The following is a 56,316-nucleotide window of genomic DNA, read 5'->3' on the forward strand; positions in this document are numbered from 1 at the left end:
ACACGGGACTTGGTGGTGTACGAGGCGGCGAACGCGGACTGCGTGGCCACCGGACCCTGATCACCGGCCTCCAGATCGACCGCATCGGTGATCACCCCGGAACCGATACGGAGCGCGAGCCGGGCCGCGATCTCCTTGGCCTCGGCCGAGGACGGCAGCAGCACCGCCGCCGGCGACACCGCGTCGTACGCGGCCCGCAGCGCATCCACCTTCGGCACGACGAGGTAGTCGGCGAACTCCGGCGCATCCGCGGTGAGCACCCGCACCGCACCGTGCTCGGCCAGCACCGCGACAGTATCCGCGGCACCCCCACCCAGAGCGAGAGCGACCGGCTCACCGATACGACGGGCGAGCGTCAGCAGCTCCAGCGTGGGCTTGCGGACGGCACCGTCCACGTGGTCGACATAGACGAGAACTTCAGCCATGGGACTTCAATCTCCTGCGTGCGAAAGAGAGTAGGACGACAAAGGGAACAGAGCAGGACTCAGATGAACTTCTGACCCGCGAGGAACTCGGTCAGCTGCTTGCCGCCCTCACCCTCGTCCTTGACGATCGTGCCCGCCGTACGGGCCGGACGCTCGGCCGCCGAGTCGACCGCGGACCAGGAACCCCCCAGACCGACCTCGCCCGCCTCGATCTCCAGGTCCTCCAGATCCAGGGACTCCACCGGCTTCTTCTTCGCCGCCATGATCCCCTTGAACGACGGATAGCGGGCCTCACCCGACTGATCGGTCACCGACACCACAGCCGGCAAGGACGCCTCGAGCTGCTCACTGGCGGAGTCACCGTCACGACGGCCCCTGACCACGCCACCCTCGACCGAAACCTCCGACAGCAGCGTGACCTGCGGAACACCCAGACGCTCCGCGAGCAACGCCGGAAGGACACCCATCGTGCCGTCCGTCGACGCCATACCGCAGACCACCAGGTCATAACCGGACCGCTCGACAGCCTTCGCCAGAACCAGAGAGGTACCGATCACATCCGTACCGTGCAGATCGTCGTCCTCGACGTGAACCGCCTTGTCCGCACCCATCGACAACGCCTTGCGCAACGCGTCCTTGGCATCCTCCGGACCCACCGTGAGCACGGTGATCTCCGCATCGTCCGCCTCACCGGCGATCTGCAGCGCCTGCTCGACCGCGTACTCGTCCAGCTCCGACAACAGACCGTCGACATCCTCACGGTCCAGCGTCAGGTCATCGGCGAAATGCCGGTCACCGGTCGCGTCGGGCACGTACTTCACACAGACAACGATCCTCAAGCTCACGCCGGCTCTCCTCACTGGTGCGGTTCGTCGTCCGACTCTATGGCACTCAGTACCCTGAGTAAAGGTACGCAGTGCCGAATATCCGCTTCTGGTGCTACGTTTTCGCCATGACTGAGGACCGCGTACCAGCCAAGAAGCCGCCCATGCGTGACGTGCTCGCCGAGGCGGCCTTCGGGCTCTTCATGGAACGTGGCTTCGAGCGGACCACGGTGGACGACATCGTCGCCAGGGCGGGGGTGGGGCGCCGTTCGTTCTTCCGGTACTTCCCGTCCAAGGAGGATGCGGTCTTCCCCGATCACGAGCGGTGTCTCGCCGACATGATCGCGTTCCTGGAGGAGGCCGGTGACGGCGATCCGGTGGACACGGTGTGCGACGCGGCCCGGCTCGTGCTGAGGATGTACGCCGCCAATCCGGAGTTCTCCGTCCAGCGCTACCGGCTCACCCGGGAGGTGCCCGGACTGCGCACCTATGAACTCTCCTTCGTGCGCCGCTACGAGCGGACGCTCTCCGGATATCTGCAGCGGCACGGTGCGAGCACCCGGGACGCGGCGCTGCGTGCCGAGGTGATCGCCGCCTCGGTGGTCGCGGCGCACAACAACGGCCTCCGGTCCTGGCTGCGTTCGGGCGGACAGGGTGATGCCGGGGCCGAGGTCGACCGGGCGCTCGAAATCGTCCGCACGGTGTGGGGCCGGGCGCAGGAGCGGCCCGCCGAGCCCGCCCCCGACGACGAGGTGATCGTGATGGTCGCGTCGAAGGGCGCCCCCATGTGGCGCGTCGTGCAACGCATCGAATCCGCTCTGGGCGAGGGCTGAGCCGCCGGCGGAAACCCTTCACAAAGTCTTGGCACTCAGTACCTTTACGTGCTGGCACTAAGTGCCATACGGTGCCGGTGTGCCGTCGCCGGAGGTGCGGCGCACCGAGTCGAGCGCGGGAGGCGGAGACGTGTTCAGTACCGGAATCGACGTAGGGCGTACGACCGGCGGCGCGGCGGAGCCGCACACCGTGGAGGGGCTGGTCTACCAGGTGTGTCGATGGTGCCGCACCGCCTCCTTCCGCAAACTCCTGTGCCCGGTCTGCGCGTCGAGCGACCTCGACCCGGAGCGCAGTGACGGCCACGGTGTCGTCGTACGGTCCAGTGTCGTGAACCGTTATTCGCGGGTCATGCGGAACGAGTCCCTGGTGCGCTTCCCCGAAGGGTTCGTCTACCGGTGCCGGATCGTGGGTGCCGCGCCCCATCTCGTGAGCGTCGGCGACCGGGTCCGGCCCGTCGGCGGTGCGACGTCCGAGGCGGGCGAGGTGGTCCTCGAACTGTGCGATCCGCCGCTCACGGCAGGCTGGTACTGACACCGCGGGCCGCCGGGGCGCAGGGGGTGTCCCGAATGCTCCCGCCTGCCCCGTGGGCGGACGGCGCCACTTCCGGAACGGCCCTGGGAGTCACTCGACCCGCAGGACGTGCTTGCCGCGCACACCGCCGGCCTCGAGGGCCCGGTGCGCGTCCGCGATCTCCGCGAGCGGGCGGACGGTGTCCACGACATGGCGGATCGCGCCGTCCTCCGCGTGCCGGGCCAGCCGGGTGAGGAGTTCGGTGTCCGGGTTGCCGCTGAAGAAGCGCACGCGCCGGGAGCCGTGGACGGTCGAGGCGAGCAGATAGGTGAGGGAGGGGAGGGCGTTCTCGATGTCGAACGCCACGGCCACCATGCGCCCGCCCGGGGCCAGCAGTCGCCGGAAGGCGCGGTGTTCGGTGCCGACGGTGTCCAGGACGACATCGAAGGCGCCCAGTTCGGCCGGTCCGGTCGTCCGGTAGTCGAAGGCCTCGTCGGCCCCCAGCCCGCGGACGAAGTCGAGGTTCTTCGCCCCCGCGAGAGCGGTGACGTGGGCGCCGAGCATCTTGCCCACCTGGACCCCGACGCTGCCCACGCCGCCACTGCCTCCGCGCACCAGCAGCCGCTCCCCGGGCCCGAGGCCGGACTTGGTGGTCAGCGCGGTCAGGCTCGTCGTGCCGCCGGCCAGCAGCGAGACGGCCTGTTCGGGCGTCAGGTTCTCCGGGGCGGCCGAGATGTTCCGCGCGGTGACGGCGACGTACTCCGCCGCGCTGCCCATCCGCCGCGGCAGTACGCCCCACACCCGCTCACCCACCCGCACCCCGGTCACGGACGGGCCCAGCCGGGCGATCTCGCCGGCGAAGTCGATCCCGGTGCGCTGGGGGAAGCGACGCCCCGTCACCAGCCGCACCTTTCCGGCCCGGCCGTACAGCTCACCGCCGTTGACCCCGACGGCCCGGACGCGGACCAGCACCTCACCCGGCCCGACGTCGGGGACGGGCACCTTGCCCACGTACAGCACCTCCGGCGGGCCGTAACGGTCGAAGAGGGCGGCGCGCATCTCGTCCACGGTCGTGTCCTGCTCTGTCTCGGGAACCGGAAGCGGAAGGGAGTTTCCGCTTCCTTCTCCTCAAGCTAACAGCCTAAGTGGATGACACCTTCCACTTACCCTAAAGTGAGAGACATGCCTGTTCAGCCCTCTCGGAAGACCTCCGCCCAGGACGGTGCGACCCCGTCGGTAGCCCCCTCCGCCGGACTTCGGGCCGACGCCCGGCACAACCGCGAACGCATCCTCGAAGCCGCCAGGGAGGCCTACGCCGCCCACGGGATCGACGTGCCCGTCACCACGATCGCCCGCCGGGCCGGCGTCGGGGTCGCCACCCTCTACCGGCGCTTCCCGACCCGCGCGGCACTCGTCACGGAGGCCTTCTCCGAACAACTCGCGCTGTGCGTATCGGCCCTGGACGACGCACTCGGCGATCCCGACCCCTGGCGCGGTTTCCGCACCCTCATCGAGAAGGTGTGCGCGATGCAGGCCGCGGACCGGGGCTTCACCGCCGCGTTCCTCACCCGGTTCCCCGATGCCGTCGACTTCGACGACCGGCGCAGCCGCGCCGAGGACGGCATCGGGCGGCTGATCCGGCGCGCCCAGGAATCCGGGGAGCTCCGTGCGGACTTCGCTCCCAGCGACATCACCCTCCTGCTCCTAGCGAACAGCGGTGTCGCCGGGGGTACCCCGGAGGTCGCGGCGGCCGCGTCCCGGCGGCTGACCGGCTATCTGCTCCAGTCCTTCAGGGCCGGCGGCGCCGCGCCCCTGCCGCCGCCGGCGCCGCTGGAACTGAACCGGATCCACCAGTCCCCGCCCGGCCCGTGAAACCGGCCGCCGTCACGCCTCCGGATACCGCGGCACGGCGAGGATCCGGCGGTTGCAGCCCGTGGCGCGGTCCAGCTCCAGCTCGTCGAAGACCGTGTTGAGGTTCTTCTCCACCGCGCTCAGCGAGATGTGCAGCCGCTGCGAGATGCCCGCATGCCCGCGTTGGTATGGCTGCCTCCGTACTGCGGTTTCCCGCAAGCTGCGCGCCGGGGGGCCGGAGCCGGGAACCCAGGGGCTGTTCCGTAACCCCGGAACCGGCGCCGACGGGCCCCGTCCGCGCCGCCCACCCGGCCCCCGGGACACGCGCGGGCCCGGGTGAACACGGGCTCACTGGCCCCGTACAGGTTCGTCGGCCATACTGCCCGCCGTGGAGCAGCGCATAGATCCGAACACTCAGCCCGCGTACGCCGCAGGGACAGACCCGGCGTACATCCCTGGTCTCACGGCCCCCCGAGCCACCGAAAAGGCGGACGAGGAGCCGGAGGGGACCGAGGAGCCCGCACCCGAGGACGTCGCGTCCGACGGCGCCGCCGATGAGGCCGTGTCCGAGGACGCGGAGTCCGACGGCGAGGCCGTCGCCGAGGCGGCGGACGACGAGGAGGACGAGAACGAGGACACGGACACCGACGCGGAGGCGGACGGTCCCGCGTTCGAGGTGAGCGACCGCCGCGGTTCGATCGCCGCGGACCGTGAGGGCATCCGGTTCACTCTGGACGACCAGGAGGCCGACTTCCGCTGGGACGAGATCGGCGCGGTGGAACTCAAGCCGGCCCGGTTCGGCCGCCGGTTCACGGTCACGGTCCACATGTCCACCAGGCGCTGGTTCAACGCCGAGGTGGAGGCGGCGGCCCGGAGCAGCCTCAAGGAGTGGACGGAAGGCTTCGACGCGGTCCTGGACGCCTACTTCGAGGAGTCCTGACCGGCGGGTTCCGGTGCGGCACCGTCCGGGCCGAGCAGAGCGTCGAGGACGTGCGGCCAGGCGGCCGCGCCGAGCGCCGCGTCGGCCGCGGCTGAACCGCCGTACCGGAAGGTGACGGACGCGGGCGCGGGGCCCTCGCCGGGCAGCCGCGGCCGGTGTCCGGCGTCGGCGCGGGTGATCAGCCGGACGGGCCGACCGGCCGCACGGCGCCGGGCGGCCAGTTCCTCGGCGTACGGCAGCGAGGGCCACATCAGGTCGTCCCCGCCGGCGACCAGCACGAGGTCGGCCGCCGACCGCTCCACCGGGACGGCCGCGGCAGGAGCCAGGCCCGCATACGTCCGCAGGCTCTGCTCGTACGAGCCGAGGATCGAGACGGGGGAGCCCTCCGGCTCGGAGGGCTCCCAGGCGTCGTCGTAGGGGACGAACGGCAGCGGTTCGCCCCGCCAGCTCCACGAGGACCGCTGGGGCCGCGTCAGCCCGTCCCGGCCGGGACCCACGTTCGCCCAGGTCACCGCCGTGGGGGAGAGTGCCACCACGGCATCGACGCCGGGCTGGAGCACGGACAGGTGCAGCGCGGCCTCGGCGCCCTTGGAGATGCCGAGGACGCCGACGCGGCGCGCCCCCTCCGCCCGGAGCCGGTCGAGCGCGGACACGAAGGTCTCCAGGGGGAGTTCGCAGATGCCCGGCGGCTGGCCGGGGCCGCCGAACCAGCGGATCGAGAGGGCGGTGACGCCCTCCCGGGCCAGCAGCCGGCAGCGCTCCTCCTCGACGCGTCCGCTGGACCCGGCGAGCACGAGCACCCCGATGTCGCTGCCGTGCGCGGGCGAGGCGCGGAAGCCCGTCCAGGCGTCCGCGCCGTCGCCCGGTGCGGCGTGCACCTCGTGCTCGGTGATCTCCGGCATCAGGCGTCGGCCAGCACCACGGAACGGGTCAGGTGGCGGGGGCTGTCCGGGTCCAGACCGCGGGCGGCGGCGCGGGCGATGGCCAGCCGCTGCACGCGGACCAGTTCGGCCAACGGGTCCAGTGCGCTGTCCACCCAGCGGGCGCCGGTCTCCAGGACCTGCTCGCGCAGGCCCTCGGGGGCGGTGCCGAACATCCAGGTGGCGGTGCCGGTGGTGGCGATGCTGATGGGGCCGTGGCGGTACTCCATCGCGGCGTACGCCTCCGTCCAGGACAGCGAGGCCTCCTTCATCTTCAGCGCGGCCTCGTTGGCGAGACCGGCCGTCCAGCCGCGGCCGAGGAAGGTGAACTGGGTGCAGTCCAGGAGCCCTTCGGGCAGTGGCTCGGCGAGTGCGGCCTCCGCGTCGCGGACCACGGCCTCGGTGTGCAGACCGAGATGGGCCCGCAGCAGCGTCAGCAGTGTGGTGGCGAACCGGGTCTGCACGACGGACTGTTCGTCGGCGAAGTCCAGGACCACGACCGCGTCGGCCGATGTCATCACCGGGGTCCGCGGGTCGGCGGTGACGGCCACCGTCGGGGTGACGCCGCGCAGCCGGTCGAGGAGTTCGAGCACCTCGGTCGTGGTGCCGGAGCGGGTCAGGGCGACGACCCGGTCGTAGCGGCGGTTGAAGGGGAACTCCGAGGCGGCGAAGGCATCGGACTCGCCCTGTCCGGAGTCCTCACGGAGCGAGGCGTATGCCTGAGCCATGTAGAACGAGGTGCCGCAGCCGACCACGGCGATACGCTCGCCGGGCGCGGGCAGTACGGCCGCCTGGCTCTGCGCCAGATCCGCGGCACGGCGCCAGCAGTCCGGCTGGCTGGCTGTCTCGATCTCGACAAATGACACTTTTGCACTCCGTACTGGTGATGGGATGCTCGTTAACGCACGCTATACGGGATGTGCAAGCATTATCAAGCATTCTTCTTGCATCAGACTTGACTCGCCGGGGCCTTGTGCGACGCTTGCGCGAGTCCGGTGACCGTGCCCAAGGGGATGGGTGCCCGCAGCCCGGACCTGTAAGGAGAACTCACTTGTCCAGGGATTCGCGGTGGAACGCACTGCTGGAACTCGTCGGTAAGCACGGCCGGGTGGACGTCGAGGACGCCGCCAGGACGCTGGATGTCTCGGCCGCGACCATCCGCCGCGACCTGGACCAGCTCGCCGAGCAGCAGCTGCTGACCCGCACGCGGGGCGGCGCGGTCGCGCACGGTGTCAGTTACGAGCTGGCCCTGCGCTACAAGACGGGGCGCAACGCCCCGGAGAAGCAGGCCATCGGCCGCGCCGTGGCCGAGCTGGTGGCGGTCGGTGAGGTGGTGGGGCTGACCGGCGGCACCACCATCACGGAGGTGGCGCGCTCGCTGGCCGTGCGCTCCGACCTGGTCGGGGACGGGGCCGGCGGGGCGGCGGGCCAGCCCACCCTCACGGTGGTCACCAACGCCCTCAACATCGCCAACGAGCTGGTGATCCGGCCGCAGATCAAGATCGTGGTGACCGGCGGGGTGGCCCGGCCGCAGTCCTACGAGCTGACGGGGCCGCTGGCCAGCGGTGTACTGGGTGAGATCACGCTGGACGTCGCGGTGCTGGGCGTCAACGCCATCGACACGGAACGCGGCGCCTACGTTCACCATGAGGGCGAGGCCAGTATCAACCGGCTGCTCGCCCAGCAGGCCCAGCGGGTGGTGGTGGCGGCCGACTCCACGAAGATCGGCAAGAGGGCCTTCGCCCGGGTCTTCGATCTCGGACTGGTCGACTTCCTGGTCACCGACAAGGGGATCACGCCCGAGGCGGCCGCCCGCTTCACCGAGGCCGGCGTCACGGTCGTCGCCGTCTGAGCTCCGAACGGCGGGCCGTCGCACCCACGGGGTGTGGCGGCCCGCCGTTCTGTGTGCCCGCGCCCACCCCCGGCGCACGCCGCAGTGTGCTGGATCATGCACCGATGCGTGCTTGATCGAACACGACCAAGCATCCAGTGGTCGGTCCGGCGTGAATCACTGTGGCGGTGGTGGCCGTTTTGCGGGCGTTCTGTGCCGCTCCTGTGTCCATGTCGAACACCCAGACGTCCCGTGATGCTGCACGCAGTGACTTCTCCCTGCCAATAGATGTTCGTTACCTCTGCGAAATGAACAACTATTGCCATCCGGGTGCACCGTCGTGAACTATGTGCCTGTCGCCGCGAAGGAGCACCGGCCACACCTCTTCCGAGGTGTGTGCTGCCTCCACGTATGCGGGACGTTCTCTCGCTCCATCAGCCCTGGAGGTGCCTGTGACGATGGCAGATGCGCCGGTCACAGCAGCGCGGCCGTCCGTGCCGCAGCCCCGCGACCCGGACGGCGCGGACCTGCCCGCCGGGAAGAGGCGCAGGAAGAACCGAATACGGCAGCCGCTCCGGTACCGCCTGAAACGGGACAGGGCGCTTCTGCTCCTCTGCCTGCCGGGTGTTCTGTACTTCGCGCTGTTCTTCTACCTGCCACTCGCGGGCAATGTCATCGCCTTCCAGGACTACCAGCCGTTCCTGGGCTTCAAGCAGAGCCCGTTCGTCGGGCTCGCGAACTTCACCGCACTCCTCGCCGAACCGGAGTTCTGGAGCGCGGTCTCCAACACGCTCCAGATCACCGCGATCCAGCTGCTGCTGTACTTCCCGGCACCGATCGCACTGGCCCTGCTGCTCAACTCGCTGATCAGCGAGAAGATCAAGCGGTTCATCCAGACCGTCGTGTACCTCCCGCACTTCCTGTCCTGGGTCGTCGTGGTGGCCATGTTCAAGCAGGTGCTCGGCGGCGCGGGTTCGGTCACCACCCTGCTGATGGAGCACGGCGTCAGCATCGGCAACGTGATGACGGACCCCGGCACCTTCAAGCTGCTGATCACGGCGCAGGCCATCTGGAAGGACTGCGGCTGGGGCACGATCATCTTCCTGGCGTCCATCGCATCGATCGACATGGGCCAGTACGAGTCCGCCGCGATGGACGGCGCCGGCTGGCTCCGCCGGATCTGGCACATCACCCTGCCGGGCATCCGGCCGGTCATCCTGATGCTGCTGATCCTGCGGCTCGGCGACATCCTCTCCGTCGGCTTCGAGCAGATCCTGCTCCAGCGTGACGCGGTCGGCCCGGACGCCTCCGAAGTCATGGACACCTACGTCTACTTCCACGGCGTCGTGGACGGCGACTGGGGCATGAGCACGGCCGCCGGTCTGATGAAGGGCGTCATCGGATTCGCCCTCATCCTCGCCGCCAACAAGCTGGCCCACCGCTTCGGCGAGCAGGGAGTCTACCGATGAGTCAGCAGTCCGTCGCGACCCGGCTGCGCACCGCCCGGACCGTGACACGTCCCCGCGCCTCCGACGGCAGGCCGCCGTGGATGGAGCGCCCCCACTGGTACGGACAGGGCGCGAAGGCGGTGGCCCTGGCCGTGCTCACCGTGATCGTCCTCTACCCGTTCGTCCTCGCCATCGGCACCAGCCTGGCAGGACGCGAGGAGCTGAACGCCAACGGCGGATACGTACTGCTGCCGCATCACCCGACGCTGGAGGCGTACCGCGTCATCCTCTCCGGCGGCGTCGTCACCCAGGCCGCGCTGGTCTCCATCTGCATCACGCTGATCGGCACCGCGCTCAGCCTGGCGTGCACGGTGATGATCGCGTACGGGACCTCCCGCCCGGGAACGGTTCTCGGCAAGCCGATCCTGCTGCTGGTGCTCGGCACATTCCTCTTCGCTCCCGGCATCATCCCGACGTACCTGGCGGTCCAGCAGTTCAAGATGCTGGACACCTACGCGGCGCTGATCCTTCCGGTGCTGCTCAACGCGTTCAACATCGTCGTCGTCCGCTCCTTCTTCCAGAGCATCCCCGAGGAGCTGTACGACGCCGCGCGGATCGACGGCGCCGGTGAGGTCACGGTCCTCTTCCGGATCGTCCTCCCACTGTCGAAGGCGGTGCTCGCCGTGGTCGGCCTGTTCTACGCGGTGGGGTACTGGAACAGCTTCTTCAACGCGGTGCTCTACCTCAACGACGCCGGCAAGTTCCCCATCCAGGTGATCCTGCGCAGCTACGTGCTCAACGGGCAGAGCATCAACGCGTCGGCCATGGGCGTCCATTCGGTGCCGCCCGCGACGTCCTTGCAGATGGCCGTGCTGATCATCGCCATCGTGCCCATCTTCTGTGTCTACCCCTTCCTGCAGAAGTTCTTCGTCAAGGGCGTCCTCACCGGGGCGATCAAGGGCTGATCCGCCCGCCCCACATCGCCGTCACGCACCCCACACCCTTCAAGGAGCCCCATGTCCACCACCTTGTCCCGGCGCGGTTTCATGGGCGCCGCGGGAATCGCCGGCCTGACCGTGGCCGGACTGTCGACCCTGAGCGCCTGCGGCAGCGGCGCCTCGGTCAGCAAGGGCGGTGCCAAGGCGTCGGCCAAGCTCAAACTGCCGGCGTACGTGGCCGCGCAGACCGCTCCCGCCGACCTGGCGGGAAACGCGGCCGGTCTCGACGCCACCTATCTGCGCTACCCCAAGGCCCTCACCAAGTCGGTGGCCAAGGCGCCCGGTGACGGAAGCCGCATCACGGCCCTCACCGAGACCTTCACCACGCCCGCCCCGCCGCAGGCCAAGAACGCCTACTGGCAGGAGCTGAACAAGCGCCTCGGAGCGCAGTTCGACATGACGATCGTGGTGGACCAGGGCGTCGACGCCTACCTCACCAAGTTCAACGCCATGATGGCCGGCGGCGACATACCCGACCTGGTCTGGTTCCCGCCGAACCAGGGCATCCAGCGGGTTCCGGAGCTGCTGGACGCCAAGTTCCACGACCTCACCGAGTACCTCTCGGGCGACGCGGTGAAGGACTACCCGAACCTGGCGAACCTGCCGACCACCGCCTGGAAGACGGCCGTGATCAACGGCAAGATCCGCGGTGTCACCGTGGCCTACGGCTCCATGGGACAGGTCTACGTCGTCAACCAGGACTTCTGGAAGCCGGTCGGCGGCGCCGAGTTCAGCAGCGCCGAGGACTTCCTCGCCAAGGGCAAGGAGCTCCTCGACGCCAAGCGCAACAAGTACGTCCTGGAGCCGGAGTACGTGAACCACATCGGCATGTTCGGCCAGTGGTTCGGTGCGCCGAGCGGCTGGCGGCTGGCGGACGGCAAGCTGACGCACATGTACGAGACGGAGGAGTACCAGGAGGCCGTGGCCTTTGCCGTCAAGGTGGCCAAGGCCGGTCTGTTCTGGCCGGACCCCAACCTGAGCACCACCATGGAGAAGATGGCGCAGGGCAGCCTCGGCGCCTATGTGCAGTCCTTCCCCAGCTTCCTGGTGGACGCCAAGACGTACGACTTCCCGTTCGGCGTCATCGTGCCCTTCGCCGCGAAGGCGGGCGCGAAGCCGCGCTACAGCATGGGCTACGGCTCGGTCGGCTACACCGCCATCAACAAGAAGGCGGACACCGAGCGCGTGAAGATGCTGCTGGGCGTCATGGACTACCTGGCCGCCCCCTTCGGCACCGAGGAGCGGCTCTTCCTCGACAACGGCGTCGAGGGCAAGCACTTCACCCGTACCGCGAAGGGCGACGTCAAGCTCACCGCCAAGGGGAACTCCGAGGCGGTGACCACGGCGATGCCGCTGGCCTTCCTCGCCGCGGGCCCCGAGTACATCTATCTGCCGGGCCGGCCGGAGCTGGCGAAGAACATCCACGGCTGGCAGCAGGAGCTCCTCAAGATCAGCCAGACGAACCCGACGAGCGGCCACTTCTCCGACACGTCCACCAGCAAGAGCCCTTCGCTCACGACCGCCATGGCCGACTGCCAGAAGGACATCATCGCCGGACGCAAGCCGCTCTCCGCCTACAAGGAGCAGTTGCGAAAGTGGCGTTCGGACGGCGGCGACAAGATGCGCGCCGAGTTCGAGGCCTCGCTCGCCGGCAAGTAGCCCCGCCACCGGCCACCCGCACCACCCGTACGGAAAGAGAAGGGACCCCCGTGTCAGACCTGCGACTCGGCGTCATCGGACTCGGCCTGCGCCGCTCCATCGCGATGTCCGCCCACCACCCGGGACAGGGCTCGGCGATCACCGCGGTGTGCGACCTCGACCCCGAGGTGCGCCGCCGCGAGGCCGAGCGCTTCGGCACGGACGTCGCGGTCGAGGACTACAAGCTGCTCCTCGGCCGGGACGACGTCGACGCCGTCATCATCGCGACGCCGGACGACACCCACGAGGCGATCGCCATCGACGCGCTGCGAGCCGGAAAGGCCGTCTTCGTCGAGAAGCCGCTCGGGATCACCGTCGAGAGCTGCGACAACGTCCTGCGCGCCGCGTACGAGACCGGGACCCGGCTCTACGTCGGCCACAACATGCGGCACATGGGTGTCGTGCGGCTGATGCGCGACATCATCGCCCGGGGCGACATCGGCGAGCCCAAGACCGTCTGGGTACGGCACTTCGTCGGCTACGGCGGCGACTACTACTTCAAGGACTGGCACGCCGACCGGACCCGGACCACCGGTCTGCTGCTCCAGAAGGCCGCGCACGACATCGATGTGCTGCACTGGCTGGCCGGTGGCTACACGCGGCGCGTCAACGCGCTGGGCGACCTGCTCGTCTACGGCGACCTGCCGCGCCGCGAGGCCGGCACCCCGCGGCCCGACAACTGGCTGCGCGAGTTCGACTGGCCGCCCACGGCCCGCAAGGACCTGCACCACGTCGTGGACGTCGAGGACGTCTCGGTGATGAACATGCAGCTCGACAACGGCGTCGTCGCCGCCTACCAGCAGTGCCACTTCACCCCGGACTACTGGCGCAACTACACCGTCATCGGCACCGAGGGGCGGCTGGAGAACTTCGGCGACAGCCCCGGTGACGAGGTCAAGGTCTGGAACACCGGCCCCAGCGGCTACCGCGCCGACGCCGACATCACCTACCGGGTCCCGGAGGCCGGCGGCTCGCACGGCGGCGGGGACACCCGGATCATGGCGGAGTTCTGCCGCTTCGTGCGCGACGGAGGCGTCACCGACACCTCGCCGGTCGCCGCCCGGATGAGCGTCGCCGCCGGTGTGCAAGCGACCCGCTCCCTGCGCGAGGGCGGTGCACCGTACGACGTGCCGGCCCTCGACCCCGAGCTGATCGCGTACTTCGAACGCGGTCAGGTCCGTTCCTGAGGATCTGACCGGGAAGGCCGGACAGGGCAGCGTGCCATGGCCCTGTCCGGCGGGTTTCACCGCACGAGATGCGCCCACGCACCGTCCGGGGCGGGGCGCAGGCAAGGCAACGATCCCCGTTCCCCCCATCAGAAGCAGGTGCGACGCATGACCCTGCGCCACTCATTGGGCACCATCACCGCCACCGCCGCGGCAGCCGCTCTGGCCCTGCTCGCCACGGCGGCCCCCACTCGGGCCGCGGACCTCGGCACCACTCCCGGCACGTACACCAACTACTCCTTCTCCGGTGCGCCGAAGCTGACCGACGTCACCTGGTCCACCACCGTCCTGCACGACCCCGGATACCGGGCGAACGTCTTCTGGAGCCACCAGTTCGGCTTCGACCAGGGCAACGGCGCCTACCTCGGCATGCAGTCCAACGGCGGGTCGAAGCGCACGCTCCTCTTCTCCGTCTGGGACGTCTCCGAGGCCACGGCGGGCTCCGCCGGGAGCTGGTGCCAGGGCTTCGGCGGCGAGGGCGAGGGCATGAGCTGCCGGATGAACCTCGACTGGACCGCCGGTCACCGGTACACCTTCACGGTCGCGGCCGAGGGCGACGGCTGGTTCGGCGCCACCGTCGCGGACACCGGCACGGGCGCCTCGTACAAGCTGGGCAGCATCAAGACCCCGGCCACCGCCATCTCACCGTCCGGGATGGTCGACTGGACCGAGTACTTCGAGTGGAACGACCCACGCGCCAACTGCTACGACCAGCCGTTCAGCGACGCCCGGTTCGGAGTGCCGACGGGCAACGGCGGCACGGTCACCGGCACGGTCTCGGGCACCTCCAACAGTGGCAACGCCTGCGCGCCCATGACCCGGACCGACGTCGCCGCCGACTCGACGGTACAGAACCTCGCCATCGGCAACTCGGTGCGCGGGGCGGTCACCGGACCGGACGGAAAGTGCGTGGACGCCTCCGGAGGCATCGCGGACGGCGTGGTGGCGGACCTCTACACCTGCGCGGGCGGCGACAACCAGGCCTGGGTGCGGGCGGCGGACGGTTCCGTGCGTCTGACGTCCGACTACTGCCTCACCGCGGAGGGCGCCGGTAACGGCGCAGCGGTACGGGTGCGCGACTGCGCCGGTACCGGCACCGGCGGAGCCGTCACCGACGGGTCCAGGCAGTGGACGTACGACGGTTCCGCGCACGCGCTCGTCAACAAGGCGTCCGGCCGCTGCCTCGACGTGCCGGGCGGTGACACCACGAGCGGGACGGCGCTCGAACTGTGGGACTGCCACGGCGGCGCCAACCAGCAGTGGAGCGTGCCCGCGACCTACTAGGACGTGTCCTGGACACCGTGCGTCACGGAGCCCCCGGCAGTCCGCTTCCAGCGGCGACACCGGGGGCTCTTCGACATCTGTTTTCAGCCATGCTCGGTGGGTAATCGGCCTGTTCCGGTTTGACTGGTGCCCACTGTCCGGCAATGACGGGACACGATGCGGTCGAGCGGTATTCGCCTAATTCTCCGAATAGTCAGGTGGGGAGGGTGGTTTCGATGCTTCCTTACGGTCACCGCTCGGCCGGACCGAGGGGCGTGCAGGGGCGATTTCACGCCAACAGGAAGGTGTTGTGGCCGGGTTCGAACGCGCGAGCGGAACGCGGTCGGCATAATCGCGTCCATGTCGATCACGGGTGGAGACGTCGTTGACCTGGGTCGGGGCCTGCACGCGTGGCTCCCACCGAAACGGGGCTGGGGGCTGGCCAACTGCGGCCTCCTCGTCTCGCCCCGCGGCGCGCTCTGGATCGACACCCCGTACGACGCGGTGCTGGCGGGCCGGTTCCTGGCCGAGAGCACGAAACTGCTGCCCGACGGTGTCTCCATCGACCGGGTGATCGTCACACACGCCAACGGCGACCACTTCTGGGGCGCCGGCGTGCTCCCGGACGCGGAGATCATCGCGACCCGCGAGGCACGCGACCACATCCACTACGAGCCCACCCCGAAGCAGCAGCACGCGCTGGTCAACGGCAGTGATCCGGCCGGACCGCTCGGCGCCTACCTCGGCCGCCACTTCGGCCCGTTCGACTGGTCGCGGACCGAACCGGTGCAGCCCACCACGTACTTCACGGGAGAGCTCGAACTGACCCTGGGCGAATTCCCCGTACGGATCACCGCCCTGCCGTCCGCGCACACCACGGGCGACCTGATGGTCCACCTGCCCGCCCAGAGCGCCGTGTTCAGCGGCGACATCATCTTCTCCTCGACACCGGAGCAGCCGGGCGACCACCCGATCCACTGGGCGGGCCCGCTGGGCAACGTGATCGCGGCCTGCGAACAGGTGCTGGCCACCGGGGCGGAGACGGTCGTGCCCGGCCACGGCCCCGTCCTCGACCGGGCCGGCGTACGCGACCACGTCGTCTATCTGCAGTACGTACGCGAGCGCGCCCACGCCTTCCACACCGCCGGGGTACCCGCCCTGGAAGCGGCCAGACGGGTGATCGGCGAGGGCCGGCACCCCGAACTCGGGCTCCCCGAGCGGCTCGCGGTGACGATCGGCAGCGAGTACCGACAGCTCGACGGATCCGAACTGCCCGGCGTGCTCCAGGTGATGACCGAGGTGGCCGAACTGGCGCAGGAAGTGGAGCGGGCCCGTGAGCCGGCTGCCGCGGCGGAGTGAGTGTCCGGCCGGCCGCCGAACCGGGCCGGTCATCCCTCCGATCCTCCGCAGCCGCCCCGGCCGCAGGACCGGCCCGACAAGAGAGAAGCGGTAAGGCATGGGATGGATCCTGGCGGTGATCGCCATCGCGGCCGCCGTGGTGGCCGCGGTCCGCTCGTACGAGTCCGCCCGCGCCGAACAGCACGCGGTGGCCCACGCAGAGCTGTGCGAACGGCAGCTGAAGGCCGCCGAGGCCCGCACCGCTGCCCTCGTCGACGAGATCCGGCAACTGGCCCACCGGCGGATCCCGGCCGCCGCGGTCGCCCTCTCCCACCCCAGCGCCCAGGTCCCAGGACTGCGCGAGGCGGCCGAGGTGGACGGCGAATCCGCCCGGCTGCTCACCGAGGCCGTGCAGGCCGCCCGGACCGCCGTCATCGAGGAACGGCAGCGCGTGGACGCCGCGGCCAGGGCGGCGATGCGCGGCACCTCGGCCAAGATCCAGTCACTGCTCAACCAGTCCCAGCAACTGCTGCACGAGCTCCAGCACGAGTACGACGACCCGCGCATCCTGCAACTGGACTTCCGCAACGAACTGGCGCTGCGCCGGACCCAGTCCACCGCCGTGCTGTGCGACGCCTGGCCCGGCCTCGCCCGGCAGAACTCACCACTCGTCGAGATCGTGCTCGGCGCCCAGTCCCGGGTCGCGGGCTACGAGCGGATCAAGGTGGCCAACCACCTGCGCGAGGAGCGGCTCGCCCTCGCGGCCAGGGCCGCCGAACCCCTCGCGATCGCGCTCGCCGAGCTGCTCGCCAACGCCACCGCGTACTCGCACCCCGACACCGACGTCACGGTGACGCTCCAGCAGCACGGAGGCCGAGGCGCGTTCCTGGTCGTCGACGACGCCGGAATCGGCATGGACGAGGACGCGCTCGAACGGGCCCGCGCACTCCTGGCGGGACCCGCGGAGGTGCTCCTGACCGAGCTGGGCGACCCGCCGCAGACCGGCTTCGCGGTCGTCGGCCGGCTCGTGGTGCAGTACGGCTTCCACTGCCACATCGAGGCCTCACCGTTCGGCGGCATGCGGACGATCCTGCGCGTCCCCGCCCATCTGCTGACCGTGCTGAAGGAGGACCGGACGCTCTCCGCCCTGGCGCCTGCGCCCGTACCCGCGCAGTCGGCCCCGGCCGAGCACACAGCCCCCGCGCAGGACCCACTGGAGGCCGCCACCGCGACGCCGACGGGCCTGCCCAGCAGACGGCGGCGCGCCCCCCGAGCGGCCACGGCCGCGTCCACTGCCCCCGCCGCGGCCCCGGCCGCCGGACAGGTGTCCCGTACACCGGAGCAGGCCGAGTCTTCCTGGGCGGCCCTCCAGCAGGGCACCCTCAACGGAAGGAGCGTCGCCGAGCGGGCCCCCGCACCGGATTCGGACGGCCACGACCCCCTGGGCGACCAGGACGACCAAGGAGACGACGAGACGTGAGCGCCCCCAGCCCCACCACCGGTGACCTCGCATGGGTGCTGACCCCGCTGCTGGAGCTGCCCGGAGTCCAGCACGCGGTGGTCGCCACCGGTGACGGCCTCATAGAGGGCGCCTCACCAGGCCTCGACCGGGCATCCGGCGAACGGGTCGCCGCGATGACCGCCACCCTGCACGCCGCCGCACGCGCCTTCACCACCGCGTTCACCGATGTCGAGGCCCCACGACTGGCCCAGACCGTCGTGGAGTCCGACCTCGGCTTCGCCGTCGTCGTACCTGCGGGGAACAACACCACACTCGCCCTGTTCGCCGAACCCGGCGCCAAACTGGGTGACATCGCCTACCAGATGCAGGTGCAGGTCACCGCGTTGACCCGGGCGATGCACGCGCCCGCCCGCCAACCGGACACCGCCGCCCGGCCATGAGCTCCGGACCGGGACGCCGGCTGATCCCCGCCTATCTGGTCACCGGCGGCCGGCCCCGGCCCGCCGGCCCCGCGCTCGACCGGCTCGCCGTGCTCGTACGCACCGATACCGCCCTGCCCCCGGACACCGGCTCGGAACAGCGCAGGCTGTGCGAGCTGCTGGAACCGGGCGCCCTCAGCGTCGTCGAGTGCGCGGCCCATCTGGAGCTGCCGGTCAGCGCCACCGTCTTCCTGGCCACGGACCTCGCGGCCGCCGGACTTCTGCTCACCCGACCGCCGATACCCAGTGCCGGGGACATCGACCGGTCGCTCGTCGAGAGGCTGCTCGTTGGACTCCGCTCCCTCCACTGACCGGACCGGCGTCGGCTATCTGCCGGCTGCCGCCCGGACCCTGATGAAGCTCGTCGTCACGGGTCCCTTCGGCGTGGGCAAGACGACCCTGATCCGTACGCTCTCGGAGATCGCCACACTCCACACCGAGGAGGCGATGACCCAGTCCAGCACCCTGCTCGACGACACCGCCGGACTCCCCGAGAAGACCACGACCACCGTCGCCATCGACTTCGGACGGCTCACCGTCCCGGACGACCTGGTGCTCTACATGTTCGGCACGCCCGGCCAGGAGCGGTTCCTGCCGCTGTGGGAGGACATCGCGCGCGGTGCGCTGGGCGCCCTCGTCCTGGTGGACACCCGGCGGCTCGGCGACTCCTTCGCGGTCATGGACATGGTGGAGGAACAGGGGCTGCCGTACGCCGTCGCTGTCAACCGCTTCCCCGACGCGCCCGCCCACAGCGACGAGGTCCTGCGCGCACACCTCGACCTCGACCCCGCGACCCCGCTGATCCAGTGCGACGCCCGGGAACGCCGCGGCAGCATCGACGCCCTGATCGCACTGGCCGAACACGTGCTGACCCGACTGCCGCAATCCGAGGACCTGTCATGACCCGGTACGCACAGCCGCCGCAGCCCCTCGCGCTGTACGGCCCCGACTTCGCGGCCGACCCGCGCGGCCACTACCGCAGGCTGCGCGAACACGGCCCGCTGGCGCCCGTGCGGATCGCGCCCGGTGTCGAGGCGATGCTGGTGACCGACTACCAGGCCGCCGTCGACCTGCTGCGCGACACCCACACCTTCAGCAAGGACCCCCGCGCCTGGCAGGAGACCATCCCGCAGGACTCACCCGTGCTGCCCGTGCTCGGCCACCGCCCCACCGCGCTGTTCAGCGACGGCGACGAGCACGCCCGCTACCGCGAGGCCATCAACGACAGTCTGGCCCTGATCGAACCGCACGTTCTGCGCGCGGACGTGGCCAGGGTCGCCCAGCAGCTCATCGGGGAGTTCGCCGCCACCGGCACCGGCGACCTCATCGCCCAGTACGCCGGACGGCTCCCGCTGCACGTGTTCACCACCTGGTTCGGGGTCGCACCCGAGGACGGCGAACGGATCGTCGACGGCGTCGGCGGCATGATGAACTCGGCCCGGGACGCAGCCGCGGCGTACGCCGACCTCGTCGAGGTCGTCACCCGGCTCGTCGCCGACCGGCGTGCCCGGCCGCGCCGCGATCTGACCTCGTACTTCCTCGCCCACCCGGCCCGGCTCGACAACGACGAGACCGTGCGCCAGATCACCCTGGTGATGAGCGCGGGCCACGACCCCACCACCAACCTGATCGGCAACGCGACCCTGCACATGCTCACCGACGAGCGGTACGCGGGCTCGCTGCACGGGGGAGCGATGACCGCCCACGAGGCGATCAACGAGGTCCTGTGGCAGGACCCGCCGCTGGCCAACCTGGCCGCGCACTACCCGCGCCACGACACCGAGTTCCACGGCGTCAGGCTGCACGCCGGGCAGCTGGTCCTGGTCTCCTTCGGCGCCGCGAACACCCAGTCCGTACCGGCCGCCCCGGAGACCGGGGCCCGCTCCGGCGCCAGCGCCCACCTCGCCTGGTCGGCCGGGCCGCACCGGTGCCCCGCGAAGCAGCCGGCACTGCTCATCGCGATGACCGCGATCGAGCAGCTCACCAGTCAGCTGTGCGATGCCGAACTGGCTGTTCCGGTCAGCGAACTGCTGTGGCGGCCCGGTCCGTTCCACCGGGCGCTGGCGCATCTTCCGGTACGTTTCACACCGCTGGACACCACGGTGATCGCGGACCCGGAAGCGCGCTCCGCCGACGCGCCCGGCAGCACTTCGACGGTGTCGATCAGCTCCTGAGCCGTGTCGCTGGTAGGCCGAACGGGTGAGGGGCGAGAGAATTGCCCGATGAACAGTGAGCGCAGCCGGCGCAACGCCAACCGATGCACAGACGGGGTGGTCCGGTGAGCAGGTACGACAGGTATGACGTCACGGACGAGCAGTGGGAGGGACTGGCCCAGGTCGTACCGCTGCGCAATCGCAACGAGTGGCCCTCCCGGGTGGACCACCGCACGGTCCCCGAGGAGCGGGAGAGCGCCGAGCAGCGGCGCATGGTGGTGCTGCGGGTCCAGATCTTCGCTGACGCACGCGAGGTCGCCGAGTACCTGGTCGCACAGATTCCGGTGCTGCTCGACCTGACGAGTGCCGAGTCCGATGTGGCCAAGCGGATCCTGGACTTCACCAGCGGCGTCGTCTTCGGACTGGGCAGCGGAATGCACCGGGTGGACCGGAACGTCTTCCTGCTGTCGCCCATCGGCATGGAGGTCGAGGGCGTGACGGCCGCGGGAGTGCCCGGGGCCTAGGAGTTCGGGGGGGCAGGCACGGGCTCGTCCGCACCGCCGGTATTCCGGCCGGTGGGGCGGGCGTTGTGCCGGTCCGGCCCGGTGTCGCGGGCGACGGGTCCGCTACGGCGACGGCGGCGGAGCGGGACGACGCCCCAGGGCCCGCGGGGGCGGCCGGAGCCTCGGTGGTAGACCTGGGACCGTGACAGAACTCGACGTACCCGCCCTGCAACGACGGCTCGCCGCATTCGCGGCCGCCCGTGACTGGGAGCAGTACCACACCCCTAAGAACCTGGCCTCGGCGCTCAGCGTCGAGGCGTCCGAACTCATGGAGATCTTCCAGTGGCTGACGCCGGAACAGTCGGCCCGGGTGATGGAGGATCCCGGGACCGCGCGCCGGGTGTCGGACGAGGTCGCCGACGTCCTCGCCTATCTGCTGCAGTTCTGCGAGGTGCTGGGCATCGACGCCCTGGCGGCGCTGGCCGCCAAGATCGAGCGGAACGAGGTCCGCTTCCCGGCCACTAAGGGTGACAAGACCGGGAATTGTCACTCTTCGGAGTGATCGATTTATTCACAGTCGGCAAGGTGTCCACAGATTTCCGAAATCCCCTGGCCTTTCGGTACCGCCGCCTTCACTGTGGGTAATGGAAGGGGTGAGCGGGTTTTCGTATCGAACGGGGGCAACGTATGGAAGCGGAGCGGCTGGTAGCGGTCATCAGGCGGGCTCTGGCGCAGAGCCGGGGCACGCCGGACATCATCGCCGAGGCCTGGCAGGCCCAGGCCCTGGCCCAGGCGGTCGGAAGCCGGCTGGCGGCGAGCGGACCCAAGGAGTTACGGGGCGAGGCGGCGGGCCTCAGCGAGATCGGCGGAAGAAGCAACGGGGCGCTCGACCACCCGGCGGCGCGGGCCTCGGTGGCCAGGGCGGCCCAGCTCTCCGAGGTCGCCGATCCGCGTGCGGCGCTGACCGGCCTGGGAGCGCTGCTCGGGGAAGTCGGGATAGCCCTGGTCGGGGTGGCGTGCGAGACGGACGAACAGAGCCTGTACTGGCAGTGCATGGAAGCGATCGACGCCGCCGACGAGTCGACGGACCGGGTGCGCGGAATGCTCCGGCTGCTCGACGAGCGGGACCGTGAGCGGCAGCAGGATCTGGAGCGGAGCCGGGAGCGGGACGGCCCCCACGGCGTGCTCCACGGACCGTCAGGTCCGGCCGTCGGCCGGCCCTGAGCGACCGGCGTCCCGGATGCGGGGCGCCTCGGACACCTCTGTGGCGAAAAGGGAGCGGGAGACGGACGAGCGGTGTCCGTGGGTGCAGGATGGAGGCATGGATCTTCGAATCTTCACCGAGCCCCAGCAAGGGGCGAGCTACGACACCCTGCTCACCGTCGCCAAGGCGACCGAGGACCTCGGCTTCGACGCCTTCTACCGTTCCGACCACTATCTGCGCATGGGCCAGGGGGACGGGCTCCCCGGCCCGACGGACGCCTGGATCACGCTCGCCGGGCTGGCGCGCGAGACCAAGCGGATCCGCCTCGGCACACTGATGACTGCGGGGACGTTCCGCCTTCCGGGCGTGCTCGCCATCCAGGTGGCACAGGTAGACCAGATGTCCGGTGGCCGCGTCGAACTTGGCCTGGGCGCAGGCTGGTTCGAGGACGAGCACAAGGCCTACGGCATTCCGTTCCCGCAGGAGAAGTTCGGCCGGCTGGAGGAGCAGCTGGCGATCATCACCGGCCTGTGGTCGACCGAGGTCGGCAAGACGTTCAGCTATGACGGTACGCACTACCAGCTCACCGACTCGCCCGCGCTGCCCAAGCCGGCGCAGGCCAAGGTGCCGGTCCTGGTCGGGGGGCACGGCGCGAAGCGCACCCCGCGGCTCGCCGCCAAGTACGCCGACGAGTTCAACATCCCCTTCGCCTCGCTCGAGGACACCGAGCAGCAGTTCGGCCGGGTCAGGGCGGCTGCCGAGGCGGAGGGCCGGGCGCCGGACGACCTGGTGTACTCCAACGCCCTGATCGTCTGCGTGGGTAAGGACGACGCCGAGGTGGCGCGCCGGGCCGCCGTCATCGGACGGGACGTCGCGGAGCTCAAGGCGAACGGGCTGGCGGGTTCGCCCGCCGAAGTGGTGGACAAGATCGGCCGGTTCGAGGAGATCGGGTCGTCCAGGATCTACCTCCAGGTGCTGGATCTCGATGACCTGGGGCACCTGGAGCTGATCTCGTCCCAGGTCCAGTCCCAGCTGACCTGAGACAGGCCGGCCCGCCCGGCAGGCTATTCGGTCCGCCCGGTCCGCCCGGTCCGCCCGGTCCGCGGTCCGCCCGGCTGCCTCGTTTCGTTCACCTCGTTCACCTCGTTCATCCGGGCAGTGAGGAGCAGTTGTGCGGCCCGCCCGCGAATGCGAACCGCCCTTCGCCGGGACACCGTCCCGCCCGCTGGCGCAGGCCCTGGCGGCGGACACGGTCCTGCTCGACGGCGGCCTCTCCAACCAACTGGAGGCGCAGGGCTGCGATCTGTCCGACGCGTTGTGGTCCGCCCGGCTGCTCGCCGACGGGCCCGAGCAGATCGTGGCGGCGCACACGGCGTATGTGCGGGCGGGGGCGCAGGTGCTCATCACCGCCAGTTATCAGGCGAGTTTCGAAGGGTTCGGGCGGCGCGGGGCCGGGCGGGCCGAGTCGGCCGCGCTGTTCGCCCGCAGTGTGGAGCTGGCCCGCCGGGCGGCCGGCTCGGTGCGGCGGGATGTGTGGGTCGCCGCCTCGGTCGGGCCCTACGGGGCGGTGATGGCGGACGGCTCGGAGTACCGGGGCCGCTACGGGCTCTCGGTCCGTGAGCTGGAACGCTTCCACCGGCCCAGGATCGAGGCGCTGGCCGCCGCCGGGCCCGATGTGCTGGCGCTGGAGACGGTGCCGGACACCGGCGAGGCACAGGCACTGCTGCGGGTAGCGCAGGAGTGCGGGCTGCCGGTCTGGCTCTCCTTCACCGTGGCGGGCGGGCAGACGCGCGCGGGGCAGCCGCTGGAGGAGGCGTTCGGTCTGGCCGCCGGGGACGACCGGGTGATCGCGGCAGGGGTGAACTGCTGCGACCCGGCCGACGCGGACGCGGCGGTCCGCACGGCGGCGGAGGCGAGCGGCAAGCCGGTCGTCGTCTATCCGAACAGCGGTGAGCGGTGGGATGCCGGGCGGCGGGGATGGGCTGGGGGCGCCACGTTCGATCCAGGCAGGGCCCCGGCCTGGCGGGCCGCCGGTGCGCGGTTGGTCGGAGGCTGCTGCCGGGTCGGCCCGGACACCATCGCGGAGCTGGCCGCGTTGCTCGGGGCGTCGGCGGCCGCCGACGCGGAAGGAGGGGGAACGGAAGCGGAGGCGGAGTGAGTGAAATTGCCTGGTGAGGGGGAGGGAAGCGCACCATACTCGGACGTGTGTTCCTGACGATCAGTACCACCGGCACCCCGGAGCGTCCCGCCACCGACCTCGGATTCCTGCTGCACAAGCATCCCGAAAAGGCGCAGACGTACTCCACATCCCACGGCACCGCACACGTCTTCTATCCCGAGGCGTCCGCCGAGCGCTGCACGGCGGCGCTCCTGCTGGAGGTGGACCCCGTGGCGCTGGTGCGGCGGGGCAAGGGCAAGGGCCGGGGCGGTGCCCCGGACGCGGCGCTCGCCCAGTACGTCAACGACCGCCCCTACGCGGCGTCCTCGCTGCTGTCCGTCGCCATGAGCACCGTCTTCAAGTCCGCCCTGAGCGGCACCTGCCGGGCGATGCCCGAACGGGCCGCTCGGCCGCTGCCGCTGCGGATCGAAGTGCCCGCCCTGCCGGCCCGTGGTGGTGCCGAACTGGTGCGCAAGCTCTTCGGGCCGCTCGGCTGGTCGCGGGTGGATGCGGAGGCGGTTCCGCTGGACGGGCAGTTCCCCGAATGGGGTGACTCGCGCTATGTACGGCTGGTGCTGGAGGGGGAGCTGAGGCTGTCGGACGCGCTGCGTCAGCTGTATGTCCTGCTGCCGGTGCTCGACGACGCCAAGCACTACTGGGTCTCGCCCGACGAGGTCGACAAGCTGCTGCGCGCCGGTGAGGGCTGGCTGGCCGATCACCCCGAGCAGAAGCTGATCACCAGCCGGTATCTGGCCCGTCGATGGGGTCTGACCCGGCAGGCGATGGAGCGGCTCGAACTGGTGCGGCTCGCCGAATCGGACGACCTCGACGTCGAGAGCATCGACAACGCGGTCGACGAGACGGCCGACACCGAGGAGCGGCCCGTGCCGCTCGCCGAGCAGCGGCGCACCGCGGTCCTGGCCGCGCTGAGCGCCGCGGGCGCGAGCCGGGTGCTGGACCTGGGCTGTGGCCAGGGCCAGTTGGTGCAGGCGCTGCTGAAGGACGTGCGCTTCACGGAGATCGTCGGTGTCGACGTGTCGATGCGCGCCCTCACCATCGCCTCGCGCAGGCTGAAGCTCGACCGGATGGGCGAGCGACAGGCCTCGCGCGTGGCGCTGTGGCAGGGCTCGCTCACGTACACCGACAAGCGGCTCAAAGGGTATGACGCGGCTGTGCTGAGCGAGGTCATCGAGCACCTCGACCTGCCGCGGCTGCCCGCGCTCGAGTACGCCGTGTTCGGCTCCGCCCGCCCCCGCACCGTGCTGGTGACCACGCCGAACGTCGAGTACAACGTCCGCTGGGAGACGCTCCCGGCCGGGCACGCCCGCCACGGCGACCACCGCTTCGAATGGAACCGGGCCGAATTCCGGAACTGGGCGGGTGAAGTGGCCGGCCGGCACGGATACCGGGTGGAGTTCCTGCCCGTAGGACCCGACGACCCCGAGGTGGGACCACCCACGCAGATGGCCGTGTTCACCATGACCGCGGCAGACGGAACCGAGAAGGAGGCGAAAGCCGCATGAGCAGCACCCCGGACAGCACCACGCGCACCCTGCCGGTGACCGACCTCTCGCTCGTGGTCCTCATCGGGGCGAGCGGATCGGGCAAGTCCACCTTCGCCCACCGGCACTTCGAACCGACCGAGGTCATCTCCTCGGACTTCTGCCGGGGCCTGGTCGCCGACGACGAGAACGACCAGAGCGCCAGCCGGGACGCCTTCGACGTCCTCCACTACGTCGCGGGCAAGCGCCTGGCCGCCGGACGGCTGACAGTCGTCGACGCCACCAGTGTCCAGCCCGAGAGCCGCCGCCAGTTGGTACGGCTGGCCCGGGAGCACGACGTACTGCCCATCGCGATCGTGCTCGACCTGCCCGAAGACGTCTGCCTCGCACGGAACGCGGACCGTCCCGACCGGGCCGGAATGTCCCGCCACGTCGTCCAGCGCCACCGCCGCGAGCTGCACCGATCGCTGCGCGGCCTGGAGCGCGAGGGATTCCGCAAGGTCCACATCCTGCGCACCGAGGAGGAGGCCGAGCACGCCGAAGTGGTGCGGGAGCGCCGCTATAACGACCTCCGCCACCTCACCGGCCCCTTCGACATCATCGGCGACATCCATGGCTGCAGCGCCGAGCTGGAGACCCTGCTCGGCAAGCTCGGCTACACGGACGGGGCGCATCCCGATGGGCGCACCGCCGTCTTCGTCGGCGACCTCGTCGACCGCGGCCCCGACAGCCCCGGGGTGCTGCGCCGGGTCATGTCGATGGTGGCGGACGGCAACGCACTGTGCGTGCCCGGCAACCACGAGAACAAGCTCGGCCGCTACCTCAAGGGCCGCAAGGTCCAGCAGACCCACGGACTCGCCGAGACCGTCGAGCAGTTGGAGCGCGAGGACGCCGACGACCCGGAGTTCCGGCAGCGGGTCAGGGAGTTCATCGACGGGCTCGTCAGCCACTACGTGCTGGACGGCGGCAAGCTGGTCGTCTGCCACGCAGGACTGCCCGAGAAGTACCACGGACGCACCTCCGGACGGGTGCGTTCGCACGCGCTGTACGGCGACACCACCGGTGAGACCGACGAGTTCGGCCTGCCGGTGCGCTACCCGTGGGCGGAGGACTACCGGGGGAGCGCCGCGGTCGTCTACGGCCACACCCCCGTCCCCACCACCTCCTGGATCAACAACACCATCTGCCTGGACACCGGCGCGGTCTTCGGCGGACGGATGACCGCGCTGCGCTGGCCGGAGCGCGAGCTCGTCGACGTACCGGCCGAGCAGGTCTGGTACGAGCCGGTGAAGCCGCTGGTCACCGAGGCGCCCGGCGGCCACGAGGGCCGTCCGCTCGACCTCGCCGACGTGCGGGGCCGCCGGGTCGTGGAGACCCGGCACATGGGCCGGATCTCGGTACGCGAGGAGAACGCGGCGGCGGCGCTGGAGGTCATGAGCCGGTTCGCCGTCGATCCCCGGCTGCTCGCCTACCTCCCGCCGACCATGGCGCCGACGGCCACCTCGAAGGAGGAGGGCTACCTGGAGCACCCGGCCGAGGCGTTCGCGCAGTACCGGGCGGACGGCGTGGAACGGGTCGTGTGCGAGGAGAAGCACATGGGCTCCCGCGCGGTGGCCCTGGTCTGCCGGGACGCGGACGTGGCACGGGAACGCCTCGGGACCGGCGACACCGGCGAGGGCGCCCCGACGGGTGCCCTGCACACCCGTACCGGACGCCCGTTCCTGGACGACCCCTCGCTGACCGAGGCCGTCCTCGGCCGGCTGCGTACGGCGGTCACCGCCGCAGGGCTTTGGGAGGAGTGGGAGACCGACTGGGTACTGCTCGACGCCGAGCTGATGCCCTGGTCCCTCAAGGCGGCCGGACTGCTCCGCTCGCAGTACGCGGCGGTCGGCGCCGCCTCGGGCGCCGTCTTCCCCGCGGCCGGTGCGGCCCTCGCGGCAGCGGCGCGGCGCGGCATCGACGTCGGCGAGCTCGCGGACCGGCAGCGCGGCCGGGCCGAGGACGCCGCCGCGTTCACCGAGGCCTACCGCCGCTACTGCTGGAGCACCGAGGGGCTCGACGGGGTGCGCCTCGCACCGTTCCAGATCCTCGCCGTACAGGGCCGCTCGCTCGCCGCCGTACCCCATGACGAGCAGCTGGCCTGGCTGGACCGGCTGGTGGAGCACGACCCCACGGGTCTCCTCCAGGTCACCAGGCGGCTCGTCGTCGACACCGCCGACGAGGCATCGGTCCGCTCCGGCATCGACTGGTGGCGGGAGATGACCGGCCGCGGCGGTGAGGGCATGGTCGTCAAGCCGCTCGGCGCGTTCGTCAGGGACGGCAGGGGCCGGCTGGTCCAGCCCGGCATCAAGGTGCGCGGCCGGGAGTACCTGCGGATCATCTACGGACCCGAGTACACCCGCCCGGAGAACCTGGAGCGGCTGCGCGGCAGGTCCCTCGGCCACAAGCGTTCGCTCGCCCTGCGCGAGTACGCCCTGGGCCTCGAAGCGCTGGACCGGCTGGCCGGGGGCGAGCCGCTGTGGCGCGTCCATGAGGCGGTGTTCGCGGTGCTGGCGCTGGAGTCGGAACCGGTGGACCCGCGGCTCTAAGGGCTGTCCCGTGATCCCCGGCGGGCGCGCGACGCCGGCTACGGCGCCGCGCCGCTTTGCCGGAACGCCCGAATGCATCCAGTATGCGGACGTCCCTCCGCCTTGCAATGCACCGCACCTGACGCCGCGCGCTGATCCACCAGGGCTTACGGGACAGCCCTTGGGCGCTTTCCGTTTGGCGGTTCGCCGGGTGAACGGTGCTCCGGGCGGTGAGGATGTGGGCATGGGATTCCATGTCGACTCCGAGGCCGGGCGGCTGCGCCGCGTCATCCTGCACCGCCCCGATCTGGAACTGAAACGGCTCACCCCGAGCAACAAGGACGCGCTGCTCTTCGACGACGTGCTCTGGGTGCGCAGGGCCCGCCAGGAGCACGACGGCTTCGCGGACGTGCTCCGCGACCGCGGCGTGGATGTCCACCTCTTCGGGGATCTGCTGCGCGAGTCGCTGGAGATCCCGGTGGCCCGGCGGCTGGTGCTGGACCGGGTCTTCGCGGAGAAGGAGTACGGTCCGCTCGCCACCGAGCACCTGCGGGCGGCCTTCGAGGAGCTGGACGCCACCGAACTCTGCGAGGCGCTGGTCGGCGGGATGACCAAACGGGAGTTCCTGGAGCGGTTCCGCGAGCCGACCTCGGTCCGATTCCACGTCATGGACCTGGACGACTTCCTCCTCGGGCCGCTGCCGAACCACCTCTTCACCCGTGACACCTCGGCCTGGATCTACGACGGCGTCTCCATCAACGCCATGCGCTGGCCGGCCCGGCAGCGCGAGACCGTCCACTTCGAGGCGATCTACCGCCACCACCCGCTCTTCACCGGACCGGAGGCGGGCGCGTTCCACCACTGGTCGCAGGGGCAGGACGACTACCCCTCCACCATCGAGGGCGGCGACGTCCTGGTCATCGGCCGCGGCGCCGTGCTCATCGGGATGAGTGAGCGCACCACACCGCAGGCGGTGGAGATGCTGGCACGCGGACTCTTCGACGCCGGGTCGGCCCGGACGATCGTGGCGCTCGACATGCCCAAGAGCCGGGCTTTCATGCACCTCGACACGGTGATGACGATGGTCGACGGGGACACCTTCACCAAGTACGCGGGCCTGGGCATGCTCCGCTCCTACACCATCGAGCCGGGCGACGGCCCGCGTGACCTCAAGGTCACCGACCATCCGCCCGAGCACATGCACCGCGCCATCGCCGAGGCGCTGGGGCTGGACTCGATCCGGGTGCTCACCGCCGTCCAGGACGTGCATGCGGCCGAGCGTGAGCAGTGGGACGACGGGTGCAACGTCCTGGCCGTCGAACCGGGCGTCGTCGTCGCCTACGAACGCAACGCCACGACCAACACCCACCTGCGCAAGGAGGGCATCGAGGTCATCGAGATCCGCGGCAGCGAACTGGGCCGCGGCCGGGGCGGCCCCCGCTGCATGAGCTGCCCCGTGGTCCGCGATCCGGTGTAGCCGGCCGGGGTCAGCGGCCGGCGGCCGGCTCCGGTGCACGGGTGCCGACCGTCGGCGCGCCGAACCACTGGTGCAGTGCGGCCCGCAGACCGCCGATGTCGTCCGGTCCGTGCCCGGTCCACGCGATGTGGCTGTCTGGACGAAGCAGCAGGCCGGCCGCGCTCGTGCCCTCGGCCTTGCCGCTCACGACGTCGACCCGGTCGTGCCAGGGCTCCGCGGCCCCGGCGAAGTCGCCGGACAGGTCCAGCAGCAAGGGCCGGGCGGCGGTCGTCAGGTCGGCCAGCCGACGGACTCCCGCACCGGTGTGCACCACGAGGTCGGGCACGAAGCCCTCGGTGGTTCCGGCGAGGAGGTGGGCTATGCGTTCGGTGCCACCGGGCGATGCGAGCAGTTCGCCGAAGACGGTCCGCAGGGCACTGACCTCAGGTCCGGGCCGCATCAGCGCCGACTGGGACAGGGTCGAGGCCACGACGCGTTCCGCGACCGGCCGGCGTTCCTCGTCGTAGGTGTCGAGCAGCCCGTCGGGGGCCCACCCCCGCACTGTGGCGGCCAGCTTCCAGCCGAGGTTGACCGCGTCCTGCAGGCCGAGGTTGAGGCCGGGGCCGCCGATCGCCGAGTGCACATGGGCCGCGTCGCCCAGGAGCAGGACCCGCCGGTCCCGGTAGCGCTCCGCCAGTCGCGTGTTGCCGCCGACGAGCCGTCGAAGCAGATGCGGTCCTTCTCCCTCCGGCTGCCCCACGGGCACCGGGACGCCCAGCACGCGTTCGGCGCTCGCCATCATCTCCCCGAAGGTCATCGGGGCGGTGTGCTCGCCGGGCACACCGGTCTCGGTGGTGTGAAGTGCGGGCGGCCGGCCGGGCAGCAGCGCCCACACGATCGTGCCGCGCTCCGTGCGCACGTACAGGGCCGGCGGAAGGCTGCCGTAACCGGGGACGATCAGCTCCTGGTCCGGGCTCAGGTGCTCGTCCGACACGGACACGTTCGCGGAGCGACTGACGAAGTCGTCGGTCGTCACTCCCGGGAAGCCGATGCCGGACAGGCGGCGCACGACGCTGTGCCCCCCGTCCGCCCCGACCAGGTATCGGGCGGTGAGCGTCCCGCCGTCGGAGAGGGAGATCCGGACGACATCGCCGTCCTGGCGCAGACCGGTCACCTCCTGTCCCCGGCGAAGGTCGACGCCGAGTTCCAGAGCGCGTTCGGTGAGGGTCCTTTCGATCTGCTCCTGCGGTACCGGGAGCAGCCTCACGGGGTTGTCGCCGAGCGCTGTGAGGTCGAGCGTGAACGCGCCGAACATGTAGCGGGGAGCGGGCAGGGGCGGCTCGGCGGACCCGCTGAGGCGGGTGTAGAGGCCCCGGCGGTCGAGCATGCGCACCACCTGACCGACCAGGCCGTTCGCCCGGGGCTCGGTCTTCGGGCCGGCGAGCCGCTCCAGTACGACCGGGCGCACCCCGGACAGTGCCAGCTCGCAGGCGAGCATCAGCCCGTTCGGACCACCGCCGACGATAACCACATCAAGCATGACAATTCTCCTTCTGGGGCAATGGCGGACTTTTTCGGACCGTGGTGGGCCTGTTCGGGGCATGGGGGAGCGGGGGCTGCGCGTGGCAGCCCCGATGCGGGGTGGGGCCGAGCGGCTTACGGAGTGGGGAGCCCCGCGGCCACCATGCGCAGCGCCCGGAGCAGCAGGGTCTCCATCGACTCGCCCGTGCCGCCTCGTACGAACAGATCGATGGCGACGTTGTTCGCGGCCATCACGCTCGCGGCCACCAGGTTGGGGTAGAGCTCGGACGCGGGATCCATGCCCATGCGGTCGGCGACGGCTGCGGCGAGCTCCTTCTCCGCGGTCCTGCCGGCCCGCAGCATCTCGGCCTCCAGCGCGGGTTCGGCCAGCATCACCTGAAGGCCGGCCGCCCACTCCTCGGGCCCCTGGGGCGGCATGTGCTCCACCTCGGGGCCGGGCTCCAGCTGTCGAAGCGCCGCCCGGGTGATCGCTTCCCACAGGGGCTCACCGGGCGGTCCGTGACGCAGCTCGGCCGCGAGCCGCAACGAGCGCTCGAGGTGGCGGAACGCGATCGCTTCGGCCTTGCTGGAGAAGTAGTTGTTGTAGGTGCGCGGGGACACGCCGACCGCCGCCGCGATGTCCTCGACCTTGACCGCGCTCAGCCCGCGCTCCACGGTGAGCCGGATCGCGGCCCAGCTCAGCGCCGCGCGCGTGGCTTCCTTCTTCCGTTTCCGAAGACCGCTCATGCCGTTCAGGCTAACAGATAGTGCGTGGTGCGCAAATATTCGCGCCACGCAACTTTCAACCCGCCGCGCCCCATGACGCCTGTATAGCGATGCAATGTGTCGTATACACTTCCAGAGTTACCGTATGCGTCCCCCCGCCCGACCCAGGAGCAGTCACCATGGCCATAGACCTCGAAGGCCGCCACTTCATCAAGGAGCTGGACTTCACGGCCGAGGAGTTCCGCGGCCTGATCGAGCTGGCCGCGGAGCTGAAGGCCGCGAAGAAGGCGGGGGCCGAGGTGCAGCGGCTGCGGGGCCGGAACATCGCGCTGATCTTCGAGAAGACCTCGACCCGTACCCGGTGTGCTTTCGAGGTGGCCGCTGCCGACCAGGGGGCGTCGACGACCTACCTGGACCCGACCGGCTCCCAGATGGGCCACAAGGAGTCGGTGAAGGACACCGCGCGGGTCCTCGGCCGGATGTTCGACGGGATCGAGTACCGCGGCGACAGCCAGGCGGCCGTCGAGGAGCTGGCCGCGTACGCCGGGGTCCCCGTGTTCAACGGGCTCTCCGACGACTGGCACCCGACCCAGATGCTCGCCGACTTCCTCACGATGACCGAGCACAGCACGAAGCCGCTGGAGCGGATCGCCTTCGCCTACCTCGGTGACGCCCGGTTCAACATGGGCAACTCCTACCTGGTCACCGGCGCCCTGCTCGGGATGGACGTGCGGATCGTCGCGCCGAAGGCCTACTGGCCGGCCAACGGCATCGTCGCCGAGGCCCGCAGGCTCGCCGGGGTGAGCGGGGCGACCGTCACCCTCACCGAGGACATCGCCGAGGGGGTGCGGGGCGCCGACTTCGTCGCCACCGACGTCTGGGTCTCGATGGGCGAGCCCAAGGAGGTCTGGGACGAGCGCATCACCGCCCTCGCGCCGTACGCCGTCACCATGGACGTCCTGCGGGCCACCGGGAACGCCGACGTGAAGTTCCTGCACTGCCTCCCCGCCTACCACGACCTCGGCACCAAGGTCGGCAGGGAGATCCACGCCCGGCACGGCCTGAGCGAGCTGGAGGTCAGTGACGAGGTGTTCGAGTCCGCCCACTCGGTCGTATTCGACGAGGCGGAGAACCGGATGCACACCATCAAGGCGGTACTTGTGGCATCCCTGGCCGGGCACTGACCCGGGCAAACCGCATGTTCATGCGACCAATTGGGTGAACATGCGCACCGGCGCCTATCATGGTGCCTGTTGGTGGGGTTCGAGCTCGCACGCTCGAACCCCATTTTCGTGTGTCCCACCGGCCCCCACGCCGCCGGGACGCGCCCCCCACGTGTGCCACCAGAGATGAGAACAGTCCCGTGAGCCCCCTGCGCCTGCCCGGCCCGCCGCACCGCGTCAAGGACCCCCACCAGTTGATCGCCGAGTCGGGAGCCGACCTGGAGGGGCACGGCCTCAAGCGCACCATGGGGCTCTTCCAGCTGGTGTGCTTCGGAGTCGGCGCCGTCGTCGGTACCGGCATCTTCGTCGGCCTCTCCGACAGTGTCGCCAAGGCCGGTCCCGCCGTCGTGCTGTCCTTCGTCCTCGCGGCGATCACCTGCATCTTCACCGCGTTCTCCTTCGCCGAGCTGGGCAGCGCGATCCCGGTCTCCGGCAGCTCGTACTCCTTCGCCTACGCCACCCTCGGCGAACGCGTCGCCTTCCTCGTCGGCTGGTGCCTGCTCCTGGAGTACGGCGTCTCGGTCTCCGCCGTGGCGGTCGGCTGGAGCCAGTACGTCAACGAACTGCTCGACAGCCTCCTCGGACGGCAGCTGCCCGCCGCGCTCTCCTCCGGGCCCGGCGACGGCGGCGTGGTCAATCTGCCCGCGGTCGTCGTGGTCATGATGGCCGCCACCCTGCTCGTGCGGGGCATCCGGGAGAGCGCCGGGGCCACGGCCGCGATGGCCGTCCTCAAGATCACCGTCCTGGTCATGTTCTGCGCCATCGCCTTCACCGCCTTCGAGCACGGCAACCTCACCCCGTTCGCGGCCCACGGCGCGGCCGGCGTCACCGCGGGGGCGTCGCTCGCGTTCTTCTCGTACATCGGCTTCGACGCCATCACGACCGCGGGCGAGGAGGTCAGGAACCCCCGGCGGAACATCCCGCTGGCGATCATGATCTGCATCGGCCTGGTCACGCTGCTCTACTGCGCCGTCGCGCTCGCCGCCATCGGAGCCCTCGGCCCGGACGCCGTCTCCGACAGACCGGCTGCGCTCTCGCTCATCGTCAACCAGGTCACCGACTCCACGATCGGCGGCGCGATCATCGCCTTCGGGGCGATCGTCGCCATCGCCTCGGTCGTCCTCGCGGTGATGTACGGACAGACCCGCATCCTGATGTCGATGTCGCGCGACGGGCTGGTGCCGCGGGTCTTCGAGCGGGTCTCGCCGCGTACCTCGACGCCGGTCGCCAACACCTGGATCGTGGCCACCGTCTTCGCCGTACCTGCCGCCTTCTCGTCCCTCGACGTGGTGGTGAACCTGACGACCATCGGGACGCTCGCCACCATGGTCGCCGTCAATGTCGCGGTGATCGTGCTGCGTCACCGCAACCCCGAGGTGAGGGGCTCCTTCAGGATCCCGCTCCACCCCGTCGGCCCGGTGCTCGGCGTCGGATTCTGCGTCTATCTCATGTACGGCACCGGCTGGGCGACCTGGGCGCAGTTCGCGGTGTTCCTGGCGGCCGGGGCCCTGCTGTACGCCTGCTACGGGCGCGGCCGCTCCCGGCTGGCCGGGAGCGGAGCCCGCTGACCTGTAGCCCGGGTCAGTCCACCGGGCGGGCGGGCGAGGGCAGGGTGAACCACACGGCCTTGCCGCGTTCCGTCGTGCGGTGGCCGCAGGACGAGCTGAGGGTGCGGATCAGCAGCAGACCCCGGCCGTGCTCCTGCCACGGGTCCGGCTCGCTGCCCGGCCCGGGGCGGGAGAGGTCGCCGGGCGGGGCGGGGTCGTGGTCGTGCACCTCCACCTGGCAGCCGTTCGCCAGCAGCTCCACCACCAGCTCGATCGGCTCGTCCCCGGGGGTGTGCTCGACCGCGTTGGCGACCAGTTCCGCGGTGAGCAGCTCGGCGGTGTCGCTGTCGGCGGGGGAGTCGAGGTCCGCCAGCGCCGTGCGGATCAGCGCACGGGCGATCGGCACGGCCGCAGCCGAGTGCGGCAGTGCGACCCGCCAGGAGGCGGGGGCGGGAACATCGGGGGACACGGCGGATTTCCGTTCGCTGAGAGAGGCGTTCATGGAACGCACCGCTTCATGGTTTCAACCATACGAAGCCCCACAGCTCGGACAAGGGCCTGTCGACCGGTAGGAAGGGGACGTTCGTCACTATGGCCTTACGCTCCGCTTATCGCGTACTCGTGACGAGAGTCACGTACGAGTGATAAATTCGTGGCAGGTAGCAGCCCGACGGCTGAAGGGGACCACCCTCCATGAGCCCGTTTCCCAGCTCCGCACCGCACACGGAGAACTGGCGCCATCTCCGGGTCACCACGCGTGACGGTGTCGCCACCGTCACCCTCGCCCGCCCCGAGAAACTCAACGCGCTGACCTTCGGCGCCTACGCCGACCTGCGCGATCTGCTGGCCGAGCTGTCCAGGGAGCGTTCCGTGCGGGCGCTGGTGCTGGCGGGGGAGGGGCGTGGCTTCTGCTCCGGCGGCGATGTGGACGAGATCATCGGCGCCACCCTCGCCATGGACACCGCCCAGCTGCTGGACTTCAACCGGATGACCGGCCAGGTGGTACGGGCCCTGCGGGAATGCCCCTTCCCCGTCGTCGCGGCCGTGCACGGGGCCGTCGCGGGAGCGGGCGCCGTCCTCGCACTGGCCGCCGACTTCCGGATCGCCGACCCGACGGCCCGGTTCGCCTTCCTCTTCACCCGGGTCGGGCTCTCCGGCGGCGACATGGGCGCGGCCTATCTGCTGCCCCGGGTGGTGGGCCTCGGCCACGCCACCCGGCTGCTGATGCTCGGCGACCCCGTCCGCGCGCCCGAGGCGGAACGCATCGGGCTGATCAGCGAGCTGACCGAGGAGGGAAACGCCGGCGAGCGGGCCGCGGAGCTCGCCCGCCGCCTCGCGGACGGCCCCGCCCTCGCCCTCGCGCAGACCAAGGCGCTGCTCACCGCCGAACTCGACATGCCGCTGGCCGCAGCCGTGGAGATGGACGCCGCCACCCAGGCCCTGCTGATGCACGGCGAGGACTACGCCGAGTTCCACGCCGCGTTCACCGAGAAGCGCCCGCCGAAATGGCAAGGCCGGTGACAGCCCCTGCCGCAGGGGGGCCCGCCGTACCGCGCCGCATCGCCGTCATCGGCGGCGGCCCCGGCGGGCTCTACGCCGCGGCGCTGCTCAAGCGGCTGGACCCGGCGCGCGAGATCACCCTCTGGGAGCGCAATGCCCCCGACGACACCTTCGGCTTCGGCGTCGTCCTCTCCGACGAGACCCTCGGCGGCATCGAGCACGCCGACCCCGTCGTCCACCGCGCACTCCAGAAGGAGTTCGTCAGGTGGGACGACATAGACATCGTCCACCGCGGCCACACCCAGACCTCCGGCGGCCACGGATTCGCCGCACTCGGCAGGCGCCGCCTCCTGGAGATCCTGCACGAACGCTGCGCTTCCCTCGGCGTACGGCTCCGCTTCCGCGAACAGGCCCCTCCCGCCGCCGAACTCGCCGCCTCGTACGACCTGGTGGTCGCCGCCGACGGCGTACACAGCCCCACCCGTACCGCGCACGCCGACAGCTTCGGCCCGCGCATCAGCGCCCACCGCTGCCGCTACATCTGGCTGGCCGCCGACTTCGCCCTGGACGCCTTCCGCTTCGAGACCGCCGAGACCGCCCACGGCGTGATGCAGCTGCACGGCTACCCCTTCTCCCCGGACGCCTCCACCGTCATCGTGGAGATGCGCGAAGAGGTCTGGCGGGCAGCCGGGTTCGACACCTGCGACCCGGCGGAGTCGGTCCGCCAGTGCGCCGGGATCTTCGCCGGCGCGCTCGGCGGCCGGCCGCTGCGCTCCAACAACTCCTCCTGGCTCACCTTCGGCACCGTCGTCAACGACCACTGGTCGCACGGCAACACCGTCCTCATCGGCGATGCCGCCCACACCGCGCACTTCTCCATCGGCTCCGGCACCAAACTCGCCGTCGAGGACGCCCTCGCGCTCGCCGCCTGCATCGAGGAACAGCCCGGCCTGCCCGCCGCCCTCGCCGCGTACGAGAACGAGCGCCGTCCGGTCGTCGAATCGACGCAGCGTGCCGCGGCGGCCAGCCTGCGCTGGTTCGAGGAGCTGGGCACGTACGTCGACCAGCCGCCCCGCCAGTTCGCGTTCAACCTCCTCACCCGCAGCCGCCGCGTCACCCACGACAACCTGCGACTGCGCGACGCCGGGTTCGCCGCGGCCGTCGAGGAGGAGTTCGGCTGCCCGCCCGGCACCCCGCCGATGTTCACCCCGCTGCGGCTGCGCGGACTGGAACTGCGCAACCGCGTCGTCGTCTCGCCCATGGACATGTACTCGGCGGCCGACGGAGTCCCCGGCGACTTCCACCTCGTCCACCTCGGGGCCAGGGCACTCGGCGGGGCCGGGCTCGTCATGACGGAAATGGTCTGCGTGAGCCCCGAGGGCCGCATCACCCCCGGCTGCACCGGCCTCTACACCGACGAACAGGCCGCCGCCTGGGCCCGCGTCACCGACTTCGTGCACACCGGATCACCCGGCACCGCCATCGGCCTCCAGCTCGGTCACTCCGGTCGCAAGGGCTCCACCAGGCTCATGTGGGACGGCATCGACGAGCCGCTCGACGCGGACAACTGGCCCCTGGCTGCCGCCTCCCCGATCCCGTACGCACCGGGCGTCAGCCAGGTCCCGCACGCACTGGACGACGCCGGTCTCGACGCGGTGCGCCGGCAGTTCACGGACGCCGCCCGCCGCGCCGACGCCTGCGGATTCGACCTCATCGAACTCCACTGTGCCCACGGCTATCTGCTCTCCGGCTTCCTCTCCCCGCTCACCAACCGCCGCACCGACCGGTACGGCGGAACGCTGGAGAACCGGCTGCGCTTCCCGCTGGAGGTCTTCGACGCGGTCCGTGAGCGGTGGCCCGATGACCGGCCGATGACCGTCCGGATCTCCGCCACGGACTGGGCCGAAGGCGGCACCACGGCCGAGGACGCCGTCGAGATCGCCCGGGCGTTCGTCGCGCACGGCGCCGACGCCATCGACGTCTCCACCGGGCAGGTCGTCCCCGGTGAACGGCCCGAGTACGGGCGCTCCTACCAGACCCCGTACGCCGACCGGATCCGCAACACCCTGTGCGTGCCCGTCATCGCCGTCGGTGCGATCTCCTCCTGGGACGACGTCAACTCACTGCTGCTGGCGGGCCGCGCCGACCTCTGTGCCCTGGCCCGCCCCCACCTGTACGACCCGCACTGGACGCTGCACGCCGCGGCCGAACAGGGCTACGCGGGAGCCGGCGCGCCCTGGCCGCTCCCGTACCGTGCGGGCAGCCGCACCCCGCCGACGGGCCGCACCGACGCCCCGAAACCGCGGCTCACCCTGGGCTGAGCGGCAGCCACTCGTGCACCCCGGCCGGACCGGCTCGGGCGCCTCGTCGCGCCTCATCCACCGTCGGTCTGCGCGCTGATGAGCAGCCGGTCGGAGACGGCCCGAAAGCCGATCCGGGTGTACACACCGTTGCTGGTCGGGTTCGCCAGGTCCGTGAAGAGCAGCACCTCGTCCGCGCCCGCCTCCCCGGCCGCGCGGCTGACCTCCGCGGTCACCGCCGCCGCGTAGCCCCGGCCGCGGTGTTCGGGCGGGGTGTAGACGGGAGCGACGCGCGCCGTGCCTGCGAGCCGCGGCGAGATGCCCGCCATCGACACGGGGACACCCCCGTTCTCCCAGAGCGTCAGCCGGCCTTCCGCCGTCCGCTCGTCGACCGTCCGCCCATGACGTGCGCCGTGACCGGCCGTGCCCCCGATGTCCATGGCGAACGCGGCGTACCAGCGCAGCAGCAGCTCCCGGTCCGCAGGCGTCGCGGCCCTCGCCCGGCCGCCGGGAGCGGGTGACGGCGGGATCAGCTCGCCCAGCCGGTACAGCCGCTGTTCCTCGTCGACACGGTGCCCCGGCCAGTGGGCCGCCACCGCCCGTGCCGTGGCCCGGTCCGCGTTCACACGAGTGAGCCGGCGGGCCGCCATCAACGGAGCAACGGCCTCCGGGGCGAGGGCGTTCAACGTCGCGGGGTAGGGCGGCGTCTGGAGTACGGTGCCCGCGACCTCGCCGTCGGCACCGCGCCACCAGCCCATCACCGGATCGTGGTCGCCGTACGCGTTCGGGCCGTGGCGGCGCAGGGCCGCGGTGACGGTCAGCACGACCGTGCTCTCGGCCGGCCGCGCGGCCAGCGAGGCACCGGCCGCGTCGAGGAAGACGTCGACGTCGTCGGTGAAGGTCCATGTCATGCCCCCGCATTCTGCCCGGCGCTCCGCCGCCGGGGCAGCCGGTTTATCCGCGTACGAACGCCGCCCCCGCGTCCCGCAGCCGTTCGTGCAGCAGCCCGAACACCTCCGCCGACCGGCCGCCCGGCCACTGTCGCGGCAGCAGTTCCGGCGGCAGCCCCGGGTCCGCGTACGGCACCTGCCGCCAGGAGTCCAGCGCGGTCAGGTAGTCCCGGTAGGCGTGCTCCGGATCGGGTGCGGCCTCGCCCCGCGACTCCCAGTCCCGCAGCACCGGTTCGTGGCGCTGAAGGAAATCGCGGTGCAGCCGGGCGACGGCCTCCAGGTCCCACCAGCGCCCGACCGACTCCGCGGTGGCGGCGAAACCCAGATGATCTGCCCGGAACAGCTCGACGTACGGGGCGAGTCCGAGCCGCTCCAGGGTGTGCCGGGTCTCGTCGTACAGGGCCGCCGGAGCGATCCAGACGCCGGGGGCCGCCGTGCCGAAGCCCAGCCGGGACAGCCGGGAGCGCAGCAGGTGCCGCTTGTGGCGCTCGGCCTCCGGCACGGAGAACACCGCGAGGACCCAGCCGTCGCCGAGCCGGGGGGCCGGATGCCGGTAGATCCGCCGGTCGCCGTCGTCGAGCAGCTGACGGGCGTCGGCCGACAGCGCGTACCCGGCCGCTCCCTGCGCCGTGCGCGCCGCGACGAGCAGCCCGCGCCGCTTGAGCCGGGAGACGGATGACCGCACGGCGGGAGGCTCCACGCCGACGGCACCCAGCAGCCTGACGAGTTCGGCGACCGGGAGCGGGGTGTCGCCGGGGGTCCGGCCGTAGGCGCCGTAGAGGGTGACGATCAGCGAGCGGGGAGCATGCGTTTCGGCCATGTGATCATTCTCGGCCCGCGGAGCCCGCGCCCGCACCGTCTTCGGTCTCCTCGTCCTCGCGGAGCCTGAACCGCTGCAGTTTGCCGGTGGCGGTACGGGGGAGTGCGGGCAGGAAGGTGATGAGGCGGGGGCATTTGTGCGGGGCCAGCTCCGTCCGCATGAAGGCGCGCAGTGCGTCGGCCGACAGCGTGGAGCCCTCCCGCACGACCACGTACGCCGCCACGATCCGGCCGCGCAGCTCGTCCTCTCGGCCCACCACCGCGGCCTCCGCCACCTCGGGATGGCGCAGCAGGGCGTCTTCGACCTCGGGGCCCGCGATGTTGTAGCCGGAGGAGATGATCATGTCGTCGGCGCGTGCGACGTAGCGGAAGTAGCCGTCCGGGTCGCGCACATAGGTGTCGCCCGTGACGTTCCAGCCGTGCCGTACGTACTCGCGCTGCCGTTCGTCGGCGAGGTACCGGCAGCCGACCGGCCCGCGCACGGCGAGCAGTCCCGGCTCACCGTCCGGCACCGGTGTGCCGTCCCGGTCCACCACCCGGGCCTGCCAGCCGGGGACCGGGACGCCGGTGGTGCCGGGGCGGATCGCCTCGTCGGCGGCGGAGACGAAGATGTGCAGCAGCTCGGTGGCGCCGATGCCGTTGATGATCCGCAGGCCGGTCCGCTCGTACCAGGACTGCCAGGTCGCCACGGGCAGGTTCTCGCCCGCCGACACACAGCGCCGCAACGCGGAGAGGTCGTGCCCGTCGAGCTGGTCGAGCATCACCCGGTAGGCGGTGGGCGCGGTGAACAGCACCGAGACGTGGTGGGCGGCGAGGGCCGGGAGCAGCTGCTTGGGCCCGGCCTGTTCCAGCAGCAGCGCCGAGGCGCCGGCCCGCAGCGGGAAGACCACGAGGCCGCCGAGCCCGAAGGTGAAGCCGAGTGGCGGGCTGCCGGCGAACACGTCGTCGGGCACCGGCCGCAGGACGTGCCGCGAGAAGGTGTCGGCGATGGCGAGCACATCGCGGTGCAGATGCATGCAGCCCTTGGGGCGGCCGGTGGTCCCCGAGGTGAACGCGATCAGCGCGACATCGTCCGACGCGGTGTCCACGGCCCGGTAGGGGCCCGGCCGGCCGTCCGCCAGGCGCAGCAGATCGTCCGGGGCGTCGCCGCCGAACGCGGTGATGCGCAGCCCCGGGACCTCTGCCTTCGCCAGGTCCTCGACCGAGCGGGCGTCGCACAGCGCGTGGCTGATCCGGGCGATCGAGCAGATCGTGGCGAGTTCGGTGGCCCGCTGCTGGGCCAGTACGGTGACGGCGATCGCGCCCGCCTTCAGCACCGCCAGCCAGCATGCGGCCAGATGGGGTGTGGTGGGGCCGCGCAGCAGCACGCGGTTTCCGGGGACGACGCCCAGGTCCGAGGTGAGGACGTGGGCGATGCTGTCGACCCGGTCGCGCAGCTCCCCGTAGCCGATCACCGCGCCGTCCGGCGTACGGAAGGCGGGCCGCTCGGGTCCGAAACGGTCCGCCGTGCGGTCCAGTAGTTCGACGGCGCAGTTCAGCCGGTCCGGATAGTGCAGCTCGGGCAGGTCGAAGACCAGTTCCGGCCACTGGTCGGCGGGTGGCAGATGTTCCCTGGCAAAGCTGTCGATGTGCGCTGAGGTCTTCGGGTCCATTACGGATCGCCCCCTTGTCGCCTCTGGAGCGTATCGTTTGGGTGACGGTAGTCAACTGTCCGCGATAAAACGGGTGACGAGGCAAGGCGCGACAGAACTGCATGCGCAGAGCGACAGACGTTGTGCGCAGAGCTTCCGACGGGACTCCGACAAGAGAGGCGCCGGTATGACGGCATTCTCGCTCGATCCGGACCGGACCGCCTGGTGCGAGGAGCTGCGCACCCTCGCCGAGCAGCGGCTGCGCCCGCTCGCGGAGAAGGGCGAGCCGGGCCACGTCAACCGCCCACTGGTGGCCGCCCTCGGCGAGCTGGGCCTGCTGGACCGGCTGCTGGGCTCCGGCGCCCTCGACCTGTGCCTGCTGCGCGAATCCCTCGCCCGCGGCTGCACGGAGGCCGAGACGGCGCTGGCGCTCCAGGGCCTCGGCACGTACCCCGTGGTCCAGGCGGGCACCCCGGCCCACCGTGAGCGCTGGCTGCCCGAGGTCCGTGCGGGCCGGGCCGTCTCGGCCTTCGCGCTCAGCGAGCCCGGGGCCGGCTCGGATGCGGCGGCCCTCGCCCTGGAGGCCGCGCCCGCACCGGAGGGCTGGCGGCTGACCGGCGAGAAGTGCTGGATCTCCAACGCCCCCGAGGCCGACTTCTACACCGTCTTCGCCCGGACCACCGAGGGCGCGGGGGCCCGTGGCGTCACCGCGTTCCTGGTCCCCGCCGACCGCCCCGGGCTGACAGGACAACCGCTCGACATGCTCTCGCCGCACCCCATCGGCAGCCTCGCCTTCGACGGCGTACCGGTCACCGCCGACGACGTGCTCGGCGAACCGGACCGGGGCTTCCGGGTCGCCATGAACACCCTCAACCTCTTCCGGCCCAGTGTCGGCGCCTTCGCCGTCGGCATGGCCCGCGCCGCCCTGGACGCCACCGTGGAGCACACCGCCACCCGCACCGCGTTCGGCGGCCCGCTCGCGGACCTCCAGGCGGTCTCCCACCAGGTCGCCGAGATGGCCACCCGCACCGAGGCCGCCCGGCTGCTGGTGTACGCGGCCGCCGCCGCGTACGACGCGGGGGAGCCGGGCGTCCCGCGCCGCGCCGCCATGGCGAAGCTGTACGCGACCGAGACCGCGCAGTACGTCGTGGACACCGCCGTCCAGCTGCACGGCGCCCGCGCGCTGCGCCGAGGCCATCTGCTCGAACACCTCTACCGTGAGGTCCGCGCCCCGCGGATCTACGAGGGCGCGAGCGAAGTGCAGCGCACCATCATCGCCAAGGAGCTGTACGCGAACCGGGAGCCGTCCGCATGAGCCCGATCCACCGCATCAACCCCGCCGAACTCTCCCCGCCGGCGGGGTTCTCGCACGCGGTCACCGCCACCGGTAGCCAACTGGTCTTCCTGGCCGGGCAGACCGCACTCGACGAGCGGGGCGACGTCATCGGCGACACGCTGCCCGAGCAGTTCGCCACCGCCCTCGGCAACCTGCTCACCGCCCTGCGCGCGGCGGGCGGTTCCCCTCAGGACCTGGCCCGGGTCACGGTCTACGCCACCGATGTCGCCGACTACCGGACGAACGCGGCCGAACTGGGCCGGATCTGGCGGCGGCTGGCCGGCCGCGACTACCCCGCGATGGCTGTGATCGGGACGGCGCGGCTCTGGGACGAGCAGGCGCTGGTGGAGATCGACGGGGTGGCGGTGCTGCCCTGAGACCCCGAACGCCCCGTGCGGACCGGGAATCCGGGCCCGCACGGGGCGTTCAGGTCGTTCGGCGTGCTCGGCGCGCGCTCAGTACGGCTGCACCAGCACGTGCGCCGCACCCGGGATGCCGACCTTCAGCAGCTCGTCCTCCTCGGGCGTCGTCTCGCCGCCGGTCTCCTGCTTGAGCACGGCACGCGACATGGCCTGTACCCACATGGCGCGGGGGCGGCGGCGCGCCTCCCAGACGTCGAGCGCGGCCGCGACGTCCGGCTCGGCGTCCAGCGACTCGGCGAGCACCAGCGCGTCCTCCACGGCCATAGCCGCACCCTGCGCGATGTGCGGGGTGCTCGCGTGGGCGGCGTCACCGGCCAGCACGACCCGGCCCACGTGCCACGGCTCCTCGACGGTCACCTGGGAGATCCGCGAGTACACCACGGCCTCCGGTCCGGTGACCGTGGCGAGCGCCTCGGCGACCGGGCCGGAGAACATCGGCAGCCGCTCCTTGAGCTGCTCGTGGGCCTTCTCCGGGTCGGGCCGGAAGTCCTCGGCCTCGGCGAACACCGCCCCCAGGTACATCAGTTCTTCCGTGATCGGGGTGAGCAGCGCCTTGGCGGCCCGGCCCGCGGTGCCCATCACGACACCCCGCACCCGCTCCTGACGTGGCACGGTGACCCGCCAGTTGGCGAAGCCGGTGTACCGCGGGGTGTAGCGGTCGCCGTACAGCCGGGTGCGCAGCGGCGAGCCGATGCCGTCGAAGCCGACGACCAGGTCCCAGCGGCCGGCCGAGCCGTCGGACAGGGTGACGTCCACGCCTTCGCCGTCATCGGTGAGTTCGGTGACGGTGGCGCCGAAGCGGACGGTGGCCCCGGCGGCCGTCGCGGCGGCGCCGAGGACCTGGGCCAGTGCGGGGCGGGGGATGCCGTTGTTGGAGGGCGCGTCGCCCATCCGGGGCTGCGGTATCTCCGCCAGGGTGTTCCCGGCCGGGTCCGCGACGGTCAGGATCTCCCACTCGAAGCCCGCCCTGAGGCAGTCGTCGAGCACCCCGATCTCCCGCATGACGTGCAGGGCGTTGGACGGCTGGATGATGCCGACGCCGAGTGCGTCGAGCTCGTCACGGAGCTCGGCGACCTCGACGGTGTGGCCTCGCCTGGCCAGGGCGGTGGCGAGCGTCAGCCCGCCGATGCCGCCGCCGTGGATCAGAACGCGCAGGGGTGTAGCCATAGGGGATCTCTCCAGAGCGGGAAGTAGCGGGAAGCAGACGGAAGCAGACGGAAGCAGAGGGAAGCAGACGGAAGCAGAGGGAAGCAGTGGGAAGGCTTACGTAGGGACTACGGAAGGGATTGCGGAGGGGATCGCGGGAGGTCCTGTGGGAGGGAATCGTCAGCCGGCCGCGACGGCCGGGCTCATCAGGTGCCCCACCAGGGCCGGCGGCACATCGCGGCCGAAGGGTCGCTCGCGCCCGGGGCGCCGAAGAGGTGGACGACCAGCTCGGGACCGACCGCAATCTGGCCGAAGTCCAGCGCGACGGTGGTCGTGTCCCGCTGGCCGACACCGGCCAGCTCGTCCACGCCGTGCGACACCGGGGACGATGGCCAGTACGAGCAGGGCCGTCCGCAGCGACATGGTGGTCGAGTCGCTCCGCCGGGACGAGCGCGTGCGCAGGACATGCTCCTTGGCGATGATGCCAGCCTCACGAATGGTCAAATCCGTTTAGAACTTCGACAGATAGATATTAGTCGGACTGCAAAAAAAGAATGAAAGCGGGCTCACATGCGCAATATCGATCACCCGCATATCCATCACGAACCCGTGGAGCCGACGCGGCCGATCTGACTGCGCCGAGGCGGGCGCGGCGCGCCGTACGAGTGAAGTCCGGCCGGGGATATATCTGTATTTAGTGCCCTCTGTCCGTTCAGCAATCCCCCGAGGCGGGCGCGGGACGCCCCGCGGAGCCGTATGACGGTCCTCATCGTCTGCCACTTCGTCCTGGCCGCCCTCGCCCACCCGCTGGTCCGGCGGCTCGGTGCCCGCGCGTTCGTCGTGCTCGCCCTGCCGCCGGCCGCCACCACGTGCTGGGCCCTCACCCAGTGGGACACCGTGGCCTCGGGCTCATCGGTCACCTGGTCGTGGCACTGGATCCCGGACTACGACGTCGCGCTCGGCCTGCGCCTGGACGCGCTCGCAGAGCTGATGGTGCTGCTCGCGGCCGGGGTCGGCACGCTCGTCCTGCTCTACTGCGCCTCGTACTTCACCGACGACACCCCGCAACTGGCCGGATTCGGCGGAAACCTGCTCGCCTTCGCCGGTGCGATGCTCGCTCTGGTGCTCGCCGACGACCTGATCTCGCTCTATGTGTTCTGGGAGCTGACCACGGTCTTCTCCTACCTGTTGATCGGATACAACAGCGAGCACCGGCACAGCCGCCGCTCGGCCCTCCAGGCGCTCACCGTCACCACGCTCGGCGGCCTCGCCATGCTGATCGGCTTCCTGATCATTGGTCAGGCAGCGGGCACCTACCGCATCTCCGCGATCCTCGCCGACCCGCCCCGCACCGGCGCCGCCGTCTCGGTGGGCGTGGTGCTGATCCTGTGCGGGGCGCTGTCCAAGTCGGCCATCTGGCCGTTCAGTCTCTGGCTCCCGAACGCCATGGCCGCGCCCACACCCGTCAGCGCCTATCTGCACGCCGCCGCCATGGTCAAGGCCGGTGTCTACCTCGTCGCCCGGCTCGCACCCGGCTTCGCCGACGTCCCCGTGTGGCGGCCCGTCGTGATGGTGCTGGGCGCCGCGACCATGCTGCTCGGCGGCTGGCGGGCGTTGCGGCTCAACGACCTGAAACTCGTCCTGGCCTACGGCACCGTCAGCCAGCTCGGCTTCCTCACACTGCTCGCCGGCGCAGGCAGCCGTGACGCGGCCCTGGCCGCCGGTGCGATGATCCTCGGTCACGCCCTCTTCAAGGCACCGCTGTTCCTGGTCACCGGCATCGTCGACCACGCCACCGGCACCAGGGACCTGCGCAGGCTCTCCGGTGTCGGACGGGCGCTGCCGCACGTCTGTGCCGTCGCCGTGATCGCCGCCGCGTCCATGGCCGCACTGCCCCCGCTGCTGGGATTCGCCGCGAAGGAGGCCGCATTCGAGGCGCTGCTGCACGGCGACACCGCGGACCGCTGGGCGCTGGGCGTCGCGGTCGCGGGATCGATACTGACCGTCGCGTACACCGTCCGGTTCGTCTGGGGCGCCTTCCTGCGCAAGCCGGGCGTCCCCGACACCCCCGTCCACCGGGTCGGCTGGGCCTTCCTCGCCCCGCCCGCACTGCTCGCCGCCTGCGGTCTGGTGCTCGGGCCCGGCGTCGGATGGACCGACCGGCTGCTCAGCGCGTACGCCGACGTCTTCCCGGCCCCCGCGCACCCGTACCATCTCGCGCTCTGGCACGGATTCGGCACCGCGCTTCTGCTGTCGGCCGTGGCCACCGTGGGGGGCGCCGCGCTCTTCGCGTGGCGCACCGGGGTCACCCGGTTCTCCCGGCGGATCGCCTGGCCGACCGCGGACAACGTCTTCGGCCATCTGCTGCTCGGGCTGGAGCGGCTCTCCCTCCAGGTCACCGGATTCGTCCAGCGCGGCTCCCTCTCCGTCTACCTCGCCACCACGCTGCTCGTGATGCTCGCCGGGCAGCTGGCCGTGCTCGGCGTGGACCGCCCGTGGGACGGGGCCGCAGCCCCCCGCCTCTGGGACGTACCGCTGCAGGGCGCCGTCGCGGTACTGACGTGCGCGGCGGCCCTCTTCTGCCTCACCGTCAGACGCCGTATGAAGGCCGTGGTGCTGGCCGGACTCACCGGATACGGAACCGCGTTGCTCTTCGTCGTCCAGGGCGGCCCGGACCTGGCGCTCACGCAGTTCTGCGTGGAGACCGTGTCGATGATCGTGTTCGTCCTGGTACTGCGGCGGATGCCGGTGCACTTCCAGGAGTCCGTCAGCAGCTGGCGCCGCACCATGCGCATCCCCGTGGCGCTGGCCGCCGCGACCACCCTGAGCGTGGTCGTCTGGGTCGCGGCGGCGGCGCGCACCGCGAGCCCGGCGGGCGCCGCCATGGTCGAGGAGACCGCGCACCACGGGCTCAAGGACGTCGTGGCCACCATCCTGGTCGACCTGCGGGCCTGGGACACGATGGGGGAGTCCGCCGTGCTCGCCGCCGCCGCGATCGGTGTGACGAGCCTGATCTATCTGCACCGCCGCGCCGAAGGGGCCGCGGCGCCCCCGGAGCGGGAGGGGCACACCGCCTGGTCGTTGACCACGACCCGGCTGGCCGGGCTGCCGCACGGCGACGAAGGGGCGCCGGAGCGCAGCTGGCTGGCGGCCGGCGCCACGCTCGCGCCCGAGCACCGGTCCGTCGTCTTCGAGGTGGTCGCCCGCTTGCTGTTCCACCCGATCCTGGTGCTCTCGGTGTATCTGCTGTTCTGCGCCGAGAACATGCCGGGTGGCGGATTCGTCGCCGGGCTGGTCGCCGGAGTCGCCCTGATCGTCCGCTATCTGGCGGGTGGCCGCTTCGAACTCGCCGAGGCCGCCCCGCTGCAGCCGGGCCTCTTCACCGGCCTCGGCCTGTTCCTCTCCACCGGGGTCGCCCTGCTGGGCCTCGCAGAGGGCACGGTCCTGCACGCCTGGACCTACCACGGGCATCTGCCGGTGATCGGTACGTACCACTTCGGTACGCCGGTGATCTTCGACTGCGGTGTCTATCTGCTGGTGCTGGGCGTGGTGCTGGACATCGTGCGGGCCCTCGGCGCGAAGGTCGACCGGCAGATCGAGCGGGCCGCCGCGGAAGCGGCGAGCGGGCAGCCGGCCGGACCGGCGCCCCGGCCGGAGCCCGGGGCGGGAGGCGCCGGATGACGGTCAGCGCCTCGCTCCTGGCCACCGCCGCGGTGCTGTGCGCGGTCGGCGGCACCCTCATGCTCACCCGGCCCCTCACCCGGATCCTGCTGGGCGCGGTCATCGCGGGCAACGGCATCAACCTGCTCGTCCTGTCCGCCACCGGGACGGCCGGCCGTGAACCCCTGCTCTACGGGGTCGCGCTGAGCCGGGTCACCGATCCGCTGCCCCAGGCCATCGCCCTCACCGCCATCGTCATCACGCTCGCCACCACCGCGTTCCTCCTGGCCATGGCCTACCGCAGCCACCAGCTGACCGGCACGGACGAGGTCCACGACGACCTGGAGGACCGGCGCATCGTGCTGCGTGCCGAGGTGCTGGGAGAGCGCGACGAACTGCGTGAGCAGTACCGGGCCGAGTCCGACCGCACGGACGAGGAGCGCCGCCGGTACCGCGAGGAGCGCCGCCGGCTGAGGGCCAGGCTGCGTGCCGACCGCGCCCTGCAGGCCCGTGGCCGGGACGCGACCGGGGACCTCTGGCACGACGTCCTGGGAGCGGACCCGGAGCACTACGCGGCAGCGGGGGACGACGGCGGTCCGGCCCCGGGCCCGGACGCCGCCCCCGGACCGGGCAGCGGCTTCGACCCCGGACCGGGCAACGGCTTCGACCCCGGTACGGGACCCGCAGCCGGTGTGGGACCCGATCCCGGTACGGACCCCGCACCCGGAACGGATCCCGAGCCCGGACCCCCCGCCGCACCCGGTGCGGCCACCGATCCCGATCCCGATCCCGGACCCGGCTCCGCACCCGGTAAGGACACGGGCCCCGGTCCCGGCTCCGCCCTCCGCCCCGACTCCGCCCCCGACGATCCGAACCGAGGAGACACCGGGTGAACGCACTCGTCCCGCTGCCGGTGCTGCTGCCGCTCTGCGCCACCGGTCTGAGCCTCGCCTTCGGCACCCGGCTCAAACAGTTCCAGCGCTTCATCAGCGTCGCCGTGCTCACGGCCGTCCTCGGCCTCTCGGTCACCCTGATGATCGACGCGGACATCGAGGGACCGCTCAGCGTCCACCTCGGTGACTTCGCCCCGCCGCTCGGCATCTCCCTGGTCGCCGACCGGCTCTCCGGGCTGATGCTGACCGTCTCATCGGCCGTCACCCTCTGCGTACTCGTCTACTCCCTCGGCCAGGGCATGGCGGACCGGGACGAGGAGACACCGGTGGCGGTCTTCCACCCCGCCTACCTGATCCTGGTCGCGGGCGTCTCCTGCACCTTCCTCGCCGGTGACCTGGTCAACCTCTACGTCGGCTTCGAGATCATGCTGGTCGCCAGCTTCGTGCTGCTCACCCTGGGCGGCACCGGCCCCCGGGTCCGTGCGGGCTCCACCTACGTGATCATCTCCCTCTTCTCCTCGATGCTCTTCCTCACCGCCATCGCCATGACGTACGCGGCCACCGGCACCGCCAACTTCGCCCAGCTGGCCGGGCGGCTGGCCGCGCTCCCGCTGGGCGTGCAGACCCTGATCCAGGCGATGCTGCTGACCGTCTTCGCCATCAAGGCAGCCGTCTTCCCGCTCGCCGCCTGGCTGCCCGACTCCTACCCGACCGCGCCGGCGCCGGTCACCGCGGTCTTCGCCGGACTGCTCACCAAGGTCGGTGTCTACTGCATGCTGCGCACCGAGACCCTGCTCTTCCCCGGCAACCGGCTCGGCGACCTCCTGATGGCCGCCGCCCTCGCCTCGATGGTCGTCGGGATCCTGGGAGCCGTCGCCCAGACCGACCTGAAGCGTCTGCTCTCGTTCACCCTCATCAGCCACATCGGCTACATGGTCTTCGGTATCGGTCTCGCCACCCGCGAGGCGTACGGCGGAGCGATCGTCTACGTCGTCCACCACATCACCGTGCAGACCACGCTCTTCCTGGTGGCAGGGCTGATCGAGCGGCGCGGCGGCACCACCGAACTCACCCGGCTCGGCGGAATCGCCAAGGCGGCCCCGCTGCTGGCCGTCCTCTTCTTCGTACCCGCGATGAACCTGGCCGGGATCCCGCCGCTCTCCGGATTCATCGGAAAGCTCGGACTCATGCGCGCCGGTGTCGCCGACGGCGGGGTCTGGGCCTGGATCCTCGTCGTCGGATCGACCGCGACGAGCCTGCTCACGCTGTACGTGATGGCCAAGGTGTGGAACCTGGCGTTCTGGCGGGCCGCACCCCCGGGGCAGGCGCTGGACGGGACGGTCCTGGAGTCCGACGAGGAGGACGACAGCGACGCCGACGAGGGCCCCGACCGGATGCCCGGCACCGGCGACGAAGGCGTCCGGCTCCGCCACCAGCCTGCCGGGCGCGCGGTGGCGGCCACCCTGCACGGCCGTGCGGTCACCACCACGACGAAGCTGCCGCGGCCGATGACCTGGGCCACCGCCGCCACGGTCGCGCTCGGGCTCGCCTTCACCGTGTTCGCAGGACCGCTGACGGCGTACACCGACCGCTCGGCCGCCGAACTCCTCGCACGCACCCCCTACATCGAGGCGGTGCTCGGACGGTGAAACGGCTGATCACCTTCTCCTACCGGAACAAGCGCCTGCCGCCCTTCAGCTGCGAGTTCGGGGGCCGTCGGCGGCGCGTGCTCGACCTCCCGCTGATCGCCTGGCTCACCTTCATCTGGGTACTGCTCTGGTCCAGCCACCACTGGGCCAACGTGCTGACCGGCGCGGTCGTCGCCGTCGCCGTCTGCCTGGCGTTCCCGCTGCCGCAGGTCGACCTCGGGCTCCGCCTGCACCCCTGGGGCATCGTGCGGCTGGCCGGCTTTCTGCTCTACGACATGTACACCTCCGGCGTAAAGGTGACCCGGCAGATCTTCGGCGACCGCCCGCACCGGGCCGCCGTGATCGCCGTACCGCTGCGCTGCCGTTCGGACCTGATGCTCACGGCCACGGCGGTCGCGGTGTCCAACGTGCCGGGAGGCTCCGTCGTCGAGGTGCGGCGCGCCACCGCCACCGTCTTCCTGCACGTCCTCGAGGCGGACCGGCCGGCCGAACTGGACGCGGCCCGGCGTTCCGTATGGCGCCTGGAGGAGCTGACGGTACGGGCCTTCGGTACCCCGGACGAGATCGAGCGCGTCGCCGCTCCACCACCGACGGCACCACACACCGGCGAGCAGCCGGGAGAACAGGGGGAGGACGCATGAGTGTTCCGGAGACCGTCGACCACGTGCTGCTCACCGCGGCCGTAGTCGTGATCATCATCGCCGGAGCCGGCCTGCTGACCCGCATCTGGCGCGGCCCCTCGATGCTGGACCGGGCCATCTCGCTGGATGTCTGCGCGGCCCTGATCATCGCCGGACTCGGCGCGAAGTCGGCGTTCGCGCGCGACCCGTTCTACTTCCCGATCATGCTGGTGCTGGCCTTCCTGGGCTTCACCGGTTCGGTCGGCATCGCGCGTTTCATCGCGGCACGCGACCGGCCGCCGGACCACGGGCGCGTCGACGGGCCCGAGCAGACGGGCGGGGACACACCATGAGTGTCTGGCTACAGATCACCGACACGGCGGGCGCGGTCCTGGTGCTGCTCGGCGCCGCCATCTGCCTGCTGGGGGTCGTCGGCATGCTGAAGCTGCCGGACGTCCTGTCCCGCAGCCACGCCGCCACCAAACCACAGTCCCTCGGCATGCTGATCGTGCTCGCCGGGGTGGCGCTGCGCCTGCGCAGCGGCATGGATCTCGGGACGCTCTCGCTGATCGGCTTCTTCCAGCTGATGACCGGCCCGGTCGCCGCGCACCTGGTCGCCCGATCGGCGTACCGGACCGGGCAGATCGACCACGGCGAGCTGCTCTTCGACGAGCTGGACGAGCAACTGACCGAGGAGCGCTGAGGGGGAGCGGCGCGCGGAGCGGTCGGCCGCGGGCCGGCTCGGCTCGTCAACCCCTCCTGGTGCCACGGATGTTGGAGAGGCCGAGGCCGGGGTCGCGGCCTCGGGTCCGGTCGGCCAGGGCGCCGTCCATCACCTCGGCCAGGAGTGCGAGCGCGTCGAGGACCTTCGTCCGTTCCTCACCGAGGCCGGACAGCATCTGTGCCTCGACGGCCAGTTGGCTCGGGAAGATCTGGTCGATGGCCCGCTTGCCCGACTCCGTGATGGTCACGAGTGCCGCCCGCCGGTCGGCGGGGTTCTGGGTGCGCGCGATGTGGCCGCGCTTCTCCAGCTTCGCCAGCGTCTTGCTGACCCCGGCCCGCGACATCCCCATGTTGTCGGCCAGCCTGCGGGCGATGGCGGGTTCGGTCGCCCAGCGCAGCGGAATGAGCAGGTCCGCCTCGGGGGCGGTGAGCGGGGCACCCTCGTAGAGCGGTTCGAGAGCGCGGTCGAACAGGGCGGACACCTGCTTGACCAGGGCCACGACCTCCATGGCGGAGGTGTCCAGGCCGGGGATGTGACTGACCCACTGATCGCGGACCACATCGGGATGGGACTGCACCAGCACTCCTTTGTTAACCAGTGAACCATCAGCTATCTTTTCCTCCATGCTATCGCCTTCCCCCGCCTCCGACGAGGCGGCCGCCCGCGCTGCCCGGCCCCCGTCCGGGCCCGCCTCCGCGTCCCCCGCCACCGCCGGTCCGCCCATCCCGCCGAAGCAGCTCTCCGCGCTGGTCGCCGTGCTCGGCGCGCTCACCGCCGTGGCCCCGCTGGCCACCGACATGTACGTCCCCGGCTTCCCCTCCATGGGGGCCGCACTGCACGCGAGCAGCTCGGCCGTGCAGCTGACCCTGACCGCGTTCCTGGCCGGCCTGGTGGTGGGCCAGCTGCTGATCGGTCCGATGAGCGACGGATGGGGCCGGCGCAGGCTCCTGCTGTCCGGAGTCGCCGGCTTCGTTCTCTTCTCGCTGCTCTGCGCCGTCGCACCGAACGTGGAGCTGCTCACCGCGGCCCGCTTCCTCCAGGGCGTCGCGGGCGCGGCCGGCATGGTGCTGGCCCGCGCCGTGATCACCGACTGCTTCCGGGGCGCGGACGTACCGCGCTACTTCGCGCTGCTCTCCCAGATCATCGGCATCGCCCCGATCGCCGCACCGGTCATCGGCGGCGCCGTCCTGTCCTTCTCCACCTGGCGCACGGTCTTCGTCGTCCTCGCCGTGATCGGCGCACTGCTCCTGGCCGCCGTACTGAGCAAGGTCCCCGAGACACTGCCGCCCGAGCGCAGGCACAGCGGGGGACTGGCGGGCACCCTGCGCACCATGGGCGCGCTGCTCACCCACCGGGCGTTCATGGGATACGTGCTCGTGCTCGGCTTCACATCGGCGGCGCTGTTCGCCTACATCAGCGGATCCAGCTTCGTCTTCGAGAACGTGCACGGGGTCTCGGCCACCGTGTACTCGCTGATCTTCGCGTCGAACGCGGTGGGCATGCTCATCGCGGGCGCCACGTTCGCGCGGCTCTCCCGCCGGGTCCGGATGAACTCGCTGCTGATCGCCGGGCTCACGGTCTCCGGCGTCGGGGCCGTGGCCCTGCTCGTGGTCCCGGCACTGACCGGGGAGACCCTCGCGGCCACCTGGATCTGTCTCTTCGTCACCATGGCCGGCATCGGTCTGGTCTTCCCCGCCACCATGAGCATCGGCCAGACCCTGGGCCGCGCGGCCCCCGGCGCGGCCTCGGCACTGCTCGGTGGCCTCCAGTTCCTGTTCGGCGCGCTCGCCTCACCGCTCGTCGGCATCTTCGGTGAGGACACCGCGACGCCCATGGCCGTCATCGTGCTCAGCGCGCTCGCCCTGGCGGGCCTCGCCCTCGTCCTGCTCGCCCGGCCGTGGCTGAGCCACGGCGAGATCGCATCCGAAGCGCCGGCCGAGGACGACCGCCGCGCCTGACCACCCCGGTCACCGGGCCAATGGGCCGTCCGCGCTCCCGCCGCGGGGCGGAAAATCCCTACCGCGGCGGCCGGAAAGGACGCAGACTCCTTCCGTGGCCGACATGGAGACGTTCCGGGAAGCGGTGACCGCGTGGGCGGCCGGTGGCCCCGGTGAACCCGCCCGCGAGCTGGCCGCGCGGCTGCCGCTGCGCACGGCCGTCCTGCTGGAGGGGCCGAGCGATGTCGCGGCGGTCGACGCGCTGGCCGCGAGCCGCGGCCGCCACCTGACGGCCGAAGGGGTCTGTGTCCTGTCGATGGGCGGCGCGATGAGCGTCGCCCGTTTCGCCGGTCTCCTGGGCCCGTCCGGGCTCGGACTGCGTCTCACGGGGCTGTGCGACGAGGCGGAGCGCGGCTACTACGACCGCGGCTTTGAGCGGTCCGGTGCGACGGAGCGGGAGTTCTTCGTCTGTGCGGCCGATCTGGAGGACGAGCTCATCCGCGCGCTCGGCGTGACACGGGTACGGGAACTCGTCCGGCAGGAGGGCGACCTGCGCGCCCTGCAGACCTTCCTTCGTCAGCCCGCACAACTGGGCCGCGACCCGAGGCAGCAGCTGCGGCGCTTCCTCGGTACGAAGAAGGGGCGCAAGATCCACTACGGCCGGGTGCTGGTCGAGGCCCTCGGTCCGGACCGGGTGCCGGCCCCGCTCGACGAGCTGCTCGCATCTCTCTGACCCGGTCGTGCGGGCCCCGCGCGGCGGCTCGATTTCCGCCGGACTCCGTTGTCAGTGGCTCCCCATAGTGTGAGGACATCACCCGGGGAGTTTCGGAGAAGGAGCAGAAGCATGTCCGCCAACAGGATCCAGCACAAGGTGAATCACGTCGCGCTGGTCGTGGACTGTTCGGGTTCCATGCACCAGCACCAGAGCCAACTCATCCGCGTCGTGGACGAATTCGTCGCAGGGCTGAAGGCTGAGTCCGACAGCCTCGGTCATGAGACGCGGATCAGTCTCTACTCCTTCGACCACAGGGTGGAGAACCTGGTCTGGGACATGGACGTGAAGCATCTCCCGTCCATGCGGGGCCTGTACAGGGTCAACAACGGCGCCACGGCCCTCATCGAGGCCTCCCTCAAGTCCCTGGACGACCTGGGCCACATCTGGGAGGAGTACGGCGAGCACAGCTTCCTCCAGATCGTGGTGACGGACGGCGAGGAGAACGCCTCCGGCGGCGACAGACGGCACGACGGCGACATGGCGATCCTCGGCCCCTGGCTCGACCGGATCGCGGCCAAGATGGGCGCGCTCCCCGGCCACTGGACGTCGGCGATCCTCGTGCCGAACTCCCTCGCGAAGCGAACCGCGCAGAACTACGGCTTCCCGGCCGGGAACATCGCCATCTGGGACGCGGATTCCCAGGAGGGCGTCGAGGAGGCGATCGGCACCGTGCGCGCCGCCGCCACCAGCTTCCTCCGTGGCCGTGAGCAGGGTGTGCGCGGCACGAAGAACCTCTTCGCCGTCGGACAGGACATATCCGTCGACGACGTGCGGGCGAACCTCGAACCGGTGCCGGCCGACAGGTACCGGCTGCTGAAGGTCGACAAGGAGGTCGAGATCCGTCCCTTCGTCGACTCGCACCCGGGCGTGACGTACCAGCGCGGTTCCTGCTACTACCAGTTGGGCAGCCGGGTGCAGGTCCAGCCCGACAAGGAAGTCGTCGTGGTCGAGAAGAACACGGACCGCGCCTATACGGGCGACGCGGCCCGCAGCCTGCTGTTCGGCACGGGGGTCAGGGGGACGGTCTCCGTGAAGGCGGGGAACAATCCCGAGCTGGAGGTGTATGTGCAGAGCCGTTCGGTGAACCGGAAGCTCAAGCCGCAGACGCGTCTGCTCATCATGCTGTGAAGGCGAGGATGCCTGATCCGGGGACCCGCACCCCTTGCTGACGGGCCCCCGCACCGCTTGCTTACGGGGCCTCGTACCTCCTGTTGACGGGACCCCGCACCTCCGCTGACGGCTCCGGACCGACGCACCCTCCCACTCATGTGACGCAGGTCTCAAAGAGGCGGTGCAGCAGAAAGGGCCGCTCCGCAGTCAGAGGGGGGACAGGAAGGGAGGGGCGGT

At 71.1% G+C, this 56,316-nt stretch carries 52 protein-coding genes and 2 pseudogenes; 39 read left to right on the forward strand and 15 right to left on the reverse strand.

Going from position 1 to position 56,316, the window contains the following annotated elements; all coding sequences use genetic code 11:
- Positions 1-425 (reverse strand): annotated as a pseudogene (locus tag ACFVJX_RS27800) (electron transfer flavoprotein subunit alpha/FixB family protein); the annotation flags it as partial.
- 59 nt (positions 426-484) lie between these two features.
- Positions 485-1,270, reverse strand: a complete 786-nt coding sequence (locus ACFVJX_RS27805; protein WP_384314483.1) for an electron transfer flavoprotein subunit beta/FixA family protein — start codon at positions 1,268-1,270, stop codon at positions 485-487.
- A gap of 107 nt (positions 1,271-1,377) precedes the next feature.
- On the opposite strand from ACFVJX_RS27805, the gene ACFVJX_RS27810 reads away from it, so the two are divergent.
- Complete coding sequence (locus ACFVJX_RS27810) at positions 1,378-2,082, forward strand: TetR family transcriptional regulator (RefSeq protein ID WP_384132117.1); 705 nt, start codon at positions 1,378-1,380, stop codon at positions 2,080-2,082.
- A gap of 130 nt (positions 2,083-2,212) precedes the next feature.
- Positions 2,213-2,614, forward strand: a complete 402-nt coding sequence (locus ACFVJX_RS27815) for a zinc ribbon domain-containing protein (RefSeq protein WP_384132131.1) — start codon at positions 2,213-2,215, stop codon at positions 2,612-2,614.
- 90 nt (positions 2,615-2,704) lie between these two features.
- Here ACFVJX_RS27815 and ACFVJX_RS27820 read toward each other — a convergent pair whose 3' ends face one another.
- A complete protein-coding gene (locus ACFVJX_RS27820; protein WP_384132128.1) occupies positions 2,705-3,652 on the reverse strand; it encodes an NAD(P)-dependent alcohol dehydrogenase in 948 nt (315 codons plus the stop codon).
- 123 nt (positions 3,653-3,775) lie between these two features.
- On the opposite strand from ACFVJX_RS27820, the gene ACFVJX_RS27825 reads away from it, so the two are divergent.
- On the forward strand, positions 3,776-4,465 hold the full coding sequence (locus tag ACFVJX_RS27825; RefSeq protein ID WP_384132114.1) for a TetR/AcrR family transcriptional regulator: 690 nt from the start codon (positions 3,776-3,778) through the stop codon (positions 4,463-4,465).
- 12 nt (positions 4,466-4,477) lie between these two features.
- Here ACFVJX_RS27825 and ACFVJX_RS27830 read toward each other — a convergent pair whose 3' ends face one another.
- On the reverse strand, positions 4,478-4,663 hold the full coding sequence (locus ACFVJX_RS27830) for a hypothetical protein (protein WP_384132112.1): 186 nt from the start codon (positions 4,661-4,663) through the stop codon (positions 4,478-4,480).
- A 169-nt stretch (positions 4,664-4,832) separates the two neighbouring features.
- On the opposite strand from ACFVJX_RS27830, the gene ACFVJX_RS27835 reads away from it, so the two are divergent.
- Positions 4,833-5,384, forward strand: coding sequence for a hypothetical protein (locus tag ACFVJX_RS27835; protein ID WP_384132110.1), 552 nt, complete (start codon positions 4,833-4,835; stop codon positions 5,382-5,384).
- Here the strand turns inward: ACFVJX_RS27835 and ACFVJX_RS27840 are convergent.
- The gene (locus ACFVJX_RS27840) at positions 5,366-6,286 is read right to left on the reverse strand and encodes an acyl-CoA thioester hydrolase/BAAT C-terminal domain-containing protein (protein WP_384132107.1); all 921 of its coding nucleotides are present in this window, start codon (positions 6,284-6,286) and stop codon (positions 5,366-5,368) included. The two genes, ACFVJX_RS27835 and ACFVJX_RS27840, sit on opposite strands and share 19 nt — an antisense overlap.
- Entirely contained in the window at positions 6,286-7,170 is an 885-nt protein-coding gene (locus tag ACFVJX_RS27845; protein ID WP_384132103.1) for an SIS domain-containing protein, read from the reverse strand. The genes ACFVJX_RS27840 and ACFVJX_RS27845 overlap by 1 nt, the downstream gene beginning before the upstream one ends.
- Positions 7,171-7,355: 185 nt before the next feature.
- Between ACFVJX_RS27845 and ACFVJX_RS27850 the strand changes: the two genes are divergently transcribed.
- From ACFVJX_RS27850 to ACFVJX_RS27945, 20 genes are all read left to right on the forward strand, one after another.
- Positions 7,356-8,156, forward strand: coding sequence for a DeoR/GlpR family DNA-binding transcription regulator (locus ACFVJX_RS27850; RefSeq protein WP_384132100.1), 801 nt, complete (start codon positions 7,356-7,358; stop codon positions 8,154-8,156).
- A gap of 437 nt (positions 8,157-8,593) precedes the next feature.
- Positions 8,594-9,604 carry an ABC transporter permease gene (locus tag ACFVJX_RS27855; protein ID WP_384132097.1) on the forward strand — a complete coding sequence of 337 codons (1,011 nt, stop codon included), beginning with the start codon at positions 8,594-8,596 and terminating at the stop codon, positions 9,602-9,604.
- Positions 9,601-10,548: a carbohydrate ABC transporter permease gene (locus tag ACFVJX_RS27860; protein ID WP_384132094.1), complete on the forward strand. Its 948-nt coding sequence runs from the start codon at positions 9,601-9,603 to the stop codon at positions 10,546-10,548. The genes ACFVJX_RS27855 and ACFVJX_RS27860 overlap by 4 nt, the downstream gene beginning before the upstream one ends.
- A 51-nt stretch (positions 10,549-10,599) precedes the next feature.
- Positions 10,600-12,240: a hypothetical protein gene (locus ACFVJX_RS27865; protein WP_384132092.1), complete on the forward strand. Its 1,641-nt coding sequence runs from the start codon at positions 10,600-10,602 to the stop codon at positions 12,238-12,240.
- A gap of 50 nt (positions 12,241-12,290) precedes the next feature.
- Complete coding sequence (locus tag ACFVJX_RS27870; protein ID WP_384132089.1) at positions 12,291-13,466, forward strand: Gfo/Idh/MocA family protein; 1,176 nt, start codon at positions 12,291-12,293, stop codon at positions 13,464-13,466.
- A 147-nt stretch (positions 13,467-13,613) separates the two neighbouring features.
- On the forward strand, positions 13,614-14,789 hold the full coding sequence (locus ACFVJX_RS27875; protein ID WP_384132086.1) for a ricin-type beta-trefoil lectin domain protein: 1,176 nt from the start codon (positions 13,614-13,616) through the stop codon (positions 14,787-14,789).
- A gap of 339 nt (positions 14,790-15,128) precedes the next feature.
- A complete protein-coding gene (locus ACFVJX_RS27880) occupies positions 15,129-16,127 on the forward strand; it encodes an MBL fold metallo-hydrolase (protein WP_384132083.1) in 999 nt (332 codons plus the stop codon).
- Positions 16,128-16,224: 97 nt separating this feature from the next.
- Positions 16,225-17,586, forward strand: coding sequence for an ATP-binding protein (locus ACFVJX_RS27885; RefSeq protein ID WP_384132080.1), 1,362 nt, complete (start codon positions 16,225-16,227; stop codon positions 17,584-17,586).
- Entirely contained in the window at positions 17,583-18,008 is a 426-nt protein-coding gene (locus ACFVJX_RS27890; protein WP_384132077.1) for a roadblock/LC7 domain-containing protein, read from the forward strand. Before ACFVJX_RS27885 ends, ACFVJX_RS27890 begins: the two co-directional genes overlap by 4 nt.
- A complete protein-coding gene (locus ACFVJX_RS27895; RefSeq protein WP_384132074.1) occupies positions 18,005-18,358 on the forward strand; it encodes a DUF742 domain-containing protein in 354 nt (117 codons plus the stop codon). The genes ACFVJX_RS27890 and ACFVJX_RS27895 overlap by 4 nt, the downstream gene beginning before the upstream one ends.
- Positions 18,336-18,950 (forward strand): ATP/GTP-binding protein, encoded by a 615-nt coding sequence (locus ACFVJX_RS27900; RefSeq protein WP_384132072.1) that lies wholly within the window; start codon positions 18,336-18,338, stop codon positions 18,948-18,950. Before ACFVJX_RS27895 ends, ACFVJX_RS27900 begins: the two co-directional genes overlap by 23 nt.
- On the forward strand, positions 18,947-20,221 hold the full coding sequence (locus ACFVJX_RS27905) for a cytochrome P450 (protein WP_384132070.1): 1,275 nt from the start codon (positions 18,947-18,949) through the stop codon (positions 20,219-20,221). The genes ACFVJX_RS27900 and ACFVJX_RS27905 overlap by 4 nt, the downstream gene beginning before the upstream one ends.
- A gap of 83 nt (positions 20,222-20,304) precedes the next feature.
- A complete protein-coding gene (locus tag ACFVJX_RS27910) occupies positions 20,305-20,724 on the forward strand; it encodes a cell division protein SepF (protein ID WP_384195313.1) in 420 nt (139 codons plus the stop codon).
- A gap of 181 nt (positions 20,725-20,905) precedes the next feature.
- Positions 20,906-21,265, forward strand: coding sequence for a nucleotide pyrophosphohydrolase (locus tag ACFVJX_RS27915; RefSeq protein ID WP_384132064.1), 360 nt, complete (start codon positions 20,906-20,908; stop codon positions 21,263-21,265).
- A 125-nt stretch (positions 21,266-21,390) separates the two neighbouring features.
- Positions 21,391-21,927, forward strand: a complete 537-nt coding sequence (locus ACFVJX_RS27920; protein ID WP_384132062.1) for a DUF6099 family protein — start codon at positions 21,391-21,393, stop codon at positions 21,925-21,927.
- A 97-nt stretch (positions 21,928-22,024) separates the two neighbouring features.
- Positions 22,025-22,948, forward strand: coding sequence for an LLM class F420-dependent oxidoreductase (locus tag ACFVJX_RS27925; RefSeq protein WP_384132059.1), 924 nt, complete (start codon positions 22,025-22,027; stop codon positions 22,946-22,948).
- Between the two features lie 130 nt (positions 22,949-23,078).
- Positions 23,079-24,065: a homocysteine S-methyltransferase gene (gene mmuM, locus ACFVJX_RS27930; RefSeq protein WP_384132056.1), complete on the forward strand. Its 987-nt coding sequence runs from the start codon at positions 23,079-23,081 to the stop codon at positions 24,063-24,065.
- A 47-nt stretch (positions 24,066-24,112) separates the two neighbouring features.
- Entirely contained in the window at positions 24,113-25,588 is a 1,476-nt protein-coding gene (locus ACFVJX_RS27935; RefSeq protein ID WP_384132053.1) for a 3' terminal RNA ribose 2'-O-methyltransferase Hen1, read from the forward strand.
- Positions 25,585-28,155, forward strand: a complete 2,571-nt coding sequence (locus tag ACFVJX_RS27940; protein ID WP_384132051.1) for a polynucleotide kinase-phosphatase — start codon at positions 25,585-25,587, stop codon at positions 28,153-28,155. Before ACFVJX_RS27935 ends, ACFVJX_RS27940 begins: the two co-directional genes overlap by 4 nt.
- A 223-nt stretch (positions 28,156-28,378) precedes the next feature.
- On the forward strand, positions 28,379-29,611 hold the full coding sequence (locus tag ACFVJX_RS27945) for an arginine deiminase (protein ID WP_384132048.1): 1,233 nt from the start codon (positions 28,379-28,381) through the stop codon (positions 29,609-29,611).
- 10 nt (positions 29,612-29,621) lie between these two features.
- Here the strand turns inward: ACFVJX_RS27945 and ACFVJX_RS27950 are convergent, their stop codons facing one another.
- Positions 29,622-31,130 carry an FAD-dependent monooxygenase gene (locus tag ACFVJX_RS27950; protein WP_384132045.1) on the reverse strand — a complete coding sequence of 503 codons (1,509 nt, stop codon included), beginning with the start codon at positions 31,128-31,130 and terminating at the stop codon, positions 29,622-29,624.
- Positions 31,131-31,246: 116 nt separating this feature from the next.
- Positions 31,247-31,858 (reverse strand): TetR family transcriptional regulator, encoded by a 612-nt coding sequence (locus tag ACFVJX_RS27955; RefSeq protein WP_384132043.1) that lies wholly within the window; start codon positions 31,856-31,858, stop codon positions 31,247-31,249.
- Positions 31,859-32,016: 158 nt separating this feature from the next.
- Between ACFVJX_RS27955 and argF the strand changes: the two genes are divergently transcribed.
- Together argF and ACFVJX_RS27965 are read left to right on the forward strand one after the other, a co-directional pair.
- Positions 32,017-33,021 (forward strand): ornithine carbamoyltransferase, encoded by a 1,005-nt coding sequence (gene argF, locus ACFVJX_RS27960; protein WP_384132040.1) that lies wholly within the window; start codon positions 32,017-32,019, stop codon positions 33,019-33,021.
- 179 nt (positions 33,022-33,200) lie between these two features.
- On the forward strand, positions 33,201-34,628 hold the full coding sequence (locus ACFVJX_RS27965) for an amino acid permease (protein WP_384132038.1): 1,428 nt from the start codon (positions 33,201-33,203) through the stop codon (positions 34,626-34,628).
- A 13-nt stretch (positions 34,629-34,641) separates the two neighbouring features.
- Here ACFVJX_RS27965 and ACFVJX_RS27970 read toward each other — a convergent pair whose 3' ends face one another.
- Positions 34,642-35,076 carry an ATP-binding protein gene (locus ACFVJX_RS27970; protein WP_384132126.1) on the reverse strand — a complete coding sequence of 145 codons (435 nt, stop codon included), beginning with the start codon at positions 35,074-35,076 and terminating at the stop codon, positions 34,642-34,644.
- Between the two features lie 224 nt (positions 35,077-35,300).
- On the opposite strand from ACFVJX_RS27970, the gene ACFVJX_RS27975 reads away from it, so the two are divergent.
- Both ACFVJX_RS27975 and ACFVJX_RS27980 read left to right on the forward strand, forming a co-directional pair.
- A complete protein-coding gene (locus ACFVJX_RS27975; protein WP_384132035.1) occupies positions 35,301-36,128 on the forward strand; it encodes an enoyl-CoA hydratase family protein in 828 nt (275 codons plus the stop codon).
- A complete protein-coding gene (locus ACFVJX_RS27980) occupies positions 36,113-38,428 on the forward strand; it encodes a bifunctional salicylyl-CoA 5-hydroxylase/oxidoreductase (RefSeq protein WP_384132033.1) in 2,316 nt (771 codons plus the stop codon). The genes ACFVJX_RS27975 and ACFVJX_RS27980 overlap by 16 nt, the downstream gene beginning before the upstream one ends.
- 53 nt (positions 38,429-38,481) lie before the next feature.
- Here ACFVJX_RS27980 and ACFVJX_RS27985 read toward each other — a convergent pair whose 3' ends face one another.
- From ACFVJX_RS27985 to ACFVJX_RS27995, 3 genes are read right to left on the reverse strand one after another with little or no spacing between them, the layout of a single operon-like run.
- Positions 38,482-39,318: a GNAT family N-acetyltransferase gene (locus tag ACFVJX_RS27985; protein ID WP_384132030.1), complete on the reverse strand. Its 837-nt coding sequence runs from the start codon at positions 39,316-39,318 to the stop codon at positions 38,482-38,484.
- 43 nt (positions 39,319-39,361) lie between these two features.
- Positions 39,362-40,177 (reverse strand): PaaX family transcriptional regulator C-terminal domain-containing protein, encoded by an 816-nt coding sequence (locus tag ACFVJX_RS27990; RefSeq protein ID WP_384132027.1) that lies wholly within the window; start codon positions 40,175-40,177, stop codon positions 39,362-39,364.
- Positions 40,178-40,181: 4 nt separating this feature from the next.
- Positions 40,182-41,828 carry an AMP-binding protein gene (locus ACFVJX_RS27995; protein ID WP_384132024.1) on the reverse strand — a complete coding sequence of 549 codons (1,647 nt, stop codon included), beginning with the start codon at positions 41,826-41,828 and terminating at the stop codon, positions 40,182-40,184.
- A gap of 166 nt (positions 41,829-41,994) precedes the next feature.
- Here ACFVJX_RS27995 and ACFVJX_RS28000 point away from each other — a divergent pair, with 166 nt between their 5' ends.
- Both ACFVJX_RS28000 and ACFVJX_RS28005 read left to right on the forward strand, forming a co-directional pair.
- A complete protein-coding gene (locus ACFVJX_RS28000; protein ID WP_384132020.1) occupies positions 41,995-43,122 on the forward strand; it encodes an acyl-CoA dehydrogenase family protein in 1,128 nt (375 codons plus the stop codon).
- Positions 43,119-43,520 (forward strand): RidA family protein, encoded by a 402-nt coding sequence (locus ACFVJX_RS28005; protein ID WP_384132018.1) that lies wholly within the window; start codon positions 43,119-43,121, stop codon positions 43,518-43,520. Before ACFVJX_RS28000 ends, ACFVJX_RS28005 begins: the two co-directional genes overlap by 4 nt.
- Before the next feature lie 78 nt (positions 43,521-43,598).
- On the opposite strand, the gene ACFVJX_RS28010 is transcribed toward ACFVJX_RS28005, so the two are convergent.
- A complete protein-coding gene (locus ACFVJX_RS28010; RefSeq protein WP_384132015.1) occupies positions 43,599-44,732 on the reverse strand; it encodes an FAD-dependent monooxygenase in 1,134 nt (377 codons plus the stop codon).
- Positions 44,733-44,968: 236 nt separating this feature from the next.
- Positions 44,969-45,088 (reverse strand): annotated as a pseudogene (locus tag ACFVJX_RS28015) (ATP-binding protein); the annotation flags it as partial.
- Positions 45,089-45,467: 379 nt separating this feature from the next.
- Between ACFVJX_RS28015 and ACFVJX_RS28020 the strand changes: the two are divergent.
- The 6 genes from ACFVJX_RS28020 to mnhG are packed head-to-tail and all read left to right on the forward strand — an operon-like array spanning position 45,468 to position 52,236.
- Entirely contained in the window at positions 45,468-48,392 is a 2,925-nt protein-coding gene (locus tag ACFVJX_RS28020; RefSeq protein WP_384132012.1) for a Na+/H+ antiporter subunit A, read from the forward strand.
- Complete coding sequence (locus ACFVJX_RS28025) at positions 48,389-49,264, forward strand: Na(+)/H(+) antiporter subunit C (RefSeq protein ID WP_384132009.1); 876 nt, start codon at positions 48,389-48,391, stop codon at positions 49,262-49,264. Before ACFVJX_RS28020 ends, ACFVJX_RS28025 begins: the two co-directional genes overlap by 4 nt.
- Entirely contained in the window at positions 49,261-50,913 is a 1,653-nt protein-coding gene (locus tag ACFVJX_RS28030) for a Na+/H+ antiporter subunit D (protein WP_384132006.1), read from the forward strand. The genes ACFVJX_RS28025 and ACFVJX_RS28030 overlap by 4 nt, the downstream gene beginning before the upstream one ends.
- Positions 50,910-51,554, forward strand: a complete 645-nt coding sequence (locus tag ACFVJX_RS28035) for a Na+/H+ antiporter subunit E (protein ID WP_384132004.1) — start codon at positions 50,910-50,912, stop codon at positions 51,552-51,554. Before ACFVJX_RS28030 ends, ACFVJX_RS28035 begins: the two co-directional genes overlap by 4 nt.
- Positions 51,551-51,886 (forward strand): monovalent cation/H+ antiporter complex subunit F, encoded by a 336-nt coding sequence (locus ACFVJX_RS28040; RefSeq protein ID WP_384132001.1) that lies wholly within the window; start codon positions 51,551-51,553, stop codon positions 51,884-51,886. The genes ACFVJX_RS28035 and ACFVJX_RS28040 overlap by 4 nt, the downstream gene beginning before the upstream one ends.
- Positions 51,883-52,236: a monovalent cation/H(+) antiporter subunit G gene (gene mnhG, locus ACFVJX_RS28045; RefSeq protein WP_384131999.1), complete on the forward strand. Its 354-nt coding sequence runs from the start codon at positions 51,883-51,885 to the stop codon at positions 52,234-52,236. Before ACFVJX_RS28040 ends, mnhG begins: the two co-directional genes overlap by 4 nt.
- Before the next feature lie 46 nt (positions 52,237-52,282).
- Here mnhG and ACFVJX_RS28050 read toward each other — a convergent pair whose 3' ends face one another.
- The gene (locus ACFVJX_RS28050; protein WP_384131996.1) at positions 52,283-52,834 is read right to left on the reverse strand and encodes a MarR family winged helix-turn-helix transcriptional regulator; all 552 of its coding nucleotides are present in this window, start codon (positions 52,832-52,834) and stop codon (positions 52,283-52,285) included.
- 46 nt (positions 52,835-52,880) lie between these two features.
- On the opposite strand from ACFVJX_RS28050, the gene ACFVJX_RS28055 reads away from it, so the two are divergent.
- From ACFVJX_RS28055 to ACFVJX_RS28065, 3 genes are all read left to right on the forward strand, one after another.
- Complete coding sequence (locus ACFVJX_RS28055) at positions 52,881-54,215, forward strand: multidrug effflux MFS transporter (protein WP_384131993.1); 1,335 nt, start codon at positions 52,881-52,883, stop codon at positions 54,213-54,215.
- Positions 54,216-54,309: 94 nt separating this feature from the next.
- Positions 54,310-54,927, forward strand: coding sequence for a TOPRIM nucleotidyl transferase/hydrolase domain-containing protein (locus ACFVJX_RS28060; RefSeq protein ID WP_384131990.1), 618 nt, complete (start codon positions 54,310-54,312; stop codon positions 54,925-54,927).
- A gap of 111 nt (positions 54,928-55,038) precedes the next feature.
- The gene (locus ACFVJX_RS28065) at positions 55,039-56,097 is read left to right on the forward strand and encodes a VWA domain-containing protein (protein ID WP_384131987.1); all 1,059 of its coding nucleotides are present in this window, start codon (positions 55,039-55,041) and stop codon (positions 56,095-56,097) included.
- Positions 56,098-56,316: the final 219 nt, after the last annotated feature.

The sequence above is a fragment of the Streptomyces sp. NPDC127177 genome (genome assembly GCF_042672475.1).
In the GTDB taxonomy this organism is placed as follows: domain Bacteria; phylum Actinomycetota; class Actinomycetes; order Streptomycetales; family Streptomycetaceae; genus Streptomyces.

What these genes read in the sequence shown, in the direction of transcription:
- ACFVJX_RS27810 (WP_384132117.1), top strand. Translation starts at nt 1,378, where the DNA reads ATGACTGAGGACCGCGTACCAGCCAAGAAGCCGCCCATGCGTGACGTG.
- ACFVJX_RS27820 (WP_384132128.1), bottom strand. Translation starts at nt 3,652, where the DNA reads ATGCGCGCCGCCCTCTTCGACCGTTACGGCCCGCCGGAGGTGCTGTAC.
- ACFVJX_RS27825 (WP_384132114.1), top strand. Translation starts at nt 3,776, where the DNA reads ATGCCTGTTCAGCCCTCTCGGAAGACCTCCGCCCAGGACGGTGCGACC.
- ACFVJX_RS27840 (WP_384132107.1), bottom strand. Translation starts at nt 6,286, where the DNA reads ATGCCGGAGATCACCGAGCACGAGGTGCACGCCGCACCGGGCGACGGC.
- ACFVJX_RS27855 (WP_384132097.1), top strand. Translation starts at nt 8,594, where the DNA reads ATGGCAGATGCGCCGGTCACAGCAGCGCGGCCGTCCGTGCCGCAGCCC.
- ACFVJX_RS27860 (WP_384132094.1), top strand. Translation starts at nt 9,601, where the DNA reads ATGAGTCAGCAGTCCGTCGCGACCCGGCTGCGCACCGCCCGGACCGTG.
- ACFVJX_RS27865 (WP_384132092.1), top strand. Translation starts at nt 10,600, where the DNA reads ATGTCCACCACCTTGTCCCGGCGCGGTTTCATGGGCGCCGCGGGAATC.
- ACFVJX_RS27875 (WP_384132086.1), top strand. Translation starts at nt 13,614, where the DNA reads ATGACCCTGCGCCACTCATTGGGCACCATCACCGCCACCGCCGCGGCA.
- ACFVJX_RS27880 (WP_384132083.1), top strand. Translation starts at nt 15,129, where the DNA reads ATGTCGATCACGGGTGGAGACGTCGTTGACCTGGGTCGGGGCCTGCAC.
- ACFVJX_RS27885 (WP_384132080.1), top strand. Translation starts at nt 16,225, where the DNA reads ATGGGATGGATCCTGGCGGTGATCGCCATCGCGGCCGCCGTGGTGGCC.
- ACFVJX_RS27895 (WP_384132074.1), top strand. Translation starts at nt 18,005, where the DNA reads ATGAGCTCCGGACCGGGACGCCGGCTGATCCCCGCCTATCTGGTCACC.
- ACFVJX_RS27905 (WP_384132070.1), top strand. Translation starts at nt 18,947, where the DNA reads ATGACCCGGTACGCACAGCCGCCGCAGCCCCTCGCGCTGTACGGCCCC.
- ACFVJX_RS27910 (WP_384195313.1), top strand. Translation starts at nt 20,305, where the DNA reads ATGCACAGACGGGGTGGTCCGGTGAGCAGGTACGACAGGTATGACGTC.
- ACFVJX_RS27920 (WP_384132062.1), top strand. Translation starts at nt 21,391, where the DNA reads ATGGAAGCGGAGCGGCTGGTAGCGGTCATCAGGCGGGCTCTGGCGCAG.
- ACFVJX_RS27925 (WP_384132059.1), top strand. Translation starts at nt 22,025, where the DNA reads ATGGATCTTCGAATCTTCACCGAGCCCCAGCAAGGGGCGAGCTACGAC.
- ACFVJX_RS27940 (WP_384132051.1), top strand. Translation starts at nt 25,585, where the DNA reads ATGAGCAGCACCCCGGACAGCACCACGCGCACCCTGCCGGTGACCGAC.
- ACFVJX_RS27945 (WP_384132048.1), top strand. Translation starts at nt 28,379, where the DNA reads ATGGGATTCCATGTCGACTCCGAGGCCGGGCGGCTGCGCCGCGTCATC.
- ACFVJX_RS27950 (WP_384132045.1), bottom strand. Translation starts at nt 31,130, where the DNA reads ATGCTTGATGTGGTTATCGTCGGCGGTGGTCCGAACGGGCTGATGCTC.
- ACFVJX_RS27955 (WP_384132043.1), bottom strand. Translation starts at nt 31,858, where the DNA reads ATGAGCGGTCTTCGGAAACGGAAGAAGGAAGCCACGCGCGCGGCGCTG.
- argF (WP_384132040.1), top strand. Translation starts at nt 32,017, where the DNA reads ATGGCCATAGACCTCGAAGGCCGCCACTTCATCAAGGAGCTGGACTTC.
- ACFVJX_RS27975 (WP_384132035.1), top strand. Translation starts at nt 35,301, where the DNA reads ATGAGCCCGTTTCCCAGCTCCGCACCGCACACGGAGAACTGGCGCCAT.
- ACFVJX_RS27980 (WP_384132033.1), top strand. Translation starts at nt 36,113, where the DNA reads ATGGCAAGGCCGGTGACAGCCCCTGCCGCAGGGGGGCCCGCCGTACCG.
- ACFVJX_RS27985 (WP_384132030.1), bottom strand. Translation starts at nt 39,318, where the DNA reads ATGACATGGACCTTCACCGACGACGTCGACGTCTTCCTCGACGCGGCC.
- ACFVJX_RS27990 (WP_384132027.1), bottom strand. Translation starts at nt 40,177, where the DNA reads ATGGCCGAAACGCATGCTCCCCGCTCGCTGATCGTCACCCTCTACGGC.
- ACFVJX_RS27995 (WP_384132024.1), bottom strand. Translation starts at nt 41,828, where the DNA reads ATGGACCCGAAGACCTCAGCGCACATCGACAGCTTTGCCAGGGAACAT.
- ACFVJX_RS28000 (WP_384132020.1), top strand. Translation starts at nt 41,995, where the DNA reads ATGACGGCATTCTCGCTCGATCCGGACCGGACCGCCTGGTGCGAGGAG.
- ACFVJX_RS28005 (WP_384132018.1), top strand. Translation starts at nt 43,119, where the DNA reads ATGAGCCCGATCCACCGCATCAACCCCGCCGAACTCTCCCCGCCGGCG.
- ACFVJX_RS28010 (WP_384132015.1), bottom strand. Translation starts at nt 44,732, where the DNA reads ATGGCTACACCCCTGCGCGTTCTGATCCACGGCGGCGGCATCGGCGGG.
- ACFVJX_RS28020 (WP_384132012.1), top strand. Translation starts at nt 45,468, where the DNA reads ATGACGGTCCTCATCGTCTGCCACTTCGTCCTGGCCGCCCTCGCCCAC.
- ACFVJX_RS28025 (WP_384132009.1), top strand. Translation starts at nt 48,389, where the DNA reads ATGACGGTCAGCGCCTCGCTCCTGGCCACCGCCGCGGTGCTGTGCGCG.
- ACFVJX_RS28040 (WP_384132001.1), top strand. Translation starts at nt 51,551, where the DNA reads ATGAGTGTTCCGGAGACCGTCGACCACGTGCTGCTCACCGCGGCCGTA.
- mnhG (WP_384131999.1), top strand. Translation starts at nt 51,883, where the DNA reads ATGAGTGTCTGGCTACAGATCACCGACACGGCGGGCGCGGTCCTGGTG.
- ACFVJX_RS28055 (WP_384131993.1), top strand. Translation starts at nt 52,881, where the DNA reads ATGCTATCGCCTTCCCCCGCCTCCGACGAGGCGGCCGCCCGCGCTGCC.
- ACFVJX_RS28065 (WP_384131987.1), top strand. Translation starts at nt 55,039, where the DNA reads ATGTCCGCCAACAGGATCCAGCACAAGGTGAATCACGTCGCGCTGGTC.